Raw genomic sequence first — 57,671 nt, forward strand, 5'->3', positions numbered from 1 at the left:
GGCCCGCGCGCCAGTTCCTTCGGCAGGACGCCGTCCGGCTGGATCTGGTCGACCATCAGCGCCTGCCGTCCCATCGCCCAGCGCCACCCGTCGTCGTCGCGCAGGAGATAGGCCGTCGCGCCCACCGCGAGTGCGGCCCAGGCCGCGAGATTGTTCTTGAACTGCCGCGCATCCTGATACGCGCGGACTCCATCGCTGACGGTGCGGAACCAGCGCTCGACCTCGGGCGAGAGGCGCGCTCCGCCGGCACGCGCCTTGATCGTCGCCAGCGCGATCGCGGAGAGGAACCATTGCTGCTGCAGCGTGGCCTGTCCCGAGAGGGTCTCGGTCATCGGCGCTGTCTTGACCCATTTGGTCATCGTCGTCCCGAAGCACTCCGCGGCGCCCACGTCGCCGCCCATCGCGGCATCGGCGAGGCGCTCGATATCCACGATGAAGCCGTTGATCCCGGCATTGGCCGCCTCGTTGAACGCCGCGTTGTCCTTGCTCTTGGCGTTCGATCCGGCCTGATAGGGGCTGCGGGCATCGAGCGCGGCGGCGGTCTGCGGCGGCTCCGGGCAGCCTGCGCGCGCAGCGGCCTCCCGGGGCGACAGGACGGACAGGGTCGCGGCCAGGGCGAAAGACGCGACCGAGATGCGGCCGAGCCGATATCCGGCAGTTCCGTGCGAGTCGATCATCGTCCCAAGGTCTCCGTGGCTCCCCTGAAGCCGAGGATTAGTCCGCCCGAGCTGAACGTGCGATGGCGAACCGGATCGCTCACGGGAACGGGAAGTCGCGCACCGGACCGGCGCGGTCCGGCATGCTCGCCGCAACCGCCGCCCCGATATCGCACCTGGGAGCATGCGGTGACGGGTTGTGGCGCGGGCGACACGGCCGACGTGAAAACGCGAGGCGCACCGAGCACATCGGCCGATCAGATGATTTCCGGTGCGCCTTCAGTAACTTGCCCTGCCCTACCGTCGCACGGCTGCGGCTCGCCCCCGACACCGGGGTCGAGCCCGACCTCGAACGCCGTCGCGGCCGGGAATTGGCGTCATGGCTTCCTACCCGTCGCGTCGCCGCGACCGGCCGATGCGGGCCTATGTCATCCGTGTCTACGAGCCGGTCGGCAACGGCGCGCCGGGCGACCGCTTCGCCGTCCTGGCCACCGATTCCGGTGACGCCCTAGCGGCGATGATCGCCGGCCTCGCCCCTAGCGCCATCGCCGAGGTCACCGACGAAGTGCTCGACCCGTCGGCCGCCGCCGGTCTCGGGCTCGAACCCAGGCGCCCCGTACGTCTCGCCTGACGGCCTTCCGATGCGGCGGCTGCGCCAAACGAACTGATCACGGCTTGCCGACGCCGCTGCGACCGGATCCGACTCGGCTCCCGCAGCTCAGTTCCGTACCCCTCACGACCCGTTCGATCTGCTTCCCTGCAATCGACCCGGCGATCCGTGATCCGATGCCCCGCGAGGCGCCGGCGTCAGAAACCCGACCGTACGGATCGAGAGGAACGCTTGGAGTGCGGAGGATTTACACGGGATCGGGATATGAAATGGTGCTGCGAGAGAGGATTGAATTCTGGCGAAATGCAAACTTGTCAATAGAATAACAGCTCGATATATGAACTAATTCCAAAGGGATTTCTCCCGGCTTTGCCGGGGAGGCAGTAACAGTTTGACGTTTTCTGCAGGTTCCATCGAAAACTTCGTCTCGTGAGCCGCCAAGCACACGGAAAGATTCTCAACGATGGACGAGTTCTAGAATTCAAGCCACACCAAGTGGACGTGCAAATATCATGTCGTGTTCATCCCGAAGGGACGTAGAAAAGCCCGTTACGAGACCCTTCGGCCCTATCTCGGTGAGGTGTTCCGTACCCTGGCGCAGCAGAAAGAAAGCCGGATCGAGGCAGGACACCTTCCGGCCGATCACGTGCACATGACGATCACGATCCCACCCAAATACGCCGTGTCCCAAGTGGTCGGCTACATCAAGGGCAAGAGCGCCATCCATCTCGCGCGCGTCTATGGCGAGCGAAAGCGTAATTTTGTCGGGCGACACTTCTGGGCCAGAGGCTGCTTCGTCTCGACGGTGGGTCGAGACGAAACCGTGATCCGAGCCTACACCAAGAAACAGGAGCAGGAGGATCAGCGTCGGGAGCAACTGAACCTCTGGCGCTGACAGCCACCGGCAGGTGGCCACACCCCTGGGACCGCGTCAGCGATCCCCGCGGCCGCTTGGAGCGGCCCAAATCATAAAGCCTCCGGCTTTGCCGGGAGTTACTGACTCCTGCTTCAAGCAAATCCATGAGCAATTCATCGGTGCCTTCGTCGACTTTGTCGAAGACGTCGAAAGCAACGACCCGGCCGCGGCGTATTGGGCCGCGCAGAGTTACTCCGCGGCCGTCACGCGATGGCTGAGCCTCGCGTACGACTCGAACATATGAGCTGTTTGAGAACTGTCGGTCGATCGGCCGAGGCGAGTGTCGTGTCGCCTCGGCCGAGACGAAGCTCACGCGACGAGGAAGTCGTCCACGCTCAGCGTGGACCGGTTGGCGAGGGTGGCGAACCGCACCGCCGCGCCCGAGCCCGAGCCGTCCGCGTCGTAGGACAGGGCGCCCGACGCGCTGTCGTAGAGGATGCGGTCGCTCGCATCGACCGTCCCGCCCGCGCCCACGTCCTTGAACGCGTCGGCGTCGAGTTCGCCCGCGGTGAGCGCGGTGAAGATCGGGCCCGACAGCTGGATCATGTCACCGTTCGAGAAGTCGACGATGGTGTCGACATTGCCGTTGTCGAGCGCGGTCGAGAACACGAAGGTGTCGTCTCCGCCCCGTCCGGTAAGGCGGTCGGCCCCGGCACCACCGTCGAGGACGTTGGCGCCGTTGTTGCCGACCAGGCTGTTGGCGAAAGCGTTGCCGGTGAGATTGAAGCTTCCGGTCGTCGCTGCCAGAAGCTGCAGCCCCTCGATCTCCTGACCTGCGGCGAGGGTGTAGCTTGTGGAGGCGAACACCGTGTCTCTGCCTGCGCCCACGGCCTCGATCACCTGATCGCCCGCGTTGTCGACGATGTAGCTGTCGTTGCCGCCGCGCCCGGTAAGGCGGTCGACGCCGGCCCCGCCGTCGAGGACGTTGGCGCCGTTGTTGCCGACCAGGCTGTTGGCGAACGCGTTGCCGGTGAGGTCGAAGTCGCCGGTGGTCGCGGCCAGCAGCTGGAGACCCTCGATCTCCTGGCCCGCCGCGACGGTGTAGCTCGTGAAGGAGAAGACCTTGTCTATGCCTGCACCCGCGGCCTCGATCACCTGATCGCCCGCATTGTCGACGATGTAGCTGTCGTTACCGCCGCGGCCGGTGAGGCGGTCGACGCCATCACTGCCGTTGAGGACGTTGCTGCCGTTGTTGCCGACCAGGGTGTTGTCGAACGCGTTGCCGGTGAGATTGAAGTCGCCGGTAGTCGTGGCCAGCAACTGCAGTCCTTCGATCTCCTGGCCTGCCGCGAGGGTGTAGCTCGTGAAGGAGAAGACCTTGTCTCCGCCGCCGGCGGCGGCCTCGATCACCTGATCACCGGCATTGTCGACGATGTAGCGGTCGTCGCCAGCCCCGCCGACGAGGCGGTCGCGACCCGTGCCGCCATCGAGCAGATCCTTGCCGCTGCCGCCCAGCAGCAGATCGTTGCCGGCGAAGCCAAGGACGACGTCGTCGCCCGCCGCGCCGTCGAGCCGGTCGGCGGCCGCCGAGCCGCTATAGGTCGCCGAGACCGCCGCGGTGACCTCGAGCGAGACCTCGAAGCCGCGGGCGGCGCCACCCTCGGCATAGCCGAGGGCGAGCGTCTGACGGCCGGTCGGGGCATCGTCGGCCACCGAGTAGGTCAGCGCCGCGAGCTGCGCCGCGGTCAGCGTGTCACCGACCGCGACGACCGCATCGCCGAGGCGCAGCGTGCCGGCCTCGGGCAGGTCGGTCACGGTGTAGGTGACGCCCGCCGCGCCCGGCGGGTCGATCGAAAGCGGCGTCTCGAACGCGCCCTGCTCGACGGAGACGGTCGGGTCGGATCCCTGCAGAACGGTGTCGTTGCGCACATCGAGGTTCTGGATGCGCTCGTCCTGGGTCTGGTTGGTGTCGCGCTCGCCGAAGGGCGTGTCGCGGTAGAAGGCCGAGAGGTACTCGGCCAGTGCGTCCTGCTCGGTGCCCTCGGCGGCGAAGTTCGCCACCTGGCCGGCATCGGAGACCGCGGCGGGATCGAGCGCCACCACGTTGGCGAAGCTCGGATCGGCCGCGACGAAGTCGTCGAACGGGTAGCCGTCGCCGCCGGTGACGAGGAAGCTCAGCGTCACGACGCGGATGGCGGTGGGAGCGCCGGCCACGACCGCACCGTCCTCGACGAGGGCGCGGGTCGGATTGCCGGCCTCGTCGATGAGGGCGGCCGAGACGACCCGCTCACCCGCCGGCCGGTCGGCATCGTAGCTGAAGCTGATGCCGCCGATCTGGGCGAACTGGCCCGGCGTAGCGCCCGGGGCCGTGGCCGCGACCGCGTGCTCCAGCACCGCGAGGAGCTGTTCCGGGGTCAGGGTGACCAGCGAGAGCGCGTTGTTGAAGCGCAGCGAGTTGGCGATGTCGAGTTGCGAGACGTCGCCCTCGGCCTTACCGGCCTCCGGGTTGGCCGCCGGGGGCAACTCCGCGGGGTTGGCCGGATCGGCGCTGATGGCGCCGATCGAGTCGCGGATGCCGCCGCCGTTCTTGATCGAGACCAGAACGGTGTCGTCGGCCTTTTGCGCGTACCAGAGGTTGGCGTCCGCCGAGAGGTTGCCGAGGTTGGTCTCCTCGGTGCGCACCTCGCCGCGGCGGCCCTCCAGATAGACCGAGGTCTTGCCGAAGATGTTGGCGTCCTGCCCGTTGATGACCGCGCCGACGCCCTCGGCGATGTCGTTCACGAGGTCGCCGCGGGTGCCCTCCGCGAACGGATCGGTATCGACCGTGCCGTCGCCGTCGATATCGATCGGGTTGGCGTAGAGGTCGTCCACCGCCTTGTCGGTCGTGGCGTAGGCGCCGTTGAGGCTCGGGTCGAGGCTGTCGGCGATGATGTCGCCGTTCTCGTCGAACTCGACCACGAGGCGGCCGACATAGGAGTATTCGTTCGCCGTGTTGACGATGACGGTGGTCTTGCCGTCGGCGTTCGTCGTGACGAAGGGGTAGGTCTCGGCGGCCGTGTCGCCGGGCTGGAGGCCGCGGGCCACGTCGTCGGCATCGGCCATCAGCGTGTGCGAGCCGCCGGCCACGATCACATCCACGCCCTTCAGCAGCGGCGCCAGCGCCTTCTCCAGCGACAGCTGCTGCAGGTGGGAGACGAGGACGATCTTGTCGATGCCCTGGGCAATGAGCGCGTCGATGGTCGGCTGGAGCACCGCGGCGAGCGCCGCCATGTCGTCGGCGTTCGGGCCGATCACCTCGACGCCGCCGGTCGAGGAGATGCTCTGGACGATCTGCGTGGTGGCGCCGACGATGCCGATCTTCTCGCCGTTTTCGGTGATGATCGTGGCCGGCGCGATCTTTTTGTTGTTTGCGCCCACGCCGACGGCGGGCGGGAAGCCGGTATAGTCGGCGGCATCCCGGATATCGCTGGTGTAGAGCCCGCGCAGGTTGGCGTCGCCCGAGAAGTCGAGGTTGGCCGAGAGGTAGGGGAACTGCGCCCCGGGGAAGCCCGTGGTCTGGCGCATGATGTTGGCGAGCGCGTTGGTGCCCGCGTCGAACTCGTGGTTGCCGATCGCCGAGGCCTGGATGCCGATGATGTTCAGCATCGAGATGTCGGCGGTGCCGAAGCCGGGGGTGATGTTGAGCGTGCCGGCAGCCAACCCGTAATGGGTCTCGAGCGCGGTCTCGTAGACCTCCTTGAGCGAGGCGTCGCTGCCGGCGGCGAAGAACGGGCTCGGCAGGAAGTTGTCGCCCGAGGACAGCGTGATCGAGTTGGCCTCGGTGTCCTCGAGGTAATCGACGATCGCGGCGAAGTTGCCGGCGCGATCGACGGCATCCAGCCCGGCCTCGAAGTCGGAGGCGTGCAGGATCTGCAGGCGGTAGGGCGTGGTCTCGGGTAGATCGACCTCGTAGGCGGTCACCGTGCCGCTGACCTCGTTGGCGACCAGCAGCACGCCGGTGCCGGTCGGGCTCTCGGTGGCCGGCACGTACTTGACGACCTCGGGCGCCTTGTCGCCCTCGGCGGGGGCGAGGTACTTCACGTAGGCCGGGTCGGCCGGGTTGGTGACGTCGTAGATCATCACGCCGCCCTGGCGCTCCAGGCCGACGAAGGCGTAGGTCTTGTCGCCGATCGTCGCGACGTCGATGCCCTCGGGTTCGCCCGCCTTGTTGTCCGAGCGGGTGTCGAAGCTGACGCCGTCGCTCTCGCCGTTCTGGTTGAACACCGTGCCGGCGTCCGGCAGCGAGGCGATGATTTTCTCGAATTCGCCGCCGGTGTCGGACACCTTGGTGATGGTGCCGTCGGCGTTCTGGCGAAAGATCGACATGCCGCGGCCGCCGAAGGTGACAATCTCCTCCACGCCGGGCTGCGTCGGGTCGGTGTCGCCGTCGATGTTCGAGACGGTCAGGCGGCCGGCGTAATCCTCGCTCTTGAGCGCGGCTTCCTGGCTCCCGAACACCGCGTCGTTCAGGTCGATGGCGCTGAGACGCGACTCGTCCGAGCCGTCGACCCGCGAATCGCCCTCGTTGGCGGTGGCGAAGTAGGTGACGCCAGCCACGGTCCAGGTCGAGACCGCGTCGGGCATCAGGAGGCCCTTGATGGGCGCCGCGACGATGTTGATCTTGCCCTGGCTGTCGGAGCCGGTGCCGGGCCCGTCGCGGTCGGAATAGTCGGCCTCGTTGCCGGCGAGCGCGTGATCGACATGGCCGAGCGGCAGGATCGAGAGCAGCACCGGGCTGGTGCCGGTGATGTCGTAGGTCGCGACCGCGTTGTTCTCCTGCAGCGTCACGTAGGCGCGCGTGCCGTCCGCCGAGACGTCGATGTATTCGGGCTCCAGGCCGGCCGAAGCCGACAGGCCCTCGAAGATGCGCACACCGGCCGCGCGCAGGCCGTCCTCGGAGCCGTCGAGGGCGGAGAAGCCGGTGGTCGAGACGGTGGCGTTGGCGGCCCCGTTCGAGAGGTCGATCAGCGAGACCGAGCCGGCCGATTCGACCTCGCCGTCATCGGGATTCTCGCCCTCGTTGGCGACGAGCAGCTTGGTGCCGTCGGGGGTGAAGGTCAGCATGTCGGGCAGCGAGCCGACGGTGAGCGTCTTGATGAGGGCGCCCGTGGCGGTCGAGAACAGGGCGACCGTGCCCGGATCGGACTTCACCGGTGCCTCGATCGCGACCGCGAGCACGCCGTTGGCGACCGCGACCGAGTTCATGCCGCTCTCGGAGGTGTAGCCCGAGACCAGCGTCGCCACGTCGATCTCGCCGGTCTTGGCGGGCGTCGTCGGATCGGCGAGGTTCACGATCTCGATCCGGTCGGTGACGTTGTTCATCACGAACAGACGGTCGCTCGACGCCTCGAAGGCGACGACTTCGGCCGAGCCGCTCCCTGAGCCGGTGGCGTAGGTGCCGAGCAGGCGGGTCACGAGGGTCTCGGTCGCGACTGGCGTCGTGGTCGAGCCGGTCAGCGTCGAGTCGCCTTCCTCCAGGATCGCGACGCCGTTCACGACGGCGGCGGGAACGACGAGGCTCGCGAGCAGCGGATCGTGGTCGCTGGTCTGGTCGGCGAATTCGGCGTTGATGTGCACGATGTCGAACTCCGCTCCCTGCCGCAGGCCGCCCGTGACCAGGATGTGGTCGAGCGTCTGGGAGTTGCCCTCAAAAACGTAGTCGTACCGCTCGGCCTCAGGCAGCGAGTCCATGAGGTCGGAGAGAATGGCGGTGCCGCCCGGCGTGTAGGTGGCCGCGGCGTCGATCGGGTCGTCGCCCGGCACGGAATAGTCGGTGAGGCTCGCCTCGCCCTTCAGGACGCTCAGCGGCTGCTCGCCGGGGAACTCGTTGAGGTCGCCAACGACCATGACCTTGGCGCTCGCGTCCTGCGCCAGGAGCCGGTCGACGAAGCCGTTGACGGCCTGGGCTTGCGCCGCGCGCTGGACCTCGCCCGCATTGAAGGGCGGCTGGTCGGATCCGAGCAGGGGAGCGCTGCCGCCCTTCGAAGTGAAGTGGTTGTTGACCACCGTTACGGTCTGGCCGTTGAAGGTGAAGTCGGCGGCGAGCGGCGGGCGCGAGCCGTAGAAGGGGTTTTGCGGGTCGGTCTGCTGGCTCGTGTCCGTGGCTTTGAGCGGGCTGCCGTCGGCTCCGACCGTACGCAGCGAGTCGTCGACGAGGCTCACCCGGTCGGTGCGGTAGACGAAGGCGGTGCGGATATTGCCGCCGGGCTCGCCGCCGTTGGTGTCGTCGCCGATGAACGGGTTGTCGATATAGGCGTAGGTCACGCCCGCGGGCGCCGCCGCGTTGAGGGCGTCCACCAGCGCCTGGAGGGTCGCTCCGGCGCTGGTCAAACCCGTGTTCGTCGGGCCGTTGCCGTCCTGCACTTCCTGGAGTGCGACGATGTCGGCGGCGTTGAGGGCGCCGAGGATCTCGGAGGCGACCCGCTCGAACCGGGCGGTGCCGTCGGTCGGGTCGAGGTTCTCGGCGTTGTAGCTCGCTACGAGCAGGCGGCTCGCATTACCGAACAGCGCCCCGTCCTCACGCACGAGGGAGCTTGGCTCGGCCACCGTGAAGGCCTGTGTGGCGCTGACCTGATAGTTGCCGAATTCGTAGGTGACGATGCCGGTCACGTCCGAGAGCTGGTCGCCGACATTCACGGCCGGCGTGGTGAAGCCGCGCAGCAGGCCGGAATCATCGTCGATCTGGATACGCTCGGGGTTGAAGTCGCCTCCGGCCGTATCGGTGTCGCCGAAGGCCGGCGTGCCGAGATCGGTCAGCAGGTTGCCGCGCCCCGTCAGCCCGGTCGCGCTCGCGCCGTTGGTGGCGTCGCCGTCGTCGACGACCGTGAAGATCTCGCCGAAGCTGTTGGTCGGGCCGGTGGCGACGGGCGCCTTGACCGTCACCAGCATGCCTTCCAGACTCTCGAAGAAGGCCGCGCCGTCGCTGAGGCTCTCGGTCGGCGGGAGCAGTCCGCCCGTGCCGCCGATCTGTACGGCGGTGATGTCGGGGGCCTGATCGGCCTGGGCCAGGATCTGCACCGAGCCCGCGGCGGTCGCGGTGAGCTGCGTCGTCGAGAGGCTGCGGGGCGCGGCACCGCTCGGTGTGAACTCGGAGACCTGTCCGGTGGCCTCAACGAGTTGGCCGACCACGACGGCGGGCGCCGTGCGGGTGAAGACGAACACCGCGTCCGAGGTCGCGGCATCGCCATCGCCCGTCGGGTCCTGGAGGTAGAAGCCGTTCGAGTCGATCGCGGTGACGACGCCGCTCGTCGTCACCGTCTGCCCGGCGAGCATCGAGACCGCGCCCGAACCCTGAATTTCGTAGGTGCGCACGAGCATCATCCCCCTGGAGCTGCAAGATTAGCCGGCCATCAGATTGATTTAGCTTCTGTAGATCTCGCAAATTCCCAGGTAAAATTGTTTATAATGCGCACGATCTCCGACGCACGACTGCGCCGTGTCGTTCATAATTCGGAACTTTGTATCATCCAAACACCGCTTAACCAGCGGATGATGACAGGCATGTGAATTGCGATGCTCAAGGCTGCCGGATCAGCGGCTTTCGAGCCAGCCGAACAAGGGGGTCGCAACTGCTCCCTCAGCTTGTTTGTAGGCTCCGTCTTGCGGAGGTTCTCCCGGCCGCCCTGGTTGCCTGGTGACCGGAGCGAAACATCGTGAGATCGGCGTCGCGTCGAGGCGCCTCCGACCAACCAAGCGATGGCTGCGGCAGCGCGGGGCCTGGGGTGAACGGCGCGTCGCCGACGTCGTGAAGCTGGCGTTCGACCTGGAACGTCACGCCCGTCACTTCGGCGGAACGCTGGCGCTCATCAAGAGACAGTTCTTCGGAGAAGTGGCTATGGGCGAGCCGACCGCCGTGCATCTCGGCGACGGCGGCGTGAAGGGTGTGCTCGGCAAGCTTCCGGTTCGATCCAAAGCGCAACGCGGAGTTCGGTCTTCCCGATGATGGGCCGGAGGTCGGTGGGCACGACGATCCGCGCATCGAACGCGTCGTCGCGTTGGGTCAGGTGGTGCACGGCACCAGCCATCGAACCCTTCGTTTGTGACACGAATTGTGACGCCAGAATGGGCGAAAGCGCTTGCGGCGCAACGATTTTACTGAGGGTCAATGAGTTAGATGGTGCTGCGAGAGAGGATTGAACTCTCGACCTCCTCATTACCAATGAGGTGCTCTACCACTGAGCTACCGCAGCGCGGGTTCGGCGGGCGGTGCCGTCACCGAACCGGACGCGGCATTAGCGGATCGGATCGCGCTTGGCAACGCTCCTGCTGCGGTTCGGGGCGAGGAATCGCTCGGGCCCGATGACCGGGTCGCCCGCCGGAGCCGCCGCTCGAAGGACGGCTGTGCTTGGGGCTGGGCGCGAACGGCGTCTCGCGCGGCGGCGGCGTTGCAGAGGCGTCCGGCTAAACGGGACCCGTGCCGCGGATGCGGCCGCCGGCGTCCGAGGGGGGAGGAAGCCGACGGCCATCGTGTGAAGCGATGGCCGTGGGACGAATTGTTGACGGAAAACCGGGGCATCGCTATAGGACGCGCTCCGCGGCCGGCCGCTATCGGTGACCGGGCGCTTCGCCATTGCCAATCATTCAGGCTGCGCTGACCGACACGGGGAAGAACCCGGCTCGGGTCGTTGCCGCCGCGACCAGACGAGGATGCCCCATGGCCAACACCGTGTCGGCCAAGAAAATGACCCGCAAGATCGCCAAGCGCACGGCGATCAACCGCTCGCGCCGCTCCCGCATGCGCACCTTCGTCCGCAAGGTCGAGGAGGCCATTGCCTCCGGCGACCAGACCAACGCGCTGGCCGCGTTGCGCGCCGCCGAGCCGGAGATCATGCGCGCCGCCCAGCACGGCATCGTTCATAAGAACAATGCCTCGCGCAAGGTCTCGCGCCTCGCCGCCCGCGTGAAGGCCATCGCTGCCTGAGGCCCCGGCCCGGCTCGACGCGAGCCGGACCACATCAATACGGACGACCCGAGCCCGGCCCTGTGCCGGGCTTTTTTCATGCCCAGAACCCCGCGCCACCCAATCGCGTCCGCCCGCGACCGTGCACCGGACTCCGTCTGTTCTCCACAGGAGTCGCGCACTTGTCCCGGATTGCCCCTTGCGTCGGCAGGCGTCGACAGTGGCAAGTATCCGTTAACCACGTTCGAATCGTTATCGACTCGCGGGGTCGCGGTTAGACGTGTAGATTAACAAGACCTTGCCGGCGGGGGCATCCCACAAGGTGAGCACCGCTGGCGCGCGAGTCTTCCCCAAGATGCCCTCACGCTTTCGACTCGCAGGGCGCCGGATCACGACGCCGTGCTGGCGAAGAAGTTGTCCCCGATCGTCCCGCTGTTAGGAGAACGATAGAGGATTGTTGATACACAGCGTTCTTGAGCGACAACCGCCGGCCTGCCTCTTGACACGCCGCGGAGTTCATCGGGTGCCACCCCGACTCGGGTGGTTCCTCTCGTTTTGTTCTGCGTACGCAGCCGCCCGGTCCGCCGGGCGGCTGCGAGGAGAGTTTCGATGCACCTCGACGGCAGCACGGCGGACGGCGGGAATGGCGGCGATGGGCGGGGCGGCGTCGACGTCTCCGCCGCCTGGGGGCGGGTGAAGCGGCGGCTGCGGGCCGAACTCGGCGAGGACGTGTTCGCGAGCTGGTTCGCCCGGCTCGAACTGGAGGAAGTTTCGGGCGGCGTCGCGCGGCTGACCGTGCCGACCCGCTTCCTCAAGAGCTGGATCGAATCGCACTACATCGACCGGGTGCTCACGACGTTCCGGGCCGAGGCCGAGAATATCGGCCGCATCGAGGTCGGTGTGCGCGGCGCCTCCGCCCCCGCCCGCCCGGCCCCGAGCGCGGGCAAGCCGAGCCCGACCAGCGGCCCGTTGACCCGCCTCCACGCCACCGCGACCCAAGCGGCGCTCCAGGGCCCCGGCCCGATGGTCGAGACCGAGATCGCGGTGCCCCGCGGCGACGCGGGCGTCGATCTCAACGGCGCGCCGCTCGACGCGCGCCTCACCTTCGCGAGCTTCGTCGTCGGCCGCTCCAACGCGCTCGCTCACGCGGCGGCCGAGCGCATCGCCCGCAACGACGGCGAGGGCGCGCTCTACAACCCGCTCTACGTCCATGCCGGCGTGGGCCTGGGCAAGACGCACCTGCTGCACGCGGCCGGCCACGCCGCCCGCGAGGCGGGCCGGCGGGTCATCTATCTGACCGCCGACCGTTTCATGTACGGCTTCGTCAACGCCCTGAAGACCCAGAGCGCGTTGGCCTTCAAGGAGAAGCTGCGGGCGATCGACCTGCTGATCCTCGACGACGTGCAGTTCATCCAGGGCAAGTCGATCCAGACCGAGTTCGGCCACACCCTCAACGCCCTGATCGATTCCGGCCGCCAAGTGGTCGTCGCTTCCGACCGTCCGCCGACGGAATTGGAGACCCTCGACGAGCGGGTGCGCTCGCGGCTGGCGGGCGGCCTCGTGGTCGAGATCGGCAACCTCGACGAGGGCCTTCGCACCTCGATCCTCTCGGCCCGCCTCGCGGCGGTCCGTCAGAGCCACCCCAACTTCGAGGTCTCGCCCCAGGTCTCGGCCTACGTGGCCCGCGCGATCACGGCCAACGGCCGCGATCTCGAAGGCGCGGTCAACCGGCTGCTCGCGCACGCCACGCTCACCGGCGCCCCGGTGACGGTCGAGACCGCGGAATCGGCGATCCGCGACCTCGTGAAGAACCGCGAGCCGAAGCGCGTGAAGATCGAGGACATCCAGAAGCTGGTGGCCTCGCGCTACAACGTCTCGCGGTCCGACATCCTGTCCGAGCGCCGCACCGCGGCGGTCGTCAAGCCGCGTCAGATCGCCATGTACCTCTCGAAGGTGCTGACGCTGCGCTCGCTCCCCGAGATCGGCCGCCGCTTCGGCGGGCGCGACCATACGACGGTGCTGCACGCCGTGCGCAAGATCGAGAAGCAGATCGGCGAGGACGCGGTGCTCGGCGATGAGGTCGAGCTGTTGAAGCGGATGCTTCAGGACTGAGGGCGCGGCGGACGGCCTCGAACCGCTTCTAAACTTCCCCACCGTCATCCCGGGGCCGCGCAGCGGAACCCGGGATCCACCCGTGATGCGCGGCTGCGTGATGCGTCGCGGCCGGTCGTGGATTCCGGGTTCGCCTCCGGCGCCCTGGAATGACGACCGAGGGTTATCGAAGACGATGATGCGCCGCCCGCGCACTCATCGAGCTTCGAGGCGCGCGAAAGCGGGACAGTCTTTTCCGCGCCCTTGCCTTCGCGGGGTCGCTTCGCCAAGCTGTGCGGCCCCTTCCCGCTCATGGCTCAGGGCCGGGCCGCTGGCGGGCGGGCTTCGTTGCGAGAGATCACGGGTTTGTCGATGAGAGTCACTGTCGAGCGCGCGGCCCTCCTCAGATCGCTCGGCCACGTGCACCGGGTGGTGGAGCGGCGCAACACCATCCCGATCCTCTCCAACGTCCTCCTGCGCACGTCCGAGAACGGCCTGCAGCTCAAGGCGACCGACCTCGACATCGAGGTGACCGAGACCGTGCCGGCCGACGTGCTGGACGCGGGCGCCACCACGGTGCCGGCCCACGTCATCTACGACATCGTCCGCAAGCTCCCCGACGGCGCGCAGGTTTCACTCGAGACCTCCGGCGAGACCGGGCAGATGACGATCCGCTCCGGCCGCTCGCGCTTCGCGCTCGGCGCGCTGCCCGAGGGCGACTTCCCCGATCTCGCCGCGGGCGAGCTGCCGCATTCCTTCTCGATTCCGGCTTCCGAGCTGAAGCTGCTGATCGAAAAGACCCAGTTCGCGATCTCGACGGAGGAGACGCGCTACTACCTCAACGGCATCTATCTCCACGCGATCGAGGTCGAGGGCGAGGCCAAGCTCCGGGCGGTGGCCACCGACGGGCATCGGCTCGCCCGCGTCGAGACCGCGGCGCCCGAGGGCAGCCGCGGCATGCCGGGCATCATCGTGCCGCGCAAAGCCGTGGCCGAGATTCAGAAGCTCGTGGACGACGGCGGCGAGAACGTCGCGGTCGAGATCTCGCCGGCCAAGATCCGCCTCACCTTCGCGGGGGGCGTGACCCTGATCTCGAAGCTGATCGACGGCACCTTCCCGGACTACCAGCGCGTCATCCCCACCGGCAACGACAAGCGCCTGACGGTGGAGCGCGACGTCTTCGCTCGCGCGGTCGATCGCGTCTCGACCATCTCGTCCGAGCGCGGGCGCGCCGTGAAGCTCTCGGTGACGGAGGGGCGCCTCGCGCTCTCGGTGACCAACCCGGATGCCGGCTCGGCGACCGAGGAACTCGACGCCGACTACGAATCGAGCGCCCTCGATATCGGCTTCAACGCCCGCTACCTCCTCGACATCACCGCTCAGCTCCAGGGCGACACCGCCCTGTTCAAGCTCGCCGATCCGGGCTCGCCGACCCTGATCCAGGACCGCGAGGGGGCGCCCGCGCTTTATGTGCTGATGCCGATGCGGGTGTGAGGCGACAAGGTCCCTCGCCTCGGTCGGATCGACCGGCTAGATTGGCCGGTGCGAGGGAGCCCATGTCCAAACCCGTCGTACTCACGCCGGAACACGCGGCCTTCGTCGATGATCTCGTCGCGGCCGGGCGCTATGCCTCGACCGACGAGGCCGTTGTCGAGGGTATCCGCCTCCTCCGCGAGCGCGAGGCGCGGCTTGCCGAGTTGCGCACGGCTTGGGCCGAGGGTGTCGAAAGCGGCGACTATGAGCCGGTCGAGGATGTGCTCGATGCGCTCGCCGCGCGCTACGAGGTGAAGGAGACGGCCGGCTCGTGAGACCCGTCGTCATCTCGCGACGGGCGCGGGCGGACCTGAGGGACATCGGCGACTTCATCGCGGGCGACGACCCGAAGCGCGCCGTGAGCTTCGTCGCCGAGTTCCGCGAGCGATGCCGATCCTTGTCACGCACCCCGTACCAGGGACGGCCGGCACCGGAGATCGCGGCCGACGTCCGCATCCTCGTGTTCCACTCCTACTTGATCCTCCACCGCGTCAGCGACGAAGACGTCCTGATCGATCGCGTCATCCACTCCGCCCGGGATCGGTCCGGCCTCCTGCCGTATGAATGAACCAGCCCCCCCGGCGACGCGCCTCACCCGCCTGATCGCCCGCGACTTCCGCAACCATATCGATCTCGATCTCTCGACTACGCGCCGCTTCGTGGCGCTCGTCGGCGAGAACGGGGCGGGCAAGACCAACGTGCTGGAGGCGGTGTCGCTGTTCTGCCCCGGCCGGGGCCTGCGCCGGGCCGATCTCGCCACCATGGCGCGGGTCACCGGCCCCGGCGGCTTCGCGGTGTCGGTGACGCTCGACGGCGGCGAGGCGGAGCATCGGCTCGGCACCGGCTACGAGCCGCCGGTCTACGAAGCGCGCGGCACGCGAGTCTGCCGCATCGACGGGGCGGCGGCGCCCTCGCCCGTCGCCTTCTCGGAATTCCTGCGGGTCGTCTGGCTCACCCCCGATCTCGACGGGCTGTTCCGCGGTCCCGCCGGTGACCGCCGGCGCTTCCTCGACCGGCTGGTGCTCGCGGTCGATGCCAGCCACGGCGCCCGCGTCTCGGCGATGGAGCGGGCGCTGCGCTCGCGCAACCGCCTGCTCGACGAGCGCCCGGACGATACCCGCTGGCTCGACGCGGTGGAGCGCGAGGCCGCCGAACTCGGCGTCGCCGTGGCGCTCGCCCGCCGCGAGACCGTGGAGCGCCTCGACCGGCTGATCGCGCAGACGCGGGACGACGCCGCGCCCTTCCCCTGGGCCTCGGTGCGGCTGGAGGGCGACCTCGACGACCTCGTCGCGGTCTGGCCGGCGCTGGAGGCCGAGGACCGGTTCCGCCGGGCGCTGATGCAGGGTCGCCATCGCGACCGCGCCGCGGGCCGCACGCTCATCGGCCCGCAGACCACCGACCTTGTGGTGCGCCACGGCCCCAAGGACGTGCCGGCGGCGACCGCCTCCACCGGCGAGCAGAAGGCGCTGCTGATCGGCCTCGTCCTGGCGCATGCCCGCCTCGTGCGCGCCATGAGCGGTCTCTCGCCCCTCATCCTCCTCGACGAGGTGGCCGCCCATCTCGATCCGCGCCGCCGCGGCGGATTGTTCGATGCGCTGGAAGCGCTGGAGAGCCAGGTCTGGATGACGGGCGCCGACCCGGCGCTGTTCTGCGAGCTGGAAGGCCGGGCCGACCTCGTGCGCGTCGCTGACGGGCGGATTCTTTTGGGCGACTCATGACGGCCGCGGGCCCCTGCGGCGCATCGGCTCGCGCGAGCATCGGGCATCTGCGATAAGGCTGCCTGCCGCCCGGCCGCGATGAGCGGGCGCTCTCCCGATCCTCCAAGCCCTCCGAGACCCCATGTCCGCTCGCCTCGCCGAGGCCCGTGCCGCGCTTCAAAAAACCTTCGGCTACGACGATTTCCGGCCCGGGCAGGACGAGGTGATCGGCGCCGTGCTCGACGGGCAGGACGTGTTCGCCGTGATGCCGACGGGCTCGGGCAAGTCGATGACCTATCAGCTGCCCGCGCTGGTCGATGACGGGCTGACCGTGGTGGTCTCGCCGCTGATCGCGCTGATGCACGATCAGGTGCAGCAGATGCATGCCTTCGGCATCGAGGCCGCGACCCTCAACTCCACCGTGGCCGAGACGGCCTCGCGCGAGACGTGGCGCAAGATCCGCTCGCGCGAGCTGCGGCTGCTGTTCGTCTCGCCCGAGCGGCTGCTGATGGACGGCTGCATGGAGGCGTTGCAGAGCGCGGGCGTGTGCCGGCTGGCGGTGGACGAGGCCCACTGCGTCTCGCAATGGGGCCACGACTTCCGGCCCGAATACCGCGAGATTGCGCGGGCCCGCGAGGCGCTCGGCAACGTGCAGACGCTGGCGCTCACCGCCACGGCGGATGCCGCCACCCGCGCCGAGATCGCCGAGCGGCTGTTTCCCGCCGGGCGCCCGCCGAAGACCTTCGTGCACTCGTTCGACCGGCCGAACATCCGCCTGACCTTCCAGCCGAAGGACAACCCGACGCGGCAGCTGGAGCGGTTCCTGAAGAACCGGCGCTCGGAGAGCGGCATCATCTACTGCTCGTCGCGCAAGCGCGTGGAGCAGCTGGCCGATACGCTGAAGGCCGACGGCTTCAGCGCCCTGCCCTACCATGCCGGCCTCGACCAGGGCACGCGGGCGCGCAACCAGGACACGTTCCTGCAGGAGGACGGGGTGGTGATGACCGCCACCATCGCCTTCGGCATGGGCATCAACAAGCCGGACGTGCGCTACGTCTGCCACGCCGACATGCCGACCAACATCGAGGGCTATTATCAGGAGATCGGCCGCGCCGGCCGCGACGGCCTGCCCTCCGACACGCTCACCCTCTACGGCCTCGACGACATGGCTTTGCGTCGCCGCCAGATCGACGAGAAGGAGATTCCCGACGAGCGCCGCCGGGTCGAGCGGCGCAAGCTCGAGGCGATGATCGCCCTGTGCGAGGGCGCGGTGTGTCGCCGCCAGTCGCTGCTCGGCTATTTCGGCGAGGCGAGCGAACCGTGCGGGCGGTGCGACCTCTGCCGCGGCGGCGTCTCGCTCATCGACGGCACCGTCTCGGCGCAGAAGCTCCTGTCGGCGATCGTGCGCACCGGGCAGCGCTTCGGCGCCGCTTACGTCTGCGATGTGGTGCACGGCAAGGAGAGCGAGCCGATCCGCCGCAACGGCCACACGGCGCTGAAAACCTTCGGGGTCGGCGCCGACAAGCCGGTGGCGGCGTGGCGCGCACTGCTGCGTCAGCTCTTCGCCGCGGGGGCGGTCGCCGAGAACACCGACGGCTATGGCGGCCTCGTCATGACCGAGAAGGGCGAGGCGATCCTGTTCGGCCGCGAGACCGTTCAGGTGCGCCCCGACCCGGAGCCGAAGAAGGCCGAGCCGCGCAGCCGCCGCACCACCCGGAGCGAGGACGCCGCGGACGGGCTGAACGAGGCCGACGAGGCGCTGTTCCAGCACCTGCGGGGCCTGCGCGCCGCCATCGCCCGGGCGGAGGGCATCGCCGCCTTCATGGTGTTTCCCGACCGGACGCTGATCGAGATGGCGCGCGGCAAGCCCGTCGACCTCTGGGCTTTGCGCTCGATCCACGGGGTGGGGGAGCGCAAGCGCGAGGCCTATGGCGAGCGGTTCACCGACGCGATCCGCGAGTTCCTGAGCGACGCCGCCGGCCGTGGATCGGGGCCCGGCTGAGGTATCCTCTCAACAGCCTTATCCACAGCACCCAGCGACCGGCCGCCGCAGGCGGACGCGTTGCGATGTCCACACTTATCCACATATAAATCATCAACAGAACAAAACACGAACAAGCGCGGCCGCAGCGTACTCCCTCACGGGCCTCAGGGACACAACCATGAGAACCGCAGACAAGCAGATCGCCGACATCCTCGTGCGCTACGGCGAGCCCTTCGCGGGCAATGTCTGGCGCGTGCAGGGCACGGCCGTGATCTACCACAAGACGCTGGAGCGCATCGCCGCCCACACCCGCATCCGCTTCGACCCGCCGACGCTGATCCGCTCGGAGCGCGACGAGGCGGTGATCCTCGTGACCGGCCGCATGCCCGGTGAGAAGGCCGGCGAGGAGCGGATCGAGTGGTCGATCGGCGAGGCGCTGGTGAACGTGAACTACCGCGTCTCGGGCCGGCAGGCGGCCTACGTCTACGCCATGGCCGAGAAGCGGGCGAAGGACCGGGTCATCCTCAAGCTGATCGAGTTGCACGGCCTCGTCTATTCCGAGGAGGAGGCCGACGAGTTCCGCCAGAACCACGGCGTGCCGATCCGCGCGGTGGACGAGGATTACGACGCGCCCCCCGCCTTCGACGAGGTGACCGAGCAGGAGGCCGACCTGAAGCGCCTGATCGACGAGGCCGGATCGATCAACGCCGTCACCGACCTGATGCTGGACGAGCGCACGCAGACCATCCTCAACGCCATGCCGAACGGCACCCGCGAGGAGGTGCGCGACTACGCGAAGGCCCGTCTCCGTGCCCTGGGCTGGCCACCGGCCAAGAAGCCCGCCCGCGGACGAGCCGCGTAAGTCCGGGGTTCCCAAAGAGATCATCCCTTTGGCGGGGTTTGGGGCAGAGCCCCATGATGGCTCCGCCGGCCAGGGCCCTGCCCTGGACCCGCGAAAGGACTTGTCCTTTCGAAACCATGACGGATCGAGTCCATGGATGTGCTGGCGGGTTCGGTCGAGCGGGTGACCTTCCACAGCGCCGAGACCGGCTTCTGCGTGCTCAAGGTCCATGCCCGCGGCAAGCGCGACCTCGTGCCGGTGGTGGGCCACGCGCCCGCCATCGCCGCGGGCGAGTGGATGACGGCGTCCGGCCGCTGGACCACCGATCGCGAGCACGGGCTCCAGTTCCGCGCCGAGACGCTGCAGGTCACCCCGCCGACCGGCATCGAGGGCATCGAGCGCTACCTCGCCTCGGGCCAGATGCGCGGCATCGGTCCGCTCATGGCCAAGCGCATCGTCGCGGCCTTCGGCGAGGCCGTGTTCGAGATCATCGAGGCCGAGCCCGGACGGCTGACCGAGGTCGAGGGCATCGGCGCCAAGCGCGCCGCCCGCATCGTGAAGGGCTGGGCCGAGCAGCGGGCGGTGCGGGAGATCATGATCTTCCTGCACGCCCACGGCGTAGGCACCGCGCGGGCGACCCGCATCTTTCGCACCTACGGCCAGGATTCGCTGAAGGTCATGGCCGAGGACCCGTACCGGCTGGCCCGCGACATTCGCGGCATCGGCTTCAAGACGGCGGATGCGATCGCCCTTCGCCTCGGCCTCGCCCGCGAGGCGCCGCAGCGGCTCGCCGCCGGCGTATCCTACGCGCTCCAGAAGGCGATGGACGAGGGCCATTGCGGGCTGCCCGTCGAGGCGCTGGTGCGCTCGGCCGCCGAACTGCTCGAAGTCGCCCCCGATCTCGTGCGCTGTGCCGCCGCTTTGGCTCTCCGCGAGGGCCGCGAGGTCGTGGCCGACACGCTCGCCGGCGAGCCGTGCCTGTTCCTGAAGGGCCTGCACAGGGCCGAGCGGGCGATGGCGGCCCGCCTCCTCGACCGCGCCGCCGGCTCACCGCCCTGGCCGGAGATTGATTTCGGCCTTGCCCGTCCCTGGGTCGAGGCGAAGACCGGCAAGGCGCTCTCCGCCTCCCAGGCCGAAGCCGTAGGCCTCGCACTGTCAAAAAAACTCTGCGTGCTGACCGGCGGCCCCGGCGTCGGCAAGACCAGCACCCTCGACGCGATCCTGCGCATCCTGACGGCCAAGGGCGTGCGGGTGCTGCTCGCCGCCCCGACCGGCCGCGCCGCCAAGCGCATGGCCGAGCAGACGGGCATCGAGGCCCGCACCATCCACCGCCTCTTGGAGATCAACCCCCGCAACGGCGGCTTCCAGCGCGACGACGCGAACCCCCTCGAGGCCGACCTCGTCGTCATCGACGAGACCTCCATGGTCGACGTGCCGCTGATGCACGCCCTGCTCAAGGCGGTGCCCGAGCGCGCCGCGCTGATCCTCGTCGGCGACGTCGATCAGCTCCCTTCGGTTGGACCCGGCCAAGTGCTCGCCGATGTGATCGCGTCGGGTCGCGTGCCGGTGGCGCGCCTCACCGAGATCTTTCGGCAGGCCGCCGAGAGCCGGATCGTCACCAGCGCCCACCGGGTCAACACCGGCCGCCTGCCCGAGGCGCCGCCGCGGGGCGAGCCGAGCGACTTCCACATCGTCGCAATCGAGGAGCCCGAGGCCGGCCTCGACACCCTGGTCGAACTGGTGGCCCGCCGCATCCCCCGCCGCTTCGGCCTCGATCCGGCGCGCGACATCCAGGTGCTGACCCCGATGATCCGCGGCACGATGGGGAGCCGCAACGTCAACCACCGGCTCCAGGCAGTGCTGAACCCCGATCCGCCCGTCCAGGTCGAGCGCTTCGGCTGGCGCTTCGCCCCCGGCGACCGGGTGATGGAGACCCGCAACGACTACGACCGCGACGTGTTCAACGGCGATCTCGGCACCGTCGCCGCCATCGACATGGCGGAGGAAGCGCTGAGCGTCGATTTCGACGGGCGCGCCGTGGTCTACCCCTTCACGGAGCTCGATACTCTCGTCCCGGCCTTCGCCACCACGATCCACAAGGCGCAGGGCTCGGAATATCCGGCTGTCGTAATTCCGCTGGTGACGCAGCACCGCACCATGCTGGCGCGCAACCTGCTCTACACCGGGCTCACCCGCGGGCGCCGCCTCGTCGTGCTGGTCGGCCAGCCGCGGGCGATCCGCATGGCGGTGCAGGACGGCACCGTGCGTCGCCGCTGGACCAAGCTCAGGGAGTGGCTGGAGGTGGGGTGACGCGGCATTCCTTCACCCACCGCCGTCATTCCGGGGCGCGAAGCGAACCCGGAATCCACGACTGGCCGCGACGCCGTGTTCAGCGTCGCATCACGGATGGATTCTGGGTTCCGCTCCGCGGTCCCGGAATGACGGCCTTGGGTTTGAAGCCCGAGGCGTTGCCCTTTTGCTCTCGCGCCGCCCGCTCGCCATCGTGTAGGCCAAGGGACAGGCCGCCGGCCGCAATTCGAAAAAAGAAAGGCCGCCCGCCATCTCCCGCCCCGACCCTTCCGAGCCGGTGCGGCAGGTCTTCTACCTGCCGGGCTTCGACCCGCGCGAGCCCGAGACCTATTGGGGGCTGTTTCGCCGCGAGAGCCGCATCACCGCCGAGCGCCGCGGCATCTGCATGGCGGTGAGCGAGCCCGTTCGTTCCGGCGATGGCATCAGCCTCGACTGGGACGTGACGAGCGAGATCGACGGCGCGACGACCCGGGTCCGCTACAGCCTGCTGCGCTGGGACGACATCGTGCGCGCCCGCTTCCCCCGCACCAACCTGCGGCGGCTCGCCGCGGTGCCGGTGCTGTGGTGGCGGCTGTGGCGCAGCGGCTATCTCAAGGCGTTTCGGCGCGAGGCGCGGCGCTTCCACCGCGTCATCCTCGGCGTCCATCTGCTCTACCTCGCCTTCGTCGTGCTGAGCCTCGCGCTGGCCGCCGCGATGGTGTCGATCGCACCGCTCCCCACCCTCGCCGCCGCTTTTCTCGTGCCGCCCCTCGCCTATGCGATCCTCGGCCTCGTCATGCGCGTGACGCGGGGCAAGCCGCTCTACGTCGCCCATCTCGTCGACGACACCGCCTTCACCCACGACCACGCCTCGGGCCGCGAGCCCGCGATGCGGCAGCGCCTCGACCCCTGGGCCGAGCGCATCCGCGCCGCGGAAGGCGAGGCCTCCGAGATCGTGGTGATCGGCCATTCCTCATCGAGCTTCCTCGCGCTGGAGGCCCTCGATCGCGTCCTGGCGCTGGACCCCGGCTACGGCGGGCGCGGCACGCCGGTGACGCTCGTCACCATCGGCAGCGTGATCCCCTGGATCACCCTCGACGCACGAGCCGAGCGGACGCGGGCGGCGCTCGCCCGGATCGGCGCCGAGACCCGGATCGGTTGGCTCGACGTGCGCGCCAAATGGGACTGGCTGTCGATCCACCTGCGCGATCCGCTCAGCGCGTCGGGCCTGCCCGCGCCGCCGCCGGGACGCATCGCGGTGCTGCGCGTCTCGATCGAGGACCTGATCGAGCCGGCCCTCGTCGCCCGGCGGCGCTGGAACCTGTTCCGCATGCATTTCCAGCTTCTGATGTCGAGCCGGGCGCCCGCCGCCTTCGACTATGCCGCCTTCGTCGCCGGGCCCGAGCCGGTCCACGCCGCGGTCGCCCGTCTCGCGGCAGGCCCCGCCCGCATCTGAGGTTCCTCATTCAGCGAAACGTGAGGAAAAGCGCAGACCGGATCGCGCGCGATCCTATTGCGATGCCGTTGGGTGTTGGCAGCGGCCCCCGTTCCGCTCTAGAGCGGAGCCCGCGTCGCACCAGCCTCCTTCTGGGGTAGGTCGCGGGGGCGGCGGGACAGATTTAGGGTCTCGCGCGACGACGGTTTCGAGCAAGGTCTGCGGATGTTTCGCAACGACGTTCCGATCACTCCCGAGCTCGTGCGTCAGCATGGCCTGACGCCGGACGAATACGAACGCTTCCGCGCGCTGGTCGGCCGCGAGCCGACGCTGACCGAACTCGGCATCGTCTCGGCGATGTGGAACGAGCACTGCTCCTACAAGTCCTCGCGCAAGCATCTGCGCGGGCTGCCGACCTCGGGCCCTCACGTGATCCAGGGCCCCGGCGAGAACGCGGGCGTGATCGATATCGGCGACGGGCTGGCCTGCGTCTTCAAGATGGAGAGCCACAACCACCCGAGCTTCATCGAGCCGTACCAGGGCGCGGCCACCGGGGTCGGCGGCATCCTGCGCGACGTGTTCACCATGGGCGCGCGCCCCATCGCGGCGCTCAACGCGTTGCGCTTCGGCTCGCCGGACCATCCGCGCACCCGCCATCTCGTCTCGGGTGTCGTCGCGGGCGTGGGCGGCTACGGAAATTCCTTCGGCGTGCCGACCGTCGGCGGTCTCGTCGGCTTCCATCGGCGCTACGATGGCAACATCCTCGTCAACGCCATGGCGGTCGGCCTCGCCCGCACCGACGCGATCTTCTACGCGGCGGCCACCGGCGTCGGGAATCCGATCGTCTATCTCGGCTCCAAAACCGGGCGAGACGGCATCCACGGCGCCACCATGGCGTCCGCCGAATTCGACGATGCGAGCGAGGCGAAGCGCCCGACCGTGCAGGTCGGCGATCCCTTCGCCGAGAAGCTGCTGCTGGAGGCCTGCCTGGAGCTGATGGCGTCGGGCGCCGTCATCGCGATCCAGGACATGGGCGCGGCGGGGCTGACCTGCTCGGCGGTCGAGATGGGCGCCAAGGGCGACCTCGGCGTCGAGCTGCATCTGGAAAAGGTGCCGACCCGCGAAGAGGGCATGAGCCCCTACGAGATGATGCTGTCGGAGAGCCAGGAGCGCATGCTCATGGTGCTCAAGCCCGGTATGGAGGCCGAGGCGCAGGCCATCTTCGTGAAGTGGGGCCTGGACTTCGCGATCATCGGCCACACCACCGATACGCTCCGCTTCGTCATCAAGCACCACGGCGAGACGGTGGCCGACCTGCCGATCAAGGAACTCGGCGACGAGGCCCCGCTCTACGACCGCCCCCACATCGCCAACACCCACCAGCCGGTGATCGCCGCCGCCGATGTCGCCGCGCCGATCTCGAACGCCGAGGCGCTGAAGCGCCTGATCGGCTCCCCGGAACTGGCCTCCAAGCGCTGGGTCTACGAGCAGTACGACCACTTCATCCTCGGCAACACCGTGCAGAAGCCGGGTGGCGACGCGGCGATCGTGCGCATCGAGGACGGCCCGAAGGGCCTCGCCATCGCCACCGACGTGACGCCGCGCTACTGCGAGGCCGATCCGGTCGAGGGCGGGCGTCAGGCGGTGGCCGAGGCGTGGCGCAACATCACCGCGGTGGGCGGGCGCCCGCTCGCCATCACCGACAACCTCAACTTCGGAAACCCCGAGAAACCCGAGGTGATGGGCCAGCTCGTCGGCTGCCTCAAGGGCATCGGCGAGGCCTGCCTCGCCCTCGACTTCCCCGTCGTCTCCGGCAACGTCTCGCTCTACAACGAGACCAATGGCGTCGGCATCCTGCCGACCCCGACCATCGGCGGCGTCGGTGTCCTCGACGACGTCGAGCGCCACGCCACGCTCTCGCTCAAGCGCGAGGGCGACGTGCTGGTCCTGATCGGCCGCACGGAAGGCTGGCTCGGCCAGTCGCTGTATCTCTCCGAAATCGCTGGCCGCGAGGAGGGCGCCCCCCCGCCCGTCGACCTCGCCGCCGAGCGCAGGGCCGGCGACTTCGTGCGCAGCCTGATCGTGTCGGGCATCGCCGACACCGTCCACGACCTTTCCGACGGCGGCCTCGCCGTGGCGCTCGCCGAGATGGCGATGGCCGGCGGGATCGGTGCGACGCTCCCCGCCGTGCCGGACGGCGCGCTGCCCGCCCACGCCTACCTGTTCGGCGAGGACCAGGGCCGCTACCTCATCGCCGTGCCGGCGGAAGCCGCGGCCGACCTCCTCTACAGCGCCTCGGCGCAGGGGATCGATGCCGCCACGATCGGTATCGTCGGCGGCGACAGCTTGGCACTGCCGGGCGAGGAGACCATATCCGTGGCCGAACTGAAGGCCGCGCACGAGGGCTGGTTTCCCGCCTACATGGCGAGCCAGCCGGCCGCCCCCGCCGCCTGACGAGTACCGGAGAGACCGCAATGCCGATGGATGCGCGCGAGATCGAGTCGATGATCCGGCAGGCGCTGCCCGACGCGACGGTGGAGATCAAGGATCTCGCCGGCGACGGCGACCACTACGCCGCGACCGTCATCTCGTCCGCCTTCAAGGGCAAGACCCGCGTTGCCCAGCACCAGATGGTCTACGGCGCACTCCAGGGTCGCATGGGCGGCGTGCTCCACGCCCTTGCGCTGACCACGGGCGTCCCGCAGGATTGACGGGGATGCGTGCCGCCACCGGCGCGGCACGGCCTTGAAATCCTCCGGGCAGACCTGACTTCACACCCACGGATTCGAACGAAACGCCGACGAGGACCCGCGCGATGACCAACATCAACACCACGATCCAGAACGAGATCGCGTCGCAGGACGTGGTCGTGTTCATGAAGGGCACGCCGCAATTCCCGATGTGCGGCTTCTCGGGGCAGGTCGTGCAGATCCTCAACTACCTCGGCGTGCCGTTCAAGGGCGTGAACGTGCTCGACGACATGGGCATCCGCGACGGCATCAAGGCCTTCTCGAACTGGCCGACCATCCCGCAGATCTACGTGAAGGGCGAGTTCGTCGGCGGCTGCGACATCGCCCGCGAGATGTTCCAGTCGGGCGAGCTGCAGCAGTTCCTGTCCGAGAAGGGCGTGCCGGTGAAGTCGGCCGCCTGAACTCTTCTCCACGCGAACGCTTGTCTCCCGGGTCGACCCGGGAGACTTCCATGTATGACGTCATCATCGTGGGCGGCGGCCCGGCCGGGCTTAACGCCGCCCTGATCCTGGGCCGCGCCCGGAGACGCGTGCTGCTTTGCGACGCGGCCGAGCCCCGCAACGCCGGCACCCCCGCGACCTGGGGCCTGTTCACCCGCGACGGCGCCCCGCCCGCCGAATTGCGCGCGAAAGGACGGGCCGACCTCGCCCGCTACGACACTGTCGAGATTCGCGACATCGAAGTGACCGGGGCCTCCCGCGACGGGAGCGGCTTCTCCGTGCGCCTCGCCGACGGGCGCAGCGCGCGATCCAGGCGGATGATTTTGGCCACCGGCCTGCGCCAGGATTTGCCGCCGGTCGCGGGCTTCGACACCTATTGGGGCACGGGCGTCCATTCCTGCCCCTATTGCGACGGCTACGAGGTGCGCGACCGGCCGCTCGCCATCTACGGGCGCGGCCATGGCGGCTGTGGGCTCGCCCTCGAACTGTCGGGCTGGAGCCGCGACGTCAGCCTCTGCACCGACGGTACGGACGGCGACCTCTCGGACAAGGACCGCGCGCGGCTTTCCCGCAACGGCATCCGCGTGGTCGAGGCAGCAGTGGAGCGGCTCGACGGCGACGGGATGCGCCCGCACCGCCTGCATTTCCGCGACGGCACCGACATCCCCTGCGCTGCGCTCTTCGTGATGCCGTTTGCCTGCAGCCCCTCCCCGCTCATCACCGAACTCGGCTGCGAACTCGACGAGACCCGCAGCGTCGTGCCGACCCGCGAGTACGAGCGCACCAACGTGCCGGGCCTGTTCGTGGCGGGTGACGCCTCGCGCCGGGTGCAGTTCGCGGTGGTCGCCGCCGCCGAGGGCGCGATGGCGGCGTTCGCCATCAACACCGAGATCATCGCGGAGGCGACCCGCTGATCGCGCGCGACCAACGCCGCGGACGGGCGTTGACCGCACGAAGCCTTGCCTGGAGCCCCGATGACCCCGACGACCCATCCCGAACCCGTCCGCGTCGCCGTGGCCTGCGGCTGCACCCTCGGGGAGGAGGTTCTGTGGGACGCGCGCGACGCCTCGCTGATGTGGGTCGATATCGAGAACCCGGCGATCTGGCGGCACTGGACCGGGAGCGGCGAGACGAAGCGGTTCGCCCTCGACGAGAAGCTGAGCTTCGCCCTGCCGACACCCGACCCGCAGATTGTGGTCGCGGGTTTCCGCTCGGGCGTGGCGGCCCTGAATCTGTCCGATGGGACGCGTCGCCCCATCGTCCGCCCGGACGATTTTCCGGCGGGAAACCGTCTCAACAGCGGCAATGTCGGCCCCGACGGCGATCTCTATTTCGGCAGCATGGACGACGCGGAGGAGGCCGAGACCGGCAGCTATCACCGCTACGACGGAAAAACCCTCGTCACCTTCGGCGGTCGCGCGGCGGTGACGAACGGGCCCGTCGTCAGCCCGGACGGTCGGCGTCTCTACACCATCGACACCGCCGAGGGCATCGTGCGGACCCATGCGCTCAAGGGCGACGAGATCGGTCCGCCCGAGCCGCTGATCCGCTTCGAGGACGGCTGGGGCAAGCCCGACGGCCTGACGCTCGACGCCGAGGGCCATCTCTGGATCTGCCACTACGGTGCTTCGCGCATCACCCGCTTTCGCCCCGACGGGACGGTCGAGCGCGTGGTGCCGATCCCGACGGCGCTGGTGACGAAGTGCGCCTTCGGCGGCCCCGACCTCACCACGCTCTACGTGACGACCTGCCTGCGCGGGCGCGATCCGGCCATCGATCCGATGGCCGGTCACCTGTTCCGGGTCGAGACCCCGTTCAAGGGCTTGCCGGCGCGGCTCTACGAGCTGCCGTTGCCCTGAAAACCGAGATCAGCCGTGGCAGGTGCAGCCGGCGTGGTCGCAGCCGTCCTTCTCGGGATGGCCGTCGGCGCAGGCGTCGCAGCAGAACGCCTTCTCCTCGCGCTTCACGGCACCCTCAAGCGAGACCACGCAGACGCAGTCCGGGCAGGCGCACTTCACCATCTCGACGTTCACGCTGGTCATGATCGGCTCCTTGAGAAGAATCGTCTCGCGAACCGGTCCCGCCGGCACGGGGCGATCTTCGGTCCGGACGCGGCGAAGCGCAATCGTCTGAAGCCAAGATCGCGCGGATGTGGCGGTCGGGACGCGGATCGAACCTTGTACCGTATTCGGCTGGTCTCTTCCGGTTCGGCCAGCTCCCCCCTCTCCCCGCGTGCGGGGCGAGGGAATGCGCGGTTCGCGGCGTGTGACGACTCGAGGCGGTTCAGACCCCGCCGGCCAGCAACTGCGACACCCGCGCGGCGAGTTCCGCCGAGGCGAACGGCTTCTGCATTACCGGCAAATCGTCGGGGATCGGCACGGCTTCGGCATGGCCGGTGAGCAGCAGCACGGGCACGCCTTCGAACCGGCTGCGGATCGCGGCGGCGAGTTCGACGCCGGTCATTCCCGGCATCGCGAGGTCGGCGACCACGAGGTCGAAATCGCCCCCCTCCTCCATCATGGCGAGCGCCGTGCGCCCGTCCTTGGCCTCGGTCTCGGTGTAGCCGAAATCGCTGAGGAAGGAGGCCGTCACGTGGCGCACCTCCGGATCGTCGTCGACGACGAGGATGCGGGCCGGCGCGGCGGCGGTGGCCACCTCCGGCACGGTCTCGGCGGCATCCGATTCGGGGATGTCCTCGGCCTGAGGCAGGGCGAGTTCGATCCGGGTGCCGACGCCGACCTCGCTGGTGATGCGCAAGCGGCCTCCCGCCTGCTGCGCGAGGCCGAACACCATGGCGAGGCCCAGTCCCGTCCCCTGCCCCACCGCCTTCGTCGTGAAGAACGGCTCGCAGACCCGTTCCAGCAACTCGGGGGGAATGCCCGTTCCCTCGTCGGCCACCGTGACGACGGCGTAGGTGCCGGGCTTGAGGTCGGGATCGTCCATGATGTCGGCGCGGCGGGTCGAGATCGTCACCGTGCCGCCGTCCGGCATGGCGTCGCGGGCGTTGATGCAGAGGTTGAGCACGGCGAGTTCGAGCTGGTCGGGATCGACCAGCGCGCGGGGAATGCCGGGGTCGAGGTCGCGGGCGACGGTGACGAGGCTGCCGAGGCTGGAGCCGAACAGGGCGCTCATGCCCTCGATCAGCGCATTCGTATCGACGGGCCGCGCCTTCAGATCGTTGGAGCGGCTGAAGCTCAAGAGCCGCTTGGTCAGTGCCGAGCCGCGTTGCGCCGCACCGGTGGCGTTGTCGACGAGGCGCTTGACCCGCGGCTGGTCGGCGATCTTCGGGCCGACCAGCTCCAGGCTGCCGAGGATGGCCGTGAGCAGGTTGTTGAAGTCGTGGGCGATGCCGCCGGCGAGCGTGCCCAGCGCCTGCATCTTGTCGGATTGGCGAAGCCGCGCCTCCAGGCTCTTCTGCTCGGTCACGTCGCGCTCGATCGTGGCGAGGTGGGTCACCTCCCCGCTGAGCCCCCGAATCGGCACGCGGATGATGTGCGACCAGCGCTCGGCCCCGAGCGCCCCGCGGGCGATCACCGTCGAGCCCGCCTCGCCGGTCGCCACGGCACGCGCGTCGGCGGCCTCTGCCTCGTGTGCCTGCGCCGCGTCGGTGATCTGCGTCTCGGTGCGGCCAAGGCTCGCCTCGACCTCGGCGCCCATCAGCGCCGCCTTGCGGGCGTTGAGGCGCACGAAGCGCCCCTGCGCGTCCTTGAACGAGATCGCTTCCTCGGCGTGGTCGAGGAGACCGCGCAGCAGGGCGCGTTCGGTGGCGAGATCGCGGCCGAGGCGGTGGCGCTCATAGGCGTTGCGCACGGTGGCGCGTAAGAGCGTCGGGTCCCAGGGCTTGGCGACGTAGCCGATGATGCCGCCGCGGTTGAGCGCGGCGATGACCGCGGAGATGTCGGCGTAGCCCGTGAGCAGGATCGCCTGCGCCTCGTGGAAGCGGCGGGCCTCGGCAAGCAGCGCGTCGCCGGTCATGCCGGGCATGCGCTGGTCGGAGACGACGACGGCGATGTCGGGCTCGTCGCGCAGAAGCTGAAGCGCCTCCTCGGGCTTGGCCGAGGTCAGCACCCGGTACTCGTCCTCGAACAGGTCTTCGAGGGCGATCAGGATGTCCGGCTCGTCGTCGACGGCCAGGATCGTGCCTCTGCTCATGCCGCTGCCGACTGCCTCGGGATGCCGATGACGAAGCTTGCGCCCCCACCCGGGGCCGTCTCCACGGTCAGCGAGCCGCTATGCGCCTGAACGACGCTGTAGGCAATCGCCAAGCCAAGCCAAGCCCGGTGCCCGAGCCGACCGGCTTCGTCGTGAAGAACGGCTCGAAGATCTTCTCGCGCAACTCTTCGGGAATCCCAGGCCCCGTATCGCTGATGCGGATCGTGTCGGTGTCCTCGTCCGAGGCGGTCGCGATCGTGATCGTGCCGTCTCCGGGGATGGCGTCGGCGGCGTTGCCGAGGATGTTCATCACCACCTGATTGAGGAGCGCCGGTGTGCAGTGAATCTCGGCCCGGCCCAAAAAATCGCGCCGGACGGCGATGCGGGTTCCGAGCTTGTGCTGGATCAGCGCCAGCACCGTCTCGATCGCCTCCGGCACGTTGACGAGGCCGCGCTCGCCCTCGTCGAGCCGCGAGAACTTTCGGAGATTCAGCACCAGTTCCTGGATGCGGGTGAGGCCCATCCGCATCGAGCCGACCCGGTCGCGCGCCTTGATCAACGCGCGGGAGCTCTCGGGAGCGTCCGGGGGCGGCAGCTCGCTCAGGATTCGCTCGACGGTGCCCTGATGCGCCAGGATGAAGGCGAGCGGATTGTTGATCTCGTGGGCGATGCCCGCGACTAGTTCGCCGAGGGAGGCCATCTTGGCGGCCTGAACCAGCTTGGCCTGCGCCTCGGTCAGCTTGCGGTTGGCGTCCTCCAGGTCGCGGTTGGCCTGCTGGAGCGCGTCGGCGAGCGCGGCGCGGGCGGCCGCCGCCTCGGCTTCGGCGCGGGCACGCTCGACTTCCCGCTCCCGGTCGCCGAACTCGCCGGAGATGCGGCGGTTGTCCTCCTCAAGCAGGCGGCGGCGCACGAGGCCGCGCACCCGCATGGCGAGCACCTCGCCGTCGGCTTTCGAGACGACGTCGTCGGCCCCCGCGGCGAAGGCCGCCACCAGCAGGCTCTTGTCGGGCTTGGCGCCGGCCATGCCGATCAGCGGGAAGCCCGCCCCGCCGGCCTCCCCCTGCTTGAGGCGCCGCGCCCCGATCTCGGTGCAGAGCGCGATGCCGTCATAGGGGCTGCCGACAAGGTCGAGGGTGACGCAATCGAAGCTCGCCCCCGGCTCGTCGAGCGCCGCGAGCGCCGCGGCCTGGTCGGCGGCGGCCACGACGGTGTGGCCTTCCTGCGAGAGCAGGCCGGTGAAGAAGGCGCGGTAGGTGGCGCTGCCATCGACGATCAGCACCCGGCCCCGGCGGAAGGCGGCCCCGGAGGGCCCTTCCGCCGCGCCGCTCTTGCGCTCGCGCAGCAGGGCGCGGATGCGCAGCACCAGCAGATCGCGGTCGGCGGATTTCTCGACATAGGCGTCGGCGCCGCTCTCGAAGCCGTGGCGCTCGCCGTCGCGGGCGCTCGTCAGCATCACCACGGGCAGCGCGCGGGTGCGCAGGGACAGGCGCATCTGCCGGGTGAACTCGTCGCCGTTCATGCCGGGCAGGTGATGGTCGGCGACGACGAGGTCGGGCAGGTCGGTGTTGAGGAGGTCGAGCGCCGCTTCCGCCGTCGCGCAGCGCTGGACTGAGAACCCCTGGGCTTCGAGTTGCAGCCGCAGTTCCAGCGCCTGGGTCTCGGAATCCTCCACCAGCAGCAGGCGGTGCTCCCGCGCGGACTCCGTCGCGGACGGGCTCATGCCGGCCTCCCCTGCGCGAGGCGCAGCAGGTGGGGCGCGACCTGCTCCAGCGGCAGCACCCGCGAGGCCGCCGAGAGCCGGACCGCCGCGGCCGGCATGCCGTAGACCACCGCCGAGCTTTCGTGCTCGGCCACCGTGGCGGCGCCGGCCCGGCGCATGTCGAGGAGGCCGGTCGCACCGTCCTCGCCCATGCCGGTCAGGAGCACGCCGATCCCCTGCGGCCCGACCTGACGGGCGACCGAGGCGAACAGCAAGGTCGCGGCCGGGCGCTGGCCGCCGACCGGGGCGGCGTCGCCCACGCGCAGCACGCCGCCGGAGCCGAGTTCGAGATGCCGGTCGCCCGGCGCCACGTAGACGCGGCCGGGGCTCATGATCTCGCCGTCGCGGGCGAGGCCGACGGGCAGGGCCACCACGCCGTCGAGCCAGCTCGCGAACCCCTCCATGAAGGCCGCGCCCATGTGCTGCACCAGCAGGATCGGCAGGGGGAAGTCCGCGGAAAGCCCGCCGATCACTTTTGCCAAGGCGGGCGGGCCGCCTGTGGAGGCCGCGATGGCGAGAACGCTGGGCGCGGCCGAGACCGGCTCGAACACGGCCGGCGCCTCGGCCGGGGGGGCGGCCCTGCGCGCGGCCCATTCGGCGCCGATCGGGCGGCGGCGGATCACCGGGACCGCGGCCATGATGCGCAGCTGCGTGCAGATCTGGCCGGCGACCGCGTCGTAGCCGTCGTTCGTCGTCGCCACCGGCTTCTCGACCACCGACAGCGCCCCGGCCCGGAGCGCGTTCATCGAGATCTTGAGCGAGGAATCCTCGACCGAATCGGCGATCACCACGATCGGCGTCGGCCGGTCGGCCATGATGCGCCGCGTCGTCTCCAGCCCGTCGATGCCGGGCAAGCGGATGTCCATGGAGATCACGTCGGGCCGCACGGTGTCGAGGGCAGCGAGCGCCGCCTCGCCGGACTCGACGGCGCCCGCGAGTTCGAGCCGCGGATCGCGGGTGATGATGTGGGTCAGCAGGGTCCGGACGACGAGCGAATCCTCGACCACCAGCACGCGCACGCGCCCCTTGGGCGCCAGAGAATCGCTTCCCCCGCTCACAGCAGCTGACCGATGGTATCCAGGAGTTCGCGCTGATCGAATTTCTGCTTCGTCAGGTAGGCGTCGGCCCCGAGTTCGAGGCCGCGGGCGACATCCGCCTCGTCGCCGCGCGAGGTCATCAGGACGACGGGCAGGCGAGCGAAGCTCTCCTCGCGGCGCAGGGCCTCGACCAAACCGAAGCCGTCGAGACGCGGCATCTCCACGTCGGCGACCACGAGGTCGACCGGCTCGATGCGCGCGCGCAGGCGGTCGAGCGCCTCCTGCCCGTCGACGCAGACGATCACGCGGTAGCCCGCCGCTTCCAAGATGCTCTTCTCCAGAGTGCGGGTCGTGATGGAATCGTCGACGACAAGAATGGTCGAACGTCGTTTCTCCGCCATCGTTCCGTCGCCCGAACTGTATCCTTTCGTACGGTCCGGGGAAGGTCTCGGCCCGGCGCGTCCGAGACGGGCGATGAGGCCGTCGGGATCGAGCACCAGGGCCGGCGTGTCGGTGCCGAGCACCACGGTGCCGGTGACGAGCGCCGGATCGACCCCGATCGGCGGGGCCGGCAGGACGAGGAGGCGGCGCACGTCGTGCAGGGCCTCGACGGTGACGACGCAGCGCCCCTGCGCCCCGCGCAGCCGCAGGGCCTGTACCGTCCCGGCCTCCCGCCCGGCCTCCCGCCCGGCCTCGGGCAGGCCGAGCAGGGCAGCGAGCGATGCGACCGGCAGGGTGGTGCCGGCGCGTTCTCCCTCGCCCTCGACCGGGACGACGGGACGGCCCGCCACGGTATCCAGGCCTTGGGGATCGAGCCGGATCAGCGCCTCGACGGCGCCGCTCGGGAGGGCGTAGCGGGTCCCGCCCGCCTCGACGATCACCAAGGGGCGCCGGGCGGCGGAGAGCGGCAGGGTCAGGACGAGCGAGGTGCCGTGCGGGTGGCGCGCGCTCAGCCGCACCTGTCCATGAAGCGCGCGGGCGACCTCGGCGACGACGGAGAGGCCCATGCCGCGCCCCGACAGGGCATCGACCGTGCCGGCGGTCGAGAAGCCGGGCTCGAACGGCAGCGCCAGCAGCCCCTCCGGATCGAGCCGCGCGTCCGGGGCGAGTAGCCCGCGCTGGCGGGCGGTGGACTCGATGGCCGAGAGGTCGGGCCCGCGCCCGTCGTCGTGGATGCCGAGCACGAGGCGCCCGCCCTGCGCCTCGATGCTGAGCAGGATCGCGAGCGCCGCCGGCTTGCCGGCGCGGCGCCGGGCCTCCGGCGGCTCCGCGCCGTGGCTCAGCGCGTTGCGCAAAGCGTGCAGCACCGGGTCCTTGAGCGACTGGAGCATCATGCGCTCCACCGGCAGGTCGAGGCCGCGGGCCGACACCTCGACGTCGCGCCCCTCGGCGCGGGCGAGGTCGCGCACCATCCGGGCGAGCCCGCCGAACACGGTCTCGGCCGGGACCAAGGCGAGACGTTCGGCCTCCTCGCGCACGCGGGCGGCGGCGGTCTCGACGGCGAGGTTGGCGGCCTTCTGGCCGAGCGCGAGGTCGGAGGCCTCGCGCGCCAGCGCCCCGAGCCCGGCCTCGATGTCGGCGAGCGCCCGGCGCAGCGCCGCGGCGTCGGCAACGGTCCCGGTCTGGCCGGGGCGCTGGGCGGCCTCGGCGCGGCGGCGCAGGTCGCGCGCCCGAGTCCCGATCCGCGTCGCGCGCTCGGCGGTCGCATTCTGGCCCGGCAGGGCGGCCCAGAGCCCGTGGCTCGCCCGCGTCAGCGCCTCGACGGCGGTGGCGGGCACGCGCAGGACGGCGAGCGAGGGTTCGCCCGCGGGTTCCGCCGCGGGGGCGGGTGACGGCGCCTGGGCCGGTTCGGGCTCCGGTGCGCGCGTCGATGCCGGTTTGGGCGCGGAGGGGTCGAGGCAGGCGGCGAGGGCGGCCATCGCGTCGTCCGGCATCGGGGCCGCGCCGCCCGCGGCGACGTAGGCCTCGATGCGGTCGAGCGCGAGATGGGTCGCGGCCCGCGCCTCCCGGTCGAGGGGGTGCTGTCCGGAATTGATGCGCTCGAACAGAGCCTCCAGCTGATGCGACACCGCCTCGACCGGCGGCAGATCGACGGCGCGCGCCGCGCCCTTCAGGCTGTGGGCGCGGCGAAAGACGTCGTGCCAATCCACCGCGCCCTCGGTGGCGAGCGCCGCGCGGATCGCGTCGAGATGCTCCCGGTGCTCGACCTCGAAGGCGGCGAGAAGCTGCTGGCGGATGTCCATCCGAGCCGCTTCAGAGCCGGTAGCGCTCGGCCAACGCCATCAGCCCCTGCGCCAACTCGGTGAGATTGGCCGAGGCCGTCTCGACCTCGCGGGTGCCGGCGGCGGTCTGCTGGCTCGCCTGCCGGATGTTCTGGAGCGCGCCCATCACCTGCTCGATGCCGAGCTGCTGCTGGTTGGTCGAGGCCACGATCTGCTGGAAGGTCTGCACGCCCTCCTCCACGCGGGCGGCCATCTCCTCGATGGTCCGCACGGTCGAGTCGGTGCGGGTCTTGCCCGCGGCGGCGCGCTTGACCGCCTCCTCGGTCAGCATGACGGACGCGTTGATGCCGCGCTGGATCTCGCCGAGGATGCCGCGCACCTGCACGGTCGCCTGCTTGGCCTGATCGGCGAGCAGCTTCATCTCGGAGGCGACCACCGCGAAGCTGCGGCCCTCCTCGCCCGCGGCGGCCGCCTCGATGGCGGCGTTGAGCGCGAGCAGATGGGTGCGCTCCGAGATGTCGTTGACCGTGACGATGATCTCGCCGATCGCCTGCGTCTTCTCCGACAGGGCGACGATGTTGCCGGCGACCGCCTCGCCCTGCTCGCGGATCGACTCCATGGCTTTTGCCGTGTCGGTGGCGGCGCGCAGGCCCGAGCGGGCGGTCTGCGCCGCGGCCTGGGCGGTGGCGATGACCTCGCTCGCGCGCTTCGAGATCTGGGCGCCCGAATGGGTGATCTCGTCCACCGTGGCGGCGGTCTCCTGCACGGCGGCGAACTGCTCCTCGACGCTCGCGGCCTGCTCCTGGGCCGAGGCGCGGATCTCGGCCGCGGCGGCGTTGAGGTCGGTCGTCGCCGCGCGGTTGGTGCGGGCGAGGTCGGCCAGCCCCGCGGCCATGCCGTTCAGCGTCGAGCCGAGGCGGCCGATCTCGTCCTGCCCGGTCCGCTCCAGTCGGCCGGTGAGGTCGCCCGCGCCGATGCGCTCGACGAAGCGCATGACGTTCTCTAGCGGGCGCACCACGGCGCGGCTGATCAGGATCGTCACGAGGATCGACAGGATCACCGAAGCGACCACGGTGATGGCGATCGACAGGCGGCTCGCCTCGTAGACGTCGCGCACGCTCTTCTGGCCGACCCCGATCACGCCGTCGAGGGCGGTGCGGGCATTGGCGATGCTGCGCAGCAGGCCGTCATGCAGGCGGTTGATGTCGTCGTTGCGGCCCTCGACCGTGGCGATGTCGCGGGCGTTGACCGCCTGCAACTGCGCCTCGCTGGCTGTCCGCACCTGGCGGAAGCTGTCGCTCACCTCGTCGATCACGCTTCCGAAGCGAATCCAGGCGGAGGCGCGCTCCGGCGAGATCGACGCGGCGCGGTACTCCTTCACCTCCGCCGCGATGATGGCGATCAGGCGCTCCAGCTCCGTGGCGTTCTGGCGCCAGCCGCCAAGGTAGTCGTCCGCTTGCTGGCGCTGCGGCGTCGCCTGCGACGAGGTCAGCACGGCGATCACCGCGTTGCGGCGCACCAGCCCCATGTTGCGCGAGACGTTGCCGAGGTCGTCGAGCTGGCGCAGCACCCCGATGTCGCGGCTGACGATGGTGTCGGTCATGTCGCGCACGGTCGCGATCTGGCGCAGCGCGTAGGCGCCGAGCAGGGCCACGATCAGGCTCGCCGCCACGAAGCCGAGGAGGATGCGTTTTCCGATCGAGAGCGACACGGGCGTTCGATGGCTCCGGTGCGGGGTTCCGGCTCGGGGGCCGGGCCGTCAGGTGAGGAAGCGGGCCAGCAAAGCCGGCAGGTCGAGGATCGTGAAGCCGTCGCGGACGTCGCCCGTCCGGTCCGAGGCCGGAGGGACATAGCCCAGAAGCGGCTCGCCTCCCAGGACCTCGGCGGGATCGGCCGGGACGGCCTCGATGCGGGCGATGCCGAGCACCCGGTCGACGCCGAGCGCCACGGCGACCTCCTGTCCGCGCAGCCGCACGAGATGGCCTTCGCCCGAGCCCATCGCGAGGCCGAGGCAGGCGGAAAGATCGAGGACGCTGACGATGGTCCCGGCCATGGCGCAGATGCCGCGTAGCGCCGGTGGCGCACCGGGCAGCGCCGTGCAGGGGCGCTCCGGCATCACGCCCGCGATCGAGGCCAGCGGCAGCCCGTAGCGCTCGGGGCCGCAGGCGCAGACGAGGTAGCCCGTCGTCTCGACCGCGCGCGCCCGATCCGCGGAGCGGGCGGCGAGCGCCGCCGCACGGGACTCGAGCAGGGCGTCGGTGCGGGCGTCGAGGGCGGCCTTCATGCGGGGTCTCGTGCGGACGGGCCGCCCATGCCGGAGAGGAGCGCCCGCGCGTTCTCGGCCAAGCGTTGGGCGCTCACTCCGTCCCCCTCCGGCAGAATCGTCTCGGGCGGCAGTCCTTGCGCGAGGCGCAGCGCGTTGTCGAGGGCGCGCGCGGCCTGCCCTCGCCGCCTACCCCGGGCGAGCAGCAGGCCGAGCTGGTAATGGGCCATGACGAAGCCGCGGTCGAGGAACAGCGCGCCCCGAAGCGCCCGCTCGGCCTCCGCCTCGCGGCCGAGATCGAGCGCGAGCAGGCCCTCGTAATAGCGAAGCGCCGGCTCGGTGCCCCGCCCGCCGATCCCCTCCTGGAGAAGCCGCCAAGCCTGGGCGGTCTCGCCCGCATCGGCGAGGTTTCGAACCTCCCGGAGAAGATCGTCCGGCTCGGCCGTCGCCACCGCCGGGGCTGTCGGCGGTGGCGGCGGAATCGGGGGCGGTCCGGCGCGTGGCGGCGGGACGAAAGCGGGCGGCACCTCCGGCACCCATGGCGGGAGCGGCACCTGCGCCTGGGCGACGACCTCCGTGCCCGCCGGGCGGTAGGCGACGGTGCCGGGGAGCGTCACCGGCTCCAGCCATTGCGCGAAGGCGGGATTCGGCTCGGCATGGCCGATCAGGAGCCAGCCGCCGGGCTGCAGCCGCTCGCCCAGCGCCCGCACGATCCGGTTCACGTGCTCGGCGTTGAAGTAGATCAACACGTTGCGGCACAGGATCAGGTCGAAGTTCGACCCCAAAGTCGCCCCCAAGGTCGTCCCCATGGAGGGCTGCGGTCCGTCGATCAGCGAGAGCAGGTTCTGCCGCTCGAACCGGACCATCCGGCGATAGACCGGGCGCAGCGCGTAGGCGCCGTGCGGGCGGCCCGGCCTGGCCGGCACGCGGCGGAACCAGCGCAGGCGCTCGGGCTCGCCCAGGGTCCGCAGGGCCCAGGGGCCGAACTCCGCTTCGCGGGCCGTGGCCAGCGCCTCGACGCTCAGATCGGTGCCGAGGATCGTCACCGACCATTCGGGTAGGGCCTCGCCGAGAAGCTCGTGCAGGAGGATCGCCAGCGAGTAGGGCTCGGCCCCGGTCGAGCAGCCGGCGCTCCAGACGCGCAGGGCGCGGACATCGCCGCGTGCCGCGATCAGGTCGGGCAGGATGCGCCCGCGCAGCGCCGCGAATTGCTCGGCGTAGCGGAAGAAGAAAGTCTCGCCGATGGTGATCTCGGCTTCCAGCGCCGCCCATTCGTCGCGCCCGCCGGGCCCGTCGAGGCGGGCGAGGTAGGCGGTGCAATCGGGGAGGCCGCAGGCCTTCAGCCGACGGCGGACGCGGTCGTGGAGGAGATCGTCCTTGTCGACGTAGTAGCTGTGGCCCGTGCGGGCGATCACACGCTCCTTGAGGGCGGGAAATCCGGGATCGGCGACCGCGCCCGCAGCGCGCCGCACGCGGTCGGACGGACGCGTCACGTGGATCGGGTGGCCTCGTCGAGGTCGCCGAACCGGGCGAGCCGGTCGCTGGCCTGCACGGCGAAGGCGTCGAGCCGCGTCCGCTCCTCCCGTGTCAGGATGCGCCGCAACGACAGCAGGTGGGCGAGGCCCTTGCCCCAGGCGAACTCGGCGACGACGCAGCCGTTCAGGCTGCGCGCCGGTTCGACCGGCTTGAGGCTGTCTCCGGCGACCGTGACGACATCCAGCGCCCGGTCGACCAGCAGGGCGAGCGGGGCGCCGCGGGCCAGCACCACGTGGCGGTAGGGGTCGTCCGCTCCCGCCTCGGCGCGCAGGCCGAGGAGGATCGCGAGATCGACCACCGGCACCGGCTCGCCCCCGAGATTGAGCAATCCGGCAAGCAGCCCGCCCGCGGCCGGCGGCGCGTGCAGGCGGGGCAGCGGCAGGATCTCGCGGATGTCGGATTGCGGCAGGGCGCAGGCCGTACCGGCCACGTCCACGATCAGATGGGCGGCGCCCGCCATGCCTCGTCCCCCGCGCGCGTCCTCCGCGACGGGGAGGCCGGCCGTCCCTCTCGGACGGTCCGGCTCACAATGTAGGGCAAGGGCCGCACCCGGGAAACGGGTCGAACGGCCGGGTGTCTGCCCGCACCGGGGACGGGGCGGGTCTTCGGCGGTCGGCCCCGTGGTCAGGCGACCTTCTGGCGGGAGCGGGACGGCTTCGGCTCCGGCTCGGCCTCCGGCTCCTCGATCCGGCCGCCGGGACGGCCCAGGCCGATCGACTTGGCGAGGGCCGAGCGCTGCGCCGCGTAGTTGGGGGCGACCATCGGGTAATCGTTCGGCAGGTTGTAGCGCTGGCGGTACGAGTACGGGTCGAGACCATGGGTGCCGAGATGGCGCTTCAGGGTCTTGTACGGCTTGCCGTCGATGAAGCTGATGATGGCATCGGGGGTCACGGACTTGCGGATCTGGGCCGGGGTCGGCTTCTCGACCGCCTCTTCCGTCGGGGCCGCCGCCGCGGTGGTGCCGCCGAGTCCGGTCAAGGCGGCGTGGACGTTGATGATCAGGCCTGGAAGCTCGGACGCGGGCACTGAGTTGTTCGACACGTAGGACGAGACGATGTCGCTCGCCAATTCCACGAAGTCGTTGAATGATTTCTGACTCTCTTCCGACATCCTGCTTGTCCGCTCCTATGGCCCCTCGGGCGCCAAGATCATACGCGTCGCGCGAAGACGCAAGGGAGCGCTGTAAAAAACTACGTTTGCCTTGTGGGTATTGAGATCCGAACACTCAAGTCGAGTCTGCTGCCGCGAGCGTAGTCGATCAAATGCAGGGATTGCCGATCCAATCCGTGCGCCCGCCGGGCCGGGGCCTCAGGCCGCGCCGTCAGGGCCGAAGCGGCCGTGGCGCAGGGCAAGCGTCGGCAGGATCAGGAGGTTTAGCACCGTCGAGGTGACGAGGCCGCCGAGGATCACCAGTGCCATCGGTCCCTCGATCTCGCGGCCCGGCTCGCCCGCCCCGAGCGCCAGCGGCAGGAGCCCGAGACCCGTCACCAGAGAGGTCATCAGGATCGGCACGAGACGATCTGCCGCGCCCTCGATCGCGGCCTGCCGGCCCCACGCCCGCCCCTCGACCGCGGTGAGGTGCTCGTAATGCGAGACCATCATGATGGTGTTGCGCAGGGAGATGCCGAACAGCGTGACGAAGCCGACGATGGAGCCGAGCGAGACCACCGCCCCGGTGGCGGCCACCGCCGCGACGCCGCCGACGAAGGCGAAGGGCAGGTTGACGAGGACGAGGATCAGGTTGCGGTTCGAGCCGGTGACGACGGCGAGAAGGACGACGATGCCGAGGCCGGCGAGCGCCGAATAGGCGATCAGGTCGCGCCGCGCCTTGGCCTGCGCCTCGGCCGCGCCGGCGAAGCTGACGTAGACGCCCGGCGGCAGCTTCACCTCGCGGGCGATCTTGCGCCGCGCCGCCTCTACGAAGGAGGCGACGTCCCGCTCCTCGACGTTCGACGTGATGGTCTGCACCCGCTGCGCGCCGATATGCTGGACGGCGTAGCGCCCCGACGTCTCGTAGATGTCGGCGACCTGGGACAGGCGGATGAAGCTGCCGCCGCGCACCCGGATCGGCAGGTCGCCGAGGGTCGACAGGCGGGTCCGCGTCGCGCGCTCCAGAATGACCGTGACGTTGAAGACGGCGTTGCCCTGGTAGGTCTGGCCGACGACGTCGCCCTGGTAGGCGGTGCGGACGATCTCCAGCACCTCGACGGCGTCGAGGCCCCAATGGCGCAGGTCGTTGGCGCGGAGCGACACGTTGATCTGCGGGAGGCCCGCGGGCGAGACCACCTGCACGTCGGTGGCACCCCTGACCTCGTCGAGTTCACGGGCCACATCCCGGGCGGCGGCCTCGATCGCGGCGAGATCGTTGCCGAAGACATGGACGGCGACCGGCGCGGTGAACCCCGAGACCGTCTCTTCGATGCGCTCGGTCAGGAAGGTCTTGAGCGAGAAGCCGGCGCCGGGCGTGGCCGCCATGATGGCGCGGATGCCGGCCTCCGCCCGCTCCTGGCCCTCGCCGTCGAGGCCCGCCGTGAGGTCGATATGGATCTCGCTGTAATGCGTGCCGCCGACATCGTAGCCCGCTTCCGCGCGCCCGACCTGCTGGGCGACCGCGCGCACGCCGGGCACCTGCTTCAGCGCCGTGGTCAGGTGTTGCCCGAGCCGCAGCGACTGCTCAAGGGAGGTGCCGGGCGCTGCCGCCATGTGCAGGATGAGGTGGCCCTCCTTCAGGTCGGGCAGGAAGGCGCCGCCGAGATAGGGCACGGCCGCAGCCGCGGCGATCACGCAGGCGAGCCCCAGCGCCATGATCCGCTTCGGCGCGCGGTCGATGCGGGTGAGGAGCCGCATATAGGCAGCCCGCGAGGCGCGCATCGGCAGCGGATCGAGGGTCGGCAGGCGCTTGCGGCGGGCGAGCAGCAGCACGGCGAGCGCGGGCGTCAGCGTCAGCGCCACGGCGAGCGAGGCGATCACCGCGAGGATGTAGGTGAGCGCGAGCGGCCCGAACAGGCGGCCGGCGACGCCCGTCAGCGCCAGCACGGGGAGGAAGACGAGGAGCACGGCGAGGGTCGCGTAGGCGACCGAGGTGCGCACCTCCATCACCGCGTCGAACACCACCGTCGGGCCGGGAAGCGGTGTTCCCAGGCGGCGGTTCTCGCGCAGGCGCCGCACCACGTTCTCGACGCCGATCACCGCGTCGTCCACCACCTCGCCGATGGCGATGGCGAGCCCGCCCAGCGTCATCGCGTTGAGGCTCTCGCCGAGCGCGACGAGCACCGCGACCGCGGCGATCAGCGAGAGCGGAATTGCCACCGCGCTGATGAGGCTGGTGCGCCAGTCGAGCAGGAACAGGAACAGCACCACGATCACGAGAAGCCCGCCCAGCGCGAGCGCCTGGATCACGTGGCCATTGGCGACCGTGACGAAGTTCGCCGGCCGGAACAGGTCTGTGCGCAGCGTGATGCCCTCGCGCTCCAGGCCCGGACGCAACTCGGCGAGCGCCGCCTCGACGCGGGCGGTGGCATCGACGGTGTTGGCGCCGATCTGCGCGCCGACCGAGAGCATCACGCCGGGCACGCCGTCGATCTGGGCCGCGCTGATCGGCGGCTCGGGGGCGTCGCGCACGTCGGCCACGTCGCCGAGCGTGACGCTGGCGCCGCCCTCGTTGACCAGCACGGTGCGGGCGACCTCCTCCGGCGTCAGCGACTGGCCTTCGGTCTGGAGGGCGATGCGCTGGTTCGTGGTGTCGACGAAGCCCGCGCCGCGCACGCCGGTCGCCTTGCGGGCCGCCGAGAGCACGTCGTTGAGGCCGATATTGAAGCGGATCAGGTCGCGCGGGCGCACCTGCACCTGGATCGAGCGGATGTCGCCGCCATAGACCAGCACCTCGGCGATGCCGGGCACCGCCAGCAGCCGCAGCCTGAGCCGCCAGTCGGCGACGGTGCGCAGATCGAGCAGCGAGCGCGTCGTCGAGGTTAGGCCGAGGACGAGCACGGTGCCGGTGGAGGAGGTCAGCGCCGTCATGGTCGGGGCCATGACGCCCTGCGGCAGGCGGCTCGCGATGGTGGCGAGGCGCTCGTTCACGAGCTGGCGGGCGCGGTAGATGTCGGTGCCGGTCGAGAAGGTGGCGGAGACGACCGAAAGCCCCTGGATCGAGGTGGAGCGGAGCGAGGCGATGCCGGGCAAGCCGTTGACCGCCCCCTCGACCGTCTGGGTGACGATGACCTCGACCTGTTCCGGGCTCAGGCCGGGCGCCTCGGTCTGGACCGAGACGGTGGGGGGCGCGAATTCGGGGAAGACGTCGTACTTCGCTTCCCCCAGCGCCATCACGCCGTAGGCGAGCAGCGCGAGGCAGAGCGCCAGCACCACGCCGGGAAAGCGCACCGCGAAGGCGACGAGGGCGGCCTGCGGGCCGGTGTGCGAAGGGGCCGGGGGCTTGGCCGGAGGCGCGGCCATCTCAATCGTCGTCGTCCATCGGCGCGGGCGCCTGCGCCCTCGCCTCCTCCGACAGCAGCGCCTGCGCGCCGCGCACAACGATCTCGGTCTCTGCCGTGAGGTCGCCGACGACGAAGGAATCGGCCGACATCACCGTCCCCGGCGGCAGCGGGTGGCGGGCGAACCCATCCTCGCCGACCGCGCGGAAAAACCACGCCCCGCCCTGCCAATGCACCACTGCGTCCTCGGGGACGAGGATGCCCTGGGTCGCCCGGTCGCCGGTGATGAAGGCCAGCGTGCTCATGCCGGGCAGGAGGCCGCTGTCGCCGGGGACGAGGTAGAACAGGCTCACGCCCTGGATGCGCTGATCGGTGCGGGTCGCGGGCGAGACGTAGCGGAGCGCCACCCGCTCGCTCTGCGGCGGCACCTCGGCAAACGCCGTGTCGGGCCGCCCTTTCAGGGTCTCGCCCGGCGGCAGCGTCACCTGCACGAGGAAGTCGGTGCGCTCGATCAGCCGCGTCACCGCGACCGAGCGCTCGACGATCGCCCTGCCGATCACCGGCCCCCATTCCTGCTGGGCGGTCGCCGCCAGCGTGCGGAGCTGCGATTGCGCCGCCGAGAGGGAGGCCTGATCGGTCTGGTAGGTGCCCTCCGCGGTCTCGACCTGCACCTGCGTCGCGTAGGCGCCGAGGCTGCGCGCGCGCTGGAACGCGCTCCTCGACACCTCGGCCCTGGCCTGGGCGGTCTGGAGCGCGGCCTGGGCGCTGGCATAGGCGTTGGTGAGTTCGGTGACGCGGGCGAGATCGAGGATGCTGCCATAGGCCTGGATCTCGATGCGGTGGCTGCCCGGCGCGACGTGCCGCGTCTCGACGCCGATGCGCGCCCGCTCGTCGGCGTCGAGTTTTACGACGACGCGCCCGTTCTCGATCGCCGTGCGCTGGACGGGCTTCGCGTCGGACTTGGCCTCGATAGCGGCCGACGCCGCGGGCGACCGGACGGCCGGAGGCTTCGCGAAATAATCGCCGAGGTCGGGCAGGCGGTTCAGAAGGCGTGGTTCGAGCGCGAGAATCAGCCCGCCGAACGCCAGGACGAGGGCGACGACGAGCCAAGCCTGTGAGCTGCCCCGCCCCTTCACCCGTACGCCCTCCCGCCGACGGCCCGATGCCGCCGGCCTGGATTACCGTTTTATCCCGGGTATGGATACCGAAATTGCCCGCTTGCCCTCACCGACGCGGGCCAATCCCCCCGCGCGGTAAACGTCTCGGCGGCGCGGGGCCGCTCAGTTCTTCTTGCGGAAGGCGTCGAGGCTGACGACCTCGGCGCTCGCTTCCTTGTCGCCTTTCTCGGCGGCCTCGGGCTTGACCTTGTCCTTATCCTTGCCGCCGTCCTCGGCCTCCTTCGCCTCGCGGGCGATGGGCAGGGCCGGAACGATCTTCGGACCGGCGGCGACGGGGGCGAGACCGGTGCCTTTCGGCTTGATCTCGGCGGGCTCGGAGGCCGCGCCGCGCGGGCCGGGCTTCGGGGCGGCGGTCGGCGTCTCGGCGGCGTCCTCGGCCTCGGCGCCCTCGTTCAGGTCGAACTTGAGGCCGAATTGCACGGAGGGGTCGAAGAAGCCCGACAGCGCGTCGTACGGGATCAGCAGCCGCTCCGGCACGCCGGAGAAGGACAGGCCGACCTCGAAGGTATGCTCCGTGACGTTCAGGTCCCAGAACTGATGCTGCAGGACGATCGTCATCTCCTGAGGATATTTTTCGCGAAGCCGCTGCGACATGCGCACGCCCGGCGCCTCGGTGCGGAAGGAGATGTAGAAGTGGTGCTCGCCGGAAAGCCCCTCGCGGGCCGCGTCGGTCAGCACCTTGCGCACGACGCCGCGCAGGGCGTCCTGAACCAGGAGATCGTAACGGATCAGGTCTTCGGCCATCGGCGCTCGCTTGTCCGGTCACGGCCGGAGGGCGGCAGCGCCGGGACGTGGAAAGTGAGTGGAGGTTTCTGTTGCCAGGTACCTCCGAACCCCGCCTAAACGGTGCTACCCGCTAGGACTTTAGGTCGGTTTTTGGCACCGCTTACGCGGCGACAGCCACCGGAGCAAAGTTGTCGTTGGCAACTATTGCAAAGGCCCGATAACGGCGGAACCATGCCGAGCGAAAGTGCTCCTTTTACGCCCTCGTCGATCCTATTTCGCCCCCGCCGGAACCCAACACCGGCCATGCGGCCATCGGTCCTGGGTTCGGGTGGAGGCGCCGGGTACCGCCCCCGGGTCCGATAGGTTTATTGCGAAGAACGTTTATCGCCATAGCCGGCCTTACGACCGGCAAGGCGAATATAGAGGGGCCGACGGCGGTTTTGAAGAGCGATCCGCGCTCAGACCCGCTCCGCGCTGGAAGCGTGGCCGATATGCCGCCCGATCCCATGGGCGCGACGGCGCACACGCTTCCGCGTTTCCCGCCGATTCGGCCCTCGCCGGCCGCCGCCCTGGTCTGGTTCGGGCGGATGCTCGGGCTCGTCCTGGTGCCGCTCGTCGTCCTCGTCGCCGCCACGGGGCTCGCCATCGCGCTCGTCCGGCTCGTCGGCGATTGGCGCCTCGGCATCGATCCGTTCGCCCCGACCGACCTGCGCCCGCGCCTGCCGCTCGCGGAGATCGCCGGCCGCGGCGTCCTCATCGACGTCCTGCGGCAGGTTCTGATGGCGCTGTTCGTGGTGGCGCTCGCCTCCTGGGCCTGCCGCGGCGCGGAGCGGGGGGCGCTGAGACGGCGCCTCGGTCTCGCTCGCCCGGCGCTCGACCGCGCCTCGACCCTGCGGCTTTGGCTGCTGCTGCCGCTCTGGCCGTTGATCCACATCGCCTGGGTCACGGCGACCGCGGCGGCGCTCAACGTCAATTTCGGCCAGGGCGTGCGGATTTCACCGTTCCTCGCGCCCGCGATGGTCGCCCTGTGGTTCGCCTTCGTGGTCGTGCTCGCGCCCGTCGCCGAGGAGCTGCTGCTGCGCGGCGAGGTCTACGCCCGAGCGAGCGCCTTCCTCGGGCCGGCGGCGACGATCGTGGCGACCGCGCTGATCTTCTGCCTCGCCCATGTCGGGCTGGAGACGGGGCCGAAGAGCGCGAATGCGCTGGCCCGCCCGCTGACCCTGCTGCCGCTCGCCCTCACCCTCGGCTGGCTCCGCTGGCGCACCGGCCGGCTCTGGCCCTGCATGCTGCTCCACGCCTGGAGCAACCTCGCGCTCCTCGTCTATCAACTTGGTCCGACCCTGCGCTGAGCGCGGGCAGCCATGCCGACGCACTCATGACCTCTCCAGCGTCCACCCTTTGGTTGCGTTGACGAGGACCCGGCGAGACTGTAGAGGACCGAGAAGATCGATCGTCGAGCGCTGCCCATGAATATTCGTATGACCAAGAAAGAAGTCGATCTATTCACGACTTTCTTGTCTCCGGCTCGGTCATATTTCGAATACGGGATGGGCGGCAGCACCGTGCTCGCCGCCAGGAAGGTGAAGGGTCCGCTCTACGCCGTCGAGAGCGACGAGGCCTGGATCGCGAAGGTGGCCGAGTCGATCGGACCTTCCGAGGCCGAGCGCAAGCTGATCTACGCCGATATCGGCCCGACCAAGAAGTGGGGCGTGCCAAGCTCGGATATCCGCAAGGATCACTACCCGAAATATTCCGGCGCCATCGTCGAGAGCGGCATCGACGATTTCGACCTCTGCCTCGTCGACGGCCGGTTCCGGGTTGCCTGCTTCCTCCAGGCGTTGCGCCACCTGCGTCCGGGCTGCATCGTCGGTATCCACGACTATCGCAGCCGCCCGAAATACCACGCCGTCGAGCAGTTCGGCCGTATCATCGCCGAGACCGAGGACCTGTCGTTCTTCGTCCACAGGACGGATCTCGACAAGGCGGCGCTGCAGACCGCCATCGAACGCTACCTCTACAACCCGGATTGATCGCCCCTGCGGAGGGGCCGAAACGCCTGCCGGCCCTTTGCGCCCCGCGGCGGTTCGGTCATAGAACCACCGGTCCGGCTCCACGGGGGCGCCCGGAAGCAGGCGGCCTCATGCGCGCGTATCACGATCTCCTGACCCGCATCCTCGAGGACGGCACCCGCAAGGAGGACCGCACCGGCACCGGCACGCTCTCGGTGTTCGGGCATCAGATGCGCTTCGACCTCGCCGAGGGGTTCCCCCTCGTCACGACGAAGCAACTCCATCTGCGCTCGATCATCCACGAACTCTTGTGGTTCCTGAAGGGCGACACCAACGTCCGGTACCTGCGCGAGAACGGCGTCACGATCTGGGACGAGTGGGCCGACGAGGCCGGGGATCTCGGCCCCGTCTACGGCCGGCAATGGCGCTCTTGGGAAAAGCCCGGCGGCGGCACGGTCGATCAGATCCGGTGGGTTCTCGACGAGATCGCCCGCAATCCCGATTCGCGCCGCCTCGTGGTCTCGGCCTGGAACCCGGCCGATCTCGACCGGATGGCGCTCGCCCCCTGCCACTGCCTGTTCCAGTTCTACGTCGCCGACGGACGGCTCTCCTGCCAGCTCTACCAGCGCTCGGCGGACGTGTTCCTCGGCGTGCCGTTCAACATCGCGAGCTACGCCCTGCTGACCGCGATGATGGCGCAGGTGACGGGCTACGCGCCCGGCGACTTCGTCCACACCTTCGGCGACGCGCATCTCTACGCGAACCATCTGGAGCAGGCCCGCCTCCAGCTCTCGCGCGAGCCAAAGCCGCTGCCGAAGCTGCGGCTCGACCCGGAGGTCCGCTCTCTGTTCGACTTCACGTTCGCCGACATCGCCATCGAGGATTACGCGCCGCACCCGGCGATCAAGGCGCCGGTGGCGGTCTGATGGCCTCCCGCATTGCCCTCATCGCCGCGGTCGCCCGCAACGGCGTCATCGGCCGCGACAACGGCCTCGTCTGGCGCCTGTCGAGCGACCTCAAGCGCTTCAAGGCGCTGACGCTCGGCAAGCCGATCCTGATGGGCCGCCGGACCTGGGACTCGATCGGCCGGCCGCTGCCGGGCCGGCGCAGCCTCGTGCTGACCCGCGACCGCGGGCTCACGATCCCCGGCGCCGAGATCGTGCATTCCTGGGACGAGGCGGTCGCCGCCGCAGGGCCCGAGGCGCTAATGGTGGTGGGCGGCGCCGAAATCTACGCGCTCGCCCTACCGCATGCCGACCGCCTCCACCTCACCGAGGTCGAGGCGGCGCCCGAGGGCGACGTGCATTTCCCCGCCTTCGACCGCTCGGCCTTCCACGAGAGCTTGCGCGAACGCCATCCGCCGGGGGAGCGCGACGAGTTTCCCTTCCAATTCGTGGATTGGGAGCGCGGGTCCGCCCGTTGATCGAACCGGGGCGCATTGGCCGCAGGGCCCCGGCGGGGGCTGAGCCGGTGGTTGCGGTTGCCATTGACGGGCGGCGCGCCCACCTGCCAGCCTTGACAGGACCGCTCGCGGCCACTCAGGTGCGCGGCGTCCGTAGGCTGCCGCAAACGCGTTCTCGCGGCTTGAGAAATTCGTCGCGCCTCATGCGGGGCGCAGCCTGAGCAGGAGTTCACGTCGAGAATGCCTTGGAGCAATCAGAGCGGCGGCGGTGGCGGCCCCTGGGGCCGGCCCGGCGGCGGCGGTAACGGCGGCGGTCCCTGGGGTGGCGGGGGCGGCGGCAAGACGCCCCCCGATCTCGAGGATCTGCTCCGGCGCGGACAGGACCGCCTGCGCGGCGTGATGCCCGGCGGCGGCTTCGGCGGCGGCAAGGGCCTCCTGATCGCGGCGGGCCTCGTGATCGGCGCGTGGCTCCTCACCGGCTTCTACATCGTGAAGCCCAACGAGGTCGGCATCAACACCATCTTCGGGCGCTACACCGGCACGACCGGCGAGGGCCTACGCTACAACTTCCCCTACCCGATCGGCACCGTGCAGAAGCCGAATGTCGGCGTCGTGAACTCGATCCCGATCGGCTACGTCGCCGGCGGCACCGCCCGCACCCGCGACGTACCGGAGGAGAGCCTTATGCTCACCGGCGACGAGAACATCGTCGATCTCGACTTCGAGGTGCAGTGGCGCGTCAACCCGCTCAAGGCCGAGGATTACGTCTTCAACCTCGCCAACCCCGACGGCACCATCAAGGCCATCGCCGAGAGCGCCATGCGCGAGGTGATCGGCCGGCGCAACATCCAGCCGATCCTGACGAACGAGCAGTCGAGCATCGCCCAGGAGGTCAAGGAGATCCTCCAGGCCGCGCTCGACGAGTACGGCGCGGGCGTGCGCATCGAGGTGGTGCAGCTCACCAGCGTCAACCCGCCCCCGGAGGTGCGGCCGGCCTTCATCGACGTGAACGCCGCCCAGCAATACGCCCAGCAGGTGCGCAACGAGGCCGAGACCTACGCCAGCCGCGAGGTGCCCCAGGCCCGAGGCAAGGCGAGCCAGGTGGTTCAGGGCGCGGAAGCCTTCCGCACCCAGGCGACCGCCGACGCGACCGGTCAGGCCGCCCGCTTCAGCCAAGTCTACGACTCGTACAAGGTCGCGCCTGCGGTGATCCGCGAGCGCATCTTCCTGGAGACGATGGAGAAGGTGTTCGGCTCCGTGAACAAGGTGATCATCGATCAGAACGGCTCGGGCATCTCCGGCGCGGGTGCCGCGGCCGGCGTGCTGCCCGTGCTGCCGCTGACCGACACCCTGCGGGCCCCTGCCGCGAGCGGAGCGACGAGCCGATGAACAATCCCGCCCTCCGCACGGGCCTTCTGGTGATCGCGGCCGCGATCGCCGTGGGCCTCTACGCCTCGGTCTTCACCGTCGGGCAGATGCAGCAGGCGCTGGTTCTCCAGCTCGGCCGCGTCCGCGACGTGCTGAACCCGGTCGGCCAGAACAAGCCGGGCCTCTACTTCAAGGTGCCGTTCGTCGACAGCGTCGTGCTGTTCGACAAGCGCGTGCTCGACCTCGACCTGCCGGTGCAGCCGCTGCTCACCGCCGATCGGCAGAACCTCGAGGTCGATGCCTTCGCCCGCTACCGCATCGTCGATCCGCTGAAGTTCTACCAGTCGGTCGGCACCATCGCGCAGGCGAACCAACGTCTGGCGAGCTTCACCAACTCGGCGCTGCGCAACGTGCTCGCCCGTTCCAGCCGCGACGCGCTGGTGCGGACCGACCGCGCCAAGCTGATGAACGACATCCAGGAGAGCGTGAACCGCGAGGCCAAGGGGCTCGGCGTCGAGATCGTCGACCTGCGCATGACCCGCGTCGATCTCCCCGCCAAGAACAGTCAGGCGGTCTACGACCGCATGACCTCGGAGCGGAAGAAGGAGGCGACCGACATTCGCGCCAACGGCGATCAGGCCGCGACCCTCATCCGCGCCAAGGCCGACCGCGACGTGACCGTGATCCTGGCCGAGGCCAACCAGAAGGCCGAGGAGCTGCGCGGCGCGGGCGAGGCCGACAAGAACCGCATCCTCGCCGAGGCCTTCGGCAAGGACGCCGACTTCTTCGCCTTCTACCGCTCGATGCAGGCCTACGAGCACGCGCTCAAGGGCCAGGACACCAAGCTGGTGATGAGCCCGAACTCGGACTTCTTCCGCTACTTCTCCGATCCGCAGGGCCGCAAGCCCGCGGCGGCCAAGGGAGATGCAGCGAAGGGGGATGCGGCGAAGGGCGACGCGGCCAGGGACGAGACGGCCCCCGGCACGACCGGGACGGTCCGCTAAAGGCCGGACATGCGGCATCGGCGGCTGGCGCCCTTGATCGGGGTGCCGGCCGCCGAATTTATAGGCGGGCCCGAAACGGGGCCGCTTCAGAGACCATGAGGAAACCGCCCATGATGCCCGCTGCGAGATTCGCCGCGAATGCCGACCGGGCCCGTCGGCCCTCGCTCGCCCGGCGCGCCGGCTCGGCGCTCGCCGCCGCGGTTTTGGGCGTGACGGTCGCCGCCACGTCGATCCCCGCCTTCGCCAAGGGCCCCGAGTCGCTCGCCGACCTCGCCGAGAAGGTGACGGATGCGGTGGTCAACATCTCGGCCTCCACCACGGTGGAAGCCAAGAGCAGCGGCCGCAGCCTGCCGCAGCTCCCTCAGGGCACCCCGTTCGAGGATCTGTTCGAAGAGTTCTTCAAGCGCCGCGGCCAGGGCCAGGGTACGCCCCGCAGCGAGGAGGACAGCCCGCGCTCGCCCTCGCGCAAGTCGAATTCGCTCGGCTCCGGCTTCATCATCGACGCGTCCGGCATCGTGGTGACGAACAACCACGTCATCGGCGACGCCAACGACATCCAGGTGATCCTCAGCGACGGCGTGAAGCTGAAGGCCGAGATCGTCGGCAAGGACCCGAAGCTCGATCTCGCCGTGCTCCGTGTGAAGCCCACGACCGAGCGCCCGCTCAAGGCCGTGCCGTTCGGCGATTCCGACAAGATGCGCCCGGGCGACTGGGTGATGGCGATCGGCAACCCGTTCGGGCTCGGCGGCTCGGTCTCCGCCGGCATCGTCTCGGCGCGCGGCCGCAACATCGAGTCCGGTCCCTACGACAACTACATCCAGACCGATGCGGCCATCAACAAGGGCAATTCGGGCGGCCCGCTGTTCAACATGGACGGTGAGGTGATCGGCATCAACACCGCGATCCTGTCGCCGTCCGGCGGCTCGGTCGGCATCGGCTTCGCCGTCCCGTCGGGCACCGCGAGCCCGGTCGTCGAGCAGTTGCGCCAGTTCGGCGAGGTGCGCCGCGGCTGGCTCGGCGTCCGCATCCAGAACGTGGACGACGCCACCGCCGAGGCGCTCGGCCTCAAGGGCGGCGCCAAGGGCGCGCTGGTGGCCGGCATCGACGAGAAGGGTCCGGCCAAGACCGCGGGGCTCGAGGTCGGCGACGTGATCGTCAAGTTCAACGGCGTGCCGGTGAAGTCGTCGAGCGAGCTGCCCCGCATCGTCGCCGCGACGCCGGTCGGCAAGCAGGTGGACGTGCAGGTGGTGCGCAAGGGCGAGGAGCAGACCAAGTCGGTGCTGCTCGGGCGCCTGGAGGACGGCGAGAAGACCCAGGTCGCCAACGCCAAGCAGCCGGAGGCGGAACCGGTCAACCGCCAGATCCTCGGCCTCAACCTCACCGGCCTCTCCGACGAGGCCCGCAAGCGCTACAACATCAAGGAGACGGTGAAGAGCGGCGTCGTCGTCACCAAGGTCGATCCGAACTCGACCGCCGCCGACAAGCGCATCCAGGCGGGCGAGGTCATCGTCGAGGTCGGCCAGGAGGCGGTCTCGACGCCCGCCGACGTCACCAAGCGCGTCGAGGCCCTGAAGAAGGAGGGCCGCAAGTCGGTGCTGCTGCTGGTCGCCAGCCTCAGCGGCGACGTGCGCTTCGTCGCGATCGGGCTCGACTAACGGCAACCGGGCGGCGGCGCGGCTTTGGGGCTCCTCGCCGTCAAGCTCGCCGTCACGCCGCTGCTGATGGCGCTGGTCACGCTGGTGAACCGGCGCTTCGGCTCGGCGGCCGGCGGCATCGTCGCCGGCCTGCCGCTGACTTCCGGGCCGATCTCGATCTATCTCGCCCTGGAGCAGGGCCTGCCCTTCGCGGGCGAGGCCGCCCACGGTTCGCTGGTCGGCGTCGGCGCGGTGCTGGCCTCCTACCTCGCCTACCTCCTGGCGAGCCGTCGCCTTTCGGTACTTCCGTCCTGCCTGACCGGATTATTCGGATTCGTGGTCTGGGCCGTGGCCGCCGGCCGGATCGATTCGGACACCGCCCTCGTTCTCCTCGACCTCGCCCTGACCGGCCTGCTGCTGGCCCTCACGCGCGGCGCCCCCGCGGGCACCCGCCCGGCGCGGCTGCCCGCCTGGGACCTGCCGGCGCGAATCGCGGTCTCGACCGGTCTCGTCGTGCTGGTGACGCTCGGGGCGCCGCTCCTCGGCCCGGCCCTGAGCGGGCTGCTCGCGCCCGTGCCGGTGATCGCGTGGCCGCTCATCGTCTTCGTCCACGCCCAGAGCGGGAGGCCGGAGGCCGTCGCCACGATCCGCGGCACGGTGTCGGGCGCGGTCGGGCTCTGCGCCTTCAACCTCGCGGTGATCCGCCTTGCGCCGACCGAGGGGATTGCCGTCACCTTTGCGGTGGCCCTGGCGGTCTCGCTCGTGGTGTCGCTGGTGCTGGTCGGCGTCATCTATCGCCGGAGGGCGTGAAGCGAAAGCGCTCCGTCTCGCAACGACGCGGCGAAACTAAAGGCGAGGCGATCAATCGACCATGGGGGGCGTCGGGCGCTGCCTCAGCCGACGAACTCGGCCGCCGAAAACCCCTGAAGGTACAGAAGCGCCGTCAGATCGCCGTGCTCGATCCGCACCCGCGCCGCATCGGCGACCTTCGGTTTGGCCCGGAACGCCACGCCCACGCCCGCCTCGCCGAGCATCGACAGGTCGTTGGCCCCGTCGCCCACCGCCAGCACCTCGCTCTCGGAGAGCCCGAAGCGCCCGCGCAACTCGATCAGCGTCGCGCGCTTGGCCTCCGCCCCGACGATGGGCTCGACCACCCCGCCGGTGAGGTGCCCATCGGCCACGTCGAGGACGTTGGCGCGGGTCTCGTCGAAGCCGATCGTCGCGCCGATCGGCCCGGTGAACCGGGTGAAGCCGCCCGAGACGAGGCAGGCATAGGCGCCGTGCGCCCGCATGGTCGCGACCAGCGTGCGCCCGCCGGGCGTGAGGCGAATGCGGTCGCGGATCAGCCCGTCGATCACATCGACCGGCAGGCCCTTGAGCAGGCCGACCCGCTCGCGGAGCGCCGGCTCGAAGGCGATCTCGCCGCGCATCGCCCGCTCGGTGATGGCGGCGACCTCGGGCTTGATGCCGACGAGGTCGGCGAGTTCGTCGATGCATTCCTGCTCGATCATGGTCGAATCCATGTCGGCGAGGAAAAGCCGCTTGCGGCGGTGCGCGCCGCCGGGCAGCACCGCCACGTCGATCGGCTCGCCCGAGAACGTCGCGCGCAGGCGCTCGGCGAGTGCGCTCGCCTCGTCCGGTTCGGCCGGGACCAGCAGTTCTGCGGCGACTTCGCCATGCAGGATGCGGGGTCGGTGATCGGTGGCGAGCACCCGGCGGGCCTCGGCGAGGACCGCGTCCGTGATGGCGGGCCGGGCCGGGTTTGCTATCAGCGTCGCGACGAGCGTCATGCGAAGGCTTTTCGGAGAGGACACCGTGCCGGAAGGACCCGAAGGAGGCCGCCCTGCGGCGGTTCTCATCGCAGGGCCGACCGCCTCGGGCAAGTCGGCCCTGGCCCTGGCGCTGGCCCGCGCCTTCGACGGCGTGGTGATCAACACCGACTCGATGCAGGTCTATGCGGATCTGCGCGTTCTCACCGCCCGGCCGAGCCCGGCGGAGGAGGCGCAGGCCCCGCACCGCCTCTACGGCAGCATCGACGGCGCGGTGAATTTTTCCGTGGGGCATTTCCAGCGGCAGGCCGCGGCGATCCTGGCCGAGGCCGACGCGGCGGGCCGCCTGCCGATCTTCGTCGGCGGCACCGGCCTCTATTTCCGCGCCCTCGACGAGGGCCTTTCGGATTTGCCCGAGGTGCCGGAGGCGATCCGCGAGGCCGGCAGAGCCGAAGCCGAGGGGCAGCCGACCGAGGCGCTGCACGCGCTGCTGGCCGCGCGCGATCCCGGGAGCGCCGCGCGCCTGCGCCCCTCCGACCGGATGCGGGTGATGCGGGCGCTGGAAATTTTCGCCGCCACCGGCCGCCCGATCGGCTCGTTCCACGACAGCCGCGAGCCCGGACCGCTCACCGGCCGAACCCTCTTGAAGATTTTCCTGTCGGTCGAACGCGAGGAATTGCGGCGCCGGATCGACGCGCGCTTCCTCGCCATGATGCAGGCTGGCGCCCTCGACGAAGTCGCGGCGCTCCGCGAAAAAAACCTCGATCCGCTGCTGCCGGTGATGCGCGCCCACGGCGTGCCGGGGCTGATCGCGCATCTCGACGGCGCGCTCTCGCTGGACGAGGCGATCCAGCGGGGCCAGGGCGATACCCGCCGCTACGCCAAGCGCCAGCACACGTGGTTCCGCCACCAGATGGGGGCGGGCTGGCACTGGCTCGGGCCCGACGAGGCCCGAGCCTTTGCGATCAATCGGCTTTCCGCTCCAGCCGGGCGATGAGCGAAGAGGTGTCCCACCGCTTTCCGCCCATGGCCTCGACCTCCGCGTAGAACTGATCGACCAGCGCCGTCACCGGCAGCCGGGCGCCGTTGCGGCGCGATTCGGCGAGCAGGATGCCGAGGTCCTTGCGCATCCACTCCACCGCGAAGCCGAAATCGAATTTTTGGGCCTTCATGGTCTTGCCGCGGTTCTCCATCTGCCAGGAGCCGGCGGCACCCTTCGAGATCACCTCCAGCACCGCCTCGACATCGAGCCCGGCGCGCTTGGCGAAGTGGATCGCCTCCGACAGCCCCTGCACCAGCCCGGCGATGGCGATCTGGTTGACCATCTTGGTGAGCTGGCCCGAGCCCGACGGTCCGAGCAGGCGGCAGGAGCGGGCATAGGCCGCGATCACCGGCTCCACCTCCGCGAAAGCTCCTTCCTCGCCGCCGCACATCACGGTGAGCACGCCGTTCTCGGCGCCCGCCTGCCCGCCGGAGACCGGCGCATCGATGAAGCGCAGGCCCGCCGCATCGGCCGCCGCGGACAACTCGCGGGCCACTTCGGCCGAGGCCGTGGTGTGATCGACGAAGACCGCGCCGGTCTCCATCCCGGCGAAGGCACCGTCCTCGCCCAGCACCACCGAACGCAGGTCGCCGTCGTTGCCGACGCAGGCGAAGACGATGGAAGCGCCCGCGGCCGCCTCCCGCGGCGTCGCGGCGGCCCGTCCTCCGTGGGACGCGACCCAGGCCTCGGCCTTCGCTCCGGTGCGGTTGTAGACCGTGACCTCGTGGCCCTTCGCGGCGAGGTGTCCCGCCATCGGCGCGCCCATCACGCCGAGCCCCAGGAACGCGACTTTGGCCATGGATTGTCTCTCCCGGTTCGGATTCGATGCGTGGGACCCGCTTTATCGCCGAGCCGGCCGTATTCAAAATGCCGATCGCCGAAGCGATCCGCTTCAGAGGGGGGAGTCACGGCCCGGTCTGCGGCAGGAGCAGGGGGAATGATCCGTGCCGATCGCGCCGAGGCCGCCTCGGGGTCCCGCCGTCGAGTGGCCTCACCCCTCCATCTGGCCGGCGAGGAAGGCGCCGGAGCGCAGATCGGCGGCGATCTGCTGCGCATCGTAGTGTGGGGCATCCGCCCGGCGGCGATAGGGGCAGACCCAGTCCTCGGGCACCGCCCGGCCGCTGAACTGGCGCGCGGCGGAGCGCTCTCCGTGCCCGGCGAGCATCGGGTTGGCGGACCCCGCCCAGGCCGTGTCGCGCTCGACGATCGAAGCGCGCAGGCGCTCGTAGCGGCCCTCGCCGCGCAACCGTTCGAACTGGTCATGCAGGTTGAACACCAGCACCGGCGCCTCGAAGCGCCGCGCCTTCCGGCTCGCGCCCGGATGCAGGCCGACGATGAAGAAGCCCTCGCCGCCGAGGCTCATCGAGAAATGCGGATCGTCCGGATCGGCTGCGACCCGCGGGTCGTGCCGGTGGCCGAGCCCGCTGTCGCGGTCGGACAGCGATTGCATCCGCGCCCAGAGCGCCGCCTCGAACGCCTCCTCGGACACGGGCCTGGCGTTCTCGAACACGACGGCGAAGCTCTGGAACAGCTCGGGCTGTCCCCGATAGCGGGCGATGAAGGCGAGCAGCGCCGGGTAGATGCGCCCGTCGTCGCGGTCGCAGGCGATGTCGTGGGCGACCATCACCTTCAGGCGCCCGCGGGACAGGGCGGATTTGGCGCCGACGCAGGGGAAGGGTTGTTGCCGGATGAAACGCCGGAATCGTTCGGCGAGTGGATGGCCGGCGTCGTCGGTGGGCAGCAGCATGAAACCTCGTGCGAGCGGGCAAGCGTCGTCGGCGGGCCGGGGAAGCCGGCCACGATGAAGCTGTCGGGGAAGACCTCCGACGGGGCCGCACGGCCGGCGGCCGGCTCGGGTCGGAGTGCCTGGGGAACCGCACGATTGGGCGGATGTTCCTGGTCTGGACGGTTGTCCACAGCGTCGCGGAACCGGCTCCCGGCCCTGGGGCGGCGCGCCGGTCCATCCTCGACCACCGCCCTTCCGTGGCGCAAAGCGAACCCGGACCCAATGACCGGCCGC

At 70.1% G+C, this 57,671-nt stretch carries 43 protein-coding genes, 1 tRNA gene, 1 other RNA gene and 2 pseudogenes (1 of these 47 only partly in view); 27 read left to right on the forward strand and 20 right to left on the reverse strand.

Features of this window, described 5'->3' with window-relative positions; all coding sequences use genetic code 11:
* Window positions 1-677 carry the 5' portion of an alginate lyase family protein gene (locus tag HNR00_RS02055; RefSeq protein WP_183564026.1) on the reverse strand. The gene continues 301 nt to the left of window position 1, outside the view, so only the first 677 of its 978 coding nucleotides appear in the window; its start codon is at window positions 675-677; the stop codon falls past the left edge of the window.
* Between the two features lie 358 nt (window positions 678-1,035).
* Here HNR00_RS02055 and HNR00_RS02060 point away from each other — a divergent pair, with 358 nt between their 5' ends.
* Both HNR00_RS02060 and tnpA read left to right on the forward strand, forming a co-directional pair.
* Window positions 1,036-1,287 carry a hypothetical protein gene (locus HNR00_RS02060; RefSeq protein WP_183564029.1) on the forward strand — a complete coding sequence of 84 codons (252 nt, stop codon included), beginning with the start codon at window positions 1,036-1,038 and terminating at the stop codon, window positions 1,285-1,287.
* Between the two features lie 442 nt (window positions 1,288-1,729).
* A pseudogene (gene tnpA / locus HNR00_RS02065) lies at window positions 1,730-2,161 on the forward strand (IS200/IS605 family transposase).
* 330 nt (window positions 2,162-2,491) lie between these two features.
* On the opposite strand, the gene HNR00_RS02070 reads toward tnpA, so the two are convergent.
* Complete coding sequence (locus tag HNR00_RS02070) at window positions 2,492-9,472, reverse strand: choice-of-anchor I family protein (RefSeq protein ID WP_312885988.1); 6,981 nt, start codon at window positions 9,470-9,472, stop codon at window positions 2,492-2,494.
* A gap of 433 nt (window positions 9,473-9,905) precedes the next feature.
* Between HNR00_RS02070 and HNR00_RS02075 the strand changes: the two genes are divergently transcribed.
* The gene (locus tag HNR00_RS02075) at window positions 9,906-10,103 is read left to right on the forward strand and encodes a hypothetical protein (protein ID WP_183564036.1); all 198 of its coding nucleotides are present in this window, start codon (window positions 9,906-9,908) and stop codon (window positions 10,101-10,103) included.
* 172 nt (window positions 10,104-10,275) lie between these two features.
* Here HNR00_RS02075 and HNR00_RS02080 read toward each other — a convergent pair.
* A tRNA-Thr gene (locus HNR00_RS02080) sits at window positions 10,276-10,350 on the reverse strand.
* Between the two features lie 464 nt (window positions 10,351-10,814).
* Here HNR00_RS02080 and rpsT point away from each other — a divergent pair.
* From rpsT to HNR00_RS02155, 15 genes are all read left to right on the forward strand, one after another.
* Complete coding sequence (gene rpsT, locus HNR00_RS02085; RefSeq protein ID WP_183564039.1) at window positions 10,815-11,081, forward strand: 30S ribosomal protein S20; 267 nt, start codon at window positions 10,815-10,817, stop codon at window positions 11,079-11,081.
* Window positions 11,082-11,669: 588 nt separating this feature from the next.
* Window positions 11,670-13,172: a chromosomal replication initiator protein DnaA gene (dnaA, locus tag HNR00_RS02090; protein ID WP_183564042.1), complete on the forward strand. Its 1,503-nt coding sequence runs from the start codon at window positions 11,670-11,672 to the stop codon at window positions 13,170-13,172.
* 351 nt (window positions 13,173-13,523) lie between these two features.
* The gene (gene dnaN, locus HNR00_RS02095) at window positions 13,524-14,645 is read left to right on the forward strand and encodes a DNA polymerase III subunit beta (RefSeq protein WP_183564045.1); all 1,122 of its coding nucleotides are present in this window, start codon (window positions 13,524-13,526) and stop codon (window positions 14,643-14,645) included.
* Window positions 14,646-14,707: 62 nt separating this feature from the next.
* Window positions 14,708-14,959 (forward strand): type II toxin-antitoxin system ParD family antitoxin, encoded by a 252-nt coding sequence (locus tag HNR00_RS02100; protein ID WP_183564048.1) that lies wholly within the window; start codon window positions 14,708-14,710, stop codon window positions 14,957-14,959.
* Window positions 14,956-15,252, forward strand: coding sequence for a type II toxin-antitoxin system RelE/ParE family toxin (locus HNR00_RS02105; RefSeq protein ID WP_183564051.1), 297 nt, complete (start codon window positions 14,956-14,958; stop codon window positions 15,250-15,252). The genes HNR00_RS02100 and HNR00_RS02105 overlap by 4 nt, the downstream gene beginning before the upstream one ends.
* Window positions 15,245-16,402, forward strand: a complete 1,158-nt coding sequence (gene recF / locus HNR00_RS02110; RefSeq protein WP_183564054.1) for a DNA replication/repair protein RecF — start codon at window positions 15,245-15,247, stop codon at window positions 16,400-16,402. The genes HNR00_RS02105 and recF overlap by 8 nt, the downstream gene beginning before the upstream one ends.
* A 121-nt stretch (window positions 16,403-16,523) precedes the next feature.
* Window positions 16,524-18,383: a DNA helicase RecQ gene (recQ, locus tag HNR00_RS02115; RefSeq protein WP_183564056.1), complete on the forward strand. Its 1,860-nt coding sequence runs from the start codon at window positions 16,524-16,526 to the stop codon at window positions 18,381-18,383.
* A 160-nt stretch (window positions 18,384-18,543) separates the two neighbouring features.
* Window positions 18,544-19,227, forward strand: a complete 684-nt coding sequence (locus HNR00_RS02120) for a trna delta -isopentenylpyrophosphate transferase (RefSeq protein WP_183564061.1) — start codon at window positions 18,544-18,546, stop codon at window positions 19,225-19,227.
* 132 nt (window positions 19,228-19,359) lie between these two features.
* A complete protein-coding gene (recD2, locus tag HNR00_RS02125) occupies window positions 19,360-21,516 on the forward strand; it encodes an SF1B family DNA helicase RecD2 (protein ID WP_183564064.1) in 2,157 nt (718 codons plus the stop codon).
* Window positions 21,517-21,793: 277 nt separating this feature from the next.
* Window positions 21,794-22,951, forward strand: coding sequence for a hydrolase (locus HNR00_RS02130; protein ID WP_183564068.1), 1,158 nt, complete (start codon window positions 21,794-21,796; stop codon window positions 22,949-22,951).
* Window positions 22,952-23,155: 204 nt separating this feature from the next.
* Complete coding sequence (gene purL / locus HNR00_RS02135; protein WP_183564071.1) at window positions 23,156-25,384, forward strand: phosphoribosylformylglycinamidine synthase subunit PurL; 2,229 nt, start codon at window positions 23,156-23,158, stop codon at window positions 25,382-25,384.
* 20 nt (window positions 25,385-25,404) lie between these two features.
* On the forward strand, window positions 25,405-25,641 hold the full coding sequence (locus tag HNR00_RS02140; RefSeq protein ID WP_183564074.1) for a BolA family protein: 237 nt from the start codon (window positions 25,405-25,407) through the stop codon (window positions 25,639-25,641).
* Between the two features lie 104 nt (window positions 25,642-25,745).
* Window positions 25,746-26,081: a Grx4 family monothiol glutaredoxin gene (gene grxD, locus HNR00_RS02145; RefSeq protein ID WP_183564077.1), complete on the forward strand. Its 336-nt coding sequence runs from the start codon at window positions 25,746-25,748 to the stop codon at window positions 26,079-26,081.
* A 50-nt stretch (window positions 26,082-26,131) separates the two neighbouring features.
* A complete protein-coding gene (locus HNR00_RS02150) occupies window positions 26,132-27,034 on the forward strand; it encodes an NAD(P)/FAD-dependent oxidoreductase (RefSeq protein WP_183564080.1) in 903 nt (300 codons plus the stop codon).
* Window positions 27,035-27,094: 60 nt separating this feature from the next.
* Window positions 27,095-27,979, forward strand: a complete 885-nt coding sequence (locus HNR00_RS02155; protein WP_183564083.1) for an SMP-30/gluconolactonase/LRE family protein — start codon at window positions 27,095-27,097, stop codon at window positions 27,977-27,979.
* Window positions 27,980-27,988: 9 nt separating this feature from the next.
* Here the strand turns inward: HNR00_RS02155 and HNR00_RS02160 are convergent, their stop codons facing one another.
* From HNR00_RS02160 to ssrA, 14 genes and pseudogenes are all read right to left on the reverse strand, one after another.
* A complete protein-coding gene (locus HNR00_RS02160) occupies window positions 27,989-28,162 on the reverse strand; it encodes a metallothionein (RefSeq protein ID WP_183564086.1) in 174 nt (57 codons plus the stop codon).
* Window positions 28,163-28,403: 241 nt separating this feature from the next.
* Window positions 28,404-30,272 carry a response regulator gene (locus HNR00_RS02165; protein ID WP_183564090.1) on the reverse strand — a complete coding sequence of 623 codons (1,869 nt, stop codon included), beginning with the start codon at window positions 30,270-30,272 and terminating at the stop codon, window positions 28,404-28,406.
* Window positions 30,269-31,992, reverse strand: a pseudogene (locus HNR00_RS02170) (response regulator). Before HNR00_RS02170 ends, HNR00_RS02165 begins: the two are co-directional and overlap by 4 nt.
* A complete protein-coding gene (gene cheB, locus HNR00_RS02175) occupies window positions 31,989-33,050 on the reverse strand; it encodes a chemotaxis-specific protein-glutamate methyltransferase CheB (protein ID WP_183564093.1) in 1,062 nt (353 codons plus the stop codon). Before cheB ends, HNR00_RS02170 begins: the two are co-directional and overlap by 4 nt.
* Window positions 33,051-33,085: 35 nt before the next feature.
* Window positions 33,086-35,311, reverse strand: coding sequence for a hybrid sensor histidine kinase/response regulator (locus tag HNR00_RS02180; protein WP_183564096.1), 2,226 nt, complete (start codon window positions 35,309-35,311; stop codon window positions 33,086-33,088).
* A 10-nt stretch (window positions 35,312-35,321) separates the two neighbouring features.
* Window positions 35,322-37,001, reverse strand: a complete 1,680-nt coding sequence (locus HNR00_RS02185) for a methyl-accepting chemotaxis protein (RefSeq protein ID WP_183564099.1) — start codon at window positions 36,999-37,001, stop codon at window positions 35,322-35,324.
* Between the two features lie 48 nt (window positions 37,002-37,049).
* Window positions 37,050-37,574 carry a chemotaxis protein CheW gene (locus HNR00_RS02190; RefSeq protein ID WP_183564102.1) on the reverse strand — a complete coding sequence of 175 codons (525 nt, stop codon included), beginning with the start codon at window positions 37,572-37,574 and terminating at the stop codon, window positions 37,050-37,052.
* Window positions 37,571-39,046: a CheR family methyltransferase gene (locus tag HNR00_RS02195; RefSeq protein WP_183564105.1), complete on the reverse strand. Its 1,476-nt coding sequence runs from the start codon at window positions 39,044-39,046 to the stop codon at window positions 37,571-37,573. The genes HNR00_RS02190 and HNR00_RS02195 overlap by 4 nt, the downstream gene beginning before the upstream one ends.
* Entirely contained in the window at window positions 39,043-39,549 is a 507-nt protein-coding gene (locus tag HNR00_RS02200; protein WP_183564107.1) for a chemotaxis protein CheW, read from the reverse strand. The genes HNR00_RS02195 and HNR00_RS02200 overlap by 4 nt, the downstream gene beginning before the upstream one ends.
* Before the next feature lie 164 nt (window positions 39,550-39,713).
* Window positions 39,714-40,199, reverse strand: coding sequence for a Ros/MucR family transcriptional regulator (locus HNR00_RS02205; protein ID WP_183564109.1), 486 nt, complete (start codon window positions 40,197-40,199; stop codon window positions 39,714-39,716).
* 198 nt (window positions 40,200-40,397) lie between these two features.
* Complete coding sequence (locus HNR00_RS02210) at window positions 40,398-43,541, reverse strand: efflux RND transporter permease subunit (RefSeq protein WP_183564112.1); 3,144 nt, start codon at window positions 43,539-43,541, stop codon at window positions 40,398-40,400.
* A gap of 1 nt (window position 43,542) precedes the next feature.
* A complete protein-coding gene (locus HNR00_RS02215; RefSeq protein ID WP_376770347.1) occupies window positions 43,543-44,556 on the reverse strand; it encodes an efflux RND transporter periplasmic adaptor subunit in 1,014 nt (337 codons plus the stop codon).
* Window positions 44,557-44,799: 243 nt separating this feature from the next.
* Window positions 44,800-45,441 carry an SspB family protein gene (locus tag HNR00_RS02220; protein ID WP_183564118.1) on the reverse strand — a complete coding sequence of 214 codons (642 nt, stop codon included), beginning with the start codon at window positions 45,439-45,441 and terminating at the stop codon, window positions 44,800-44,802.
* Window positions 45,442-45,498: 57 nt separating this feature from the next.
* Window positions 45,499-45,872: a transfer-messenger RNA gene (ssrA, locus tag HNR00_RS02225) on the reverse strand.
* A gap of 42 nt (window positions 45,873-45,914) precedes the next feature.
* On the opposite strand from ssrA, the gene HNR00_RS02230 reads away from it, so the two are divergent.
* The 8 genes from HNR00_RS02230 (at window position 45,915) to HNR00_RS02265 (ending at window position 53,650) form a co-directional block, all read left to right on the forward strand.
* Window positions 45,915-46,772, forward strand: coding sequence for a CPBP family intramembrane glutamic endopeptidase (locus tag HNR00_RS02230; RefSeq protein ID WP_183564122.1), 858 nt, complete (start codon window positions 45,915-45,917; stop codon window positions 46,770-46,772).
* Window positions 46,773-46,970: 198 nt separating this feature from the next.
* Window positions 46,971-47,453 (forward strand): hypothetical protein, encoded by a 483-nt coding sequence (locus HNR00_RS02235; RefSeq protein WP_183564125.1) that lies wholly within the window; start codon window positions 46,971-46,973, stop codon window positions 47,451-47,453.
* A gap of 110 nt (window positions 47,454-47,563) precedes the next feature.
* Entirely contained in the window at window positions 47,564-48,358 is a 795-nt protein-coding gene (locus tag HNR00_RS02240) for a thymidylate synthase (RefSeq protein WP_183564128.1), read from the forward strand.
* Window positions 48,358-48,855, forward strand: coding sequence for a dihydrofolate reductase (locus HNR00_RS02245; RefSeq protein ID WP_183564131.1), 498 nt, complete (start codon window positions 48,358-48,360; stop codon window positions 48,853-48,855). Before HNR00_RS02240 ends, HNR00_RS02245 begins: the two co-directional genes overlap by 1 nt.
* Window positions 48,856-49,074: 219 nt before the next feature.
* Entirely contained in the window at window positions 49,075-50,223 is a 1,149-nt protein-coding gene (hflK, locus tag HNR00_RS02250; RefSeq protein WP_183564134.1) for an FtsH protease activity modulator HflK, read from the forward strand.
* Window positions 50,220-51,206: a protease modulator HflC gene (hflC, locus tag HNR00_RS02255; protein WP_183564137.1), complete on the forward strand. Its 987-nt coding sequence runs from the start codon at window positions 50,220-50,222 to the stop codon at window positions 51,204-51,206. The genes hflK and hflC overlap by 4 nt, the downstream gene beginning before the upstream one ends.
* Before the next feature lie 113 nt (window positions 51,207-51,319).
* Complete coding sequence (locus HNR00_RS02260) at window positions 51,320-52,861, forward strand: DegQ family serine endoprotease (protein ID WP_183564296.1); 1,542 nt, start codon at window positions 51,320-51,322, stop codon at window positions 52,859-52,861.
* 24 nt (window positions 52,862-52,885) lie between these two features.
* Window positions 52,886-53,650 carry a hypothetical protein gene (locus tag HNR00_RS02265; RefSeq protein ID WP_183564139.1) on the forward strand — a complete coding sequence of 255 codons (765 nt, stop codon included), beginning with the start codon at window positions 52,886-52,888 and terminating at the stop codon, window positions 53,648-53,650.
* A gap of 83 nt (window positions 53,651-53,733) precedes the next feature.
* On the opposite strand, the gene serB is transcribed toward HNR00_RS02265, so the two are convergent.
* Entirely contained in the window at window positions 53,734-54,630 is an 897-nt protein-coding gene (serB, locus tag HNR00_RS02270) for a phosphoserine phosphatase SerB (RefSeq protein ID WP_183564142.1), read from the reverse strand.
* On the opposite strand from serB, the gene miaA reads away from it, so the two are divergent.
* The gene (gene miaA / locus HNR00_RS02275) at window positions 54,629-55,606 is read left to right on the forward strand and encodes a tRNA (adenosine(37)-N6)-dimethylallyltransferase MiaA (protein WP_183564145.1); all 978 of its coding nucleotides are present in this window, start codon (window positions 54,629-54,631) and stop codon (window positions 55,604-55,606) included. The genes serB and miaA overlap by 2 nt on opposite strands.
* Here miaA and HNR00_RS02280 read toward each other — a convergent pair.
* Window positions 55,575-56,450, reverse strand: coding sequence for an NAD(P)-dependent oxidoreductase (locus HNR00_RS02280; RefSeq protein WP_183564148.1), 876 nt, complete (start codon window positions 56,448-56,450; stop codon window positions 55,575-55,577). The two genes, miaA and HNR00_RS02280, sit on opposite strands and share 32 nt — an antisense overlap.
* Before the next feature lie 192 nt (window positions 56,451-56,642).
* Window positions 56,643-57,398 carry a guanitoxin biosynthesis heme-dependent pre-guanitoxin N-hydroxylase GntA gene (gene gntA / locus HNR00_RS02285; protein WP_183564151.1) on the reverse strand — a complete coding sequence of 252 codons (756 nt, stop codon included), beginning with the start codon at window positions 57,396-57,398 and terminating at the stop codon, window positions 56,643-56,645.
* Window positions 57,399-57,671: the final 273 nt, after the last annotated feature.

Source organism: Methylorubrum rhodinum (assembly GCF_014199935.1).
Classification (GTDB): Bacteria; Pseudomonadota; Alphaproteobacteria; order Rhizobiales; family Beijerinckiaceae; genus Methylobacterium; species Methylobacterium rhodinum.

Excerpts from the sequence above, each read along its gene's own strand:
- HNR00_RS02060 (WP_183564029.1), top strand. The coding sequence starts at position 1,036 with ATGGCTTCCTACCCGTCGCGTCGCCGCGACCGGCCGATGCGGGCCTAT.
- rpsT (WP_183564039.1), top strand. The coding sequence starts at position 10,815 with ATGGCCAACACCGTGTCGGCCAAGAAAATGACCCGCAAGATCGCCAAG.
- dnaA (WP_183564042.1), top strand. The coding sequence starts at position 11,670 with ATGCACCTCGACGGCAGCACGGCGGACGGCGGGAATGGCGGCGATGGG.
- dnaN (WP_183564045.1), top strand. The coding sequence starts at position 13,524 with ATGAGAGTCACTGTCGAGCGCGCGGCCCTCCTCAGATCGCTCGGCCAC.
- HNR00_RS02100 (WP_183564048.1), top strand. The coding sequence starts at position 14,708 with ATGTCCAAACCCGTCGTACTCACGCCGGAACACGCGGCCTTCGTCGAT.
- recF (WP_183564054.1), top strand. The coding sequence starts at position 15,245 with ATGAATGAACCAGCCCCCCCGGCGACGCGCCTCACCCGCCTGATCGCC.
- recQ (WP_183564056.1), top strand. The coding sequence starts at position 16,524 with ATGTCCGCTCGCCTCGCCGAGGCCCGTGCCGCGCTTCAAAAAACCTTC.
- HNR00_RS02120 (WP_183564061.1), top strand. The coding sequence starts at position 18,544 with ATGAGAACCGCAGACAAGCAGATCGCCGACATCCTCGTGCGCTACGGC.
- recD2 (WP_183564064.1), top strand. The coding sequence starts at position 19,360 with ATGGATGTGCTGGCGGGTTCGGTCGAGCGGGTGACCTTCCACAGCGCC.
- purL (WP_183564071.1), top strand. The coding sequence starts at position 23,156 with ATGTTTCGCAACGACGTTCCGATCACTCCCGAGCTCGTGCGTCAGCAT.
- HNR00_RS02140 (WP_183564074.1), top strand. The coding sequence starts at position 25,405 with ATGCCGATGGATGCGCGCGAGATCGAGTCGATGATCCGGCAGGCGCTG.
- grxD (WP_183564077.1), top strand. The coding sequence starts at position 25,746 with ATGACCAACATCAACACCACGATCCAGAACGAGATCGCGTCGCAGGAC.
- HNR00_RS02150 (WP_183564080.1), top strand. The coding sequence starts at position 26,132 with ATGTATGACGTCATCATCGTGGGCGGCGGCCCGGCCGGGCTTAACGCC.
- HNR00_RS02155 (WP_183564083.1), top strand. The coding sequence starts at position 27,095 with ATGACCCCGACGACCCATCCCGAACCCGTCCGCGTCGCCGTGGCCTGC.
- HNR00_RS02160 (WP_183564086.1), bottom strand. The coding sequence starts at position 28,162 with ATGACCAGCGTGAACGTCGAGATGGTGAAGTGCGCCTGCCCGGACTGC.
- HNR00_RS02165 (WP_183564090.1), bottom strand. The coding sequence starts at position 30,272 with ATGAGCAGAGGCACGATCCTGGCCGTCGACGACGAGCCGGACATCCTG.
- HNR00_RS02180 (WP_183564096.1), bottom strand. The coding sequence starts at position 35,311 with ATGGACATCCGCCAGCAGCTTCTCGCCGCCTTCGAGGTCGAGCACCGG.
- HNR00_RS02190 (WP_183564102.1), bottom strand. The coding sequence starts at position 37,574 with ATGAAGGCCGCCCTCGACGCCCGCACCGACGCCCTGCTCGAGTCCCGT.
- HNR00_RS02200 (WP_183564107.1), bottom strand. The coding sequence starts at position 39,549 with ATGGCGGGCGCCGCCCATCTGATCGTGGACGTGGCCGGTACGGCCTGC.
- HNR00_RS02205 (WP_183564109.1), bottom strand. The coding sequence starts at position 40,199 with ATGTCGGAAGAGAGTCAGAAATCATTCAACGACTTCGTGGAATTGGCG.
- HNR00_RS02210 (WP_183564112.1), bottom strand. The coding sequence starts at position 43,541 with ATGGCCGCGCCTCCGGCCAAGCCCCCGGCCCCTTCGCACACCGGCCCG.
- HNR00_RS02220 (WP_183564118.1), bottom strand. The coding sequence starts at position 45,441 with ATGGCCGAAGACCTGATCCGTTACGATCTCCTGGTTCAGGACGCCCTG.
- HNR00_RS02230 (WP_183564122.1), top strand. The coding sequence starts at position 45,915 with ATGCCGCCCGATCCCATGGGCGCGACGGCGCACACGCTTCCGCGTTTC.
- HNR00_RS02235 (WP_183564125.1), top strand. The coding sequence starts at position 46,971 with ATGGGCGGCAGCACCGTGCTCGCCGCCAGGAAGGTGAAGGGTCCGCTC.
- HNR00_RS02240 (WP_183564128.1), top strand. The coding sequence starts at position 47,564 with ATGCGCGCGTATCACGATCTCCTGACCCGCATCCTCGAGGACGGCACC.
- HNR00_RS02245 (WP_183564131.1), top strand. The coding sequence starts at position 48,358 with ATGGCCTCCCGCATTGCCCTCATCGCCGCGGTCGCCCGCAACGGCGTC.
- hflK (WP_183564134.1), top strand. The coding sequence starts at position 49,075 with ATGCCTTGGAGCAATCAGAGCGGCGGCGGTGGCGGCCCCTGGGGCCGG.
- hflC (WP_183564137.1), top strand. The coding sequence starts at position 50,220 with ATGAACAATCCCGCCCTCCGCACGGGCCTTCTGGTGATCGCGGCCGCG.
- HNR00_RS02260 (WP_183564296.1), top strand. The coding sequence starts at position 51,320 with ATGCCCGCTGCGAGATTCGCCGCGAATGCCGACCGGGCCCGTCGGCCC.
- miaA (WP_183564145.1), top strand. The coding sequence starts at position 54,629 with ATGCGAAGGCTTTTCGGAGAGGACACCGTGCCGGAAGGACCCGAAGGA.
- serB (WP_183564142.1), bottom strand. The coding sequence starts at position 54,630 with ATGACGCTCGTCGCGACGCTGATAGCAAACCCGGCCCGGCCCGCCATC.
- HNR00_RS02280 (WP_183564148.1), bottom strand. The coding sequence starts at position 56,450 with ATGGCCAAAGTCGCGTTCCTGGGGCTCGGCGTGATGGGCGCGCCGATG.
- gntA (WP_183564151.1), bottom strand. The coding sequence starts at position 57,398 with ATGCTGCTGCCCACCGACGACGCCGGCCATCCACTCGCCGAACGATTC.